49 protein-coding genes and 2 pseudogenes (1 of these 51 running past the window's edge) are annotated in these 57,671 nt (G+C 43.8%); 38 read left to right on the top strand and 13 right to left on the bottom strand.

The window, feature by feature from the left end; translation table 11 throughout:
• Nucleotides 1–2,810 carry the 3' portion of an amino acid adenylation domain-containing protein gene (locus ACWJJ4_RS15500; RefSeq protein ID WP_454021792.1) on the top strand. The gene continues 13,489 nt to the left of window position 1, outside the view, so the window shows 2,810 of its 16,299 coding nt (coding positions 13,490–16,299); the start codon falls outside the window, past its left edge; the stop codon is at nt 2,808–2,810.
• 13 nt (nt 2,811–2,823) lie between these two features.
• Nucleotides 2,824–10,281: a beta-ketoacyl synthase N-terminal-like domain-containing protein gene (locus tag ACWJJ4_RS15495; RefSeq protein WP_454021791.1), complete on the top strand. Its 7,458-nt coding sequence runs from the start codon at nt 2,824–2,826 to the stop codon at nt 10,279–10,281.
• 134 nt (nt 10,282–10,415) lie between these two features.
• Here the strand turns inward: ACWJJ4_RS15495 and ACWJJ4_RS15490 are convergent, their stop codons facing one another.
• Nucleotides 10,416–11,627: a cytochrome P450 family protein gene (locus ACWJJ4_RS15490; RefSeq protein ID WP_102422503.1), complete on the bottom strand. Its 1,212-nt coding sequence runs from the start codon at nt 11,625–11,627 to the stop codon at nt 10,416–10,418.
• 288 nt (nt 11,628–11,915) lie between these two features.
• Here ACWJJ4_RS15490 and ACWJJ4_RS15485 point away from each other — a divergent pair, with 288 nt between their 5' ends.
• Both ACWJJ4_RS15485 and ACWJJ4_RS15480 read left to right on the top strand, forming a co-directional pair.
• Nucleotides 11,916–12,350: a NucA/NucB deoxyribonuclease domain-containing protein gene (locus tag ACWJJ4_RS15485; RefSeq protein WP_007611576.1), complete on the top strand. Its 435-nt coding sequence runs from the start codon at nt 11,916–11,918 to the stop codon at nt 12,348–12,350.
• A gap of 60 nt (nt 12,351–12,410) precedes the next feature.
• A complete protein-coding gene (locus ACWJJ4_RS15480) occupies nt 12,411–13,166 on the top strand; it encodes a YoaK family protein (protein ID WP_070081855.1) in 756 nt (251 codons plus the stop codon).
• A gap of 33 nt (nt 13,167–13,199) precedes the next feature.
• Here the strand turns inward: ACWJJ4_RS15480 and ACWJJ4_RS15475 are convergent, their stop codons facing one another.
• Both ACWJJ4_RS15475 and ACWJJ4_RS15470 read right to left on the bottom strand, forming a co-directional pair.
• Nucleotides 13,200–13,562 (bottom strand): hypothetical protein, encoded by a 363-nt coding sequence (locus tag ACWJJ4_RS15475; RefSeq protein WP_007410383.1) that lies wholly within the window; start codon nt 13,560–13,562, stop codon nt 13,200–13,202.
• A 192-nt stretch (nt 13,563–13,754) separates the two neighbouring features.
• Nucleotides 13,755–15,083 (bottom strand): S8 family peptidase, encoded by a 1,329-nt coding sequence (locus ACWJJ4_RS15470; protein ID WP_369614219.1) that lies wholly within the window; start codon nt 15,081–15,083, stop codon nt 13,755–13,757.
• 178 nt (nt 15,084–15,261) lie between these two features.
• Here ACWJJ4_RS15470 and ACWJJ4_RS15465 point away from each other — a divergent pair.
• From ACWJJ4_RS15465 to ACWJJ4_RS15455, 3 genes and pseudogenes are all read left to right on the top strand, one after another.
• A pseudogene (locus tag ACWJJ4_RS15465) lies at nt 15,262–15,497 on the top strand (hypothetical protein).
• A 255-nt stretch (nt 15,498–15,752) separates the two neighbouring features.
• Nucleotides 15,753–16,460, top strand: coding sequence for a poly-gamma-glutamate hydrolase family protein (locus ACWJJ4_RS15460; protein ID WP_003154076.1), 708 nt, complete (start codon nt 15,753–15,755; stop codon nt 16,458–16,460).
• 60 nt (nt 16,461–16,520) lie between these two features.
• Nucleotides 16,521–16,973, top strand: coding sequence for an OsmC family protein (locus tag ACWJJ4_RS15455; RefSeq protein WP_070081858.1), 453 nt, complete (start codon nt 16,521–16,523; stop codon nt 16,971–16,973).
• A 13-nt stretch (nt 16,974–16,986) separates the two neighbouring features.
• Here ACWJJ4_RS15455 and erbB read toward each other — a convergent pair whose 3' ends face one another.
• From erbB to ACWJJ4_RS15440, 3 genes are all read right to left on the bottom strand, one after another.
• On the bottom strand, nt 16,987–17,340 hold the full coding sequence (gene erbB, locus ACWJJ4_RS15450) for an SMR family multidrug efflux transporter EbrB (protein WP_003154073.1): 354 nt from the start codon (nt 17,338–17,340) through the stop codon (nt 16,987–16,989).
• 16 nt (nt 17,341–17,356) lie between these two features.
• Complete coding sequence (gene erbA, locus ACWJJ4_RS15445; protein WP_003154071.1) at nt 17,357–17,671, bottom strand: SMR family multidrug efflux transporter EbrA; 315 nt, start codon at nt 17,669–17,671, stop codon at nt 17,357–17,359.
• Between the two features lie 138 nt (nt 17,672–17,809).
• Nucleotides 17,810–18,115 carry a hypothetical protein gene (locus ACWJJ4_RS15440; protein ID WP_015239898.1) on the bottom strand — a complete coding sequence of 102 codons (306 nt, stop codon included), beginning with the start codon at nt 18,113–18,115 and terminating at the stop codon, nt 17,810–17,812.
• 100 nt (nt 18,116–18,215) lie between these two features.
• Between ACWJJ4_RS15440 and ACWJJ4_RS15435 the strand changes: the two genes are divergently transcribed.
• The 9 genes from ACWJJ4_RS15435 to ACWJJ4_RS15395 all read left to right on the top strand — a co-directional run bounded on the left by ACWJJ4_RS15435 (nt 18,216) and on the right by ACWJJ4_RS15395 (nt 24,984).
• Entirely contained in the window at nt 18,216–18,620 is a 405-nt protein-coding gene (locus ACWJJ4_RS15435) for a YmaF family protein (protein WP_070081859.1), read from the top strand.
• A gap of 98 nt (nt 18,621–18,718) precedes the next feature.
• Complete coding sequence (gene miaA / locus ACWJJ4_RS15430; RefSeq protein ID WP_015388203.1) at nt 18,719–19,663, top strand: tRNA (adenosine(37)-N6)-dimethylallyltransferase MiaA; 945 nt, start codon at nt 18,719–18,721, stop codon at nt 19,661–19,663.
• Between the two features lie 39 nt (nt 19,664–19,702).
• Nucleotides 19,703–19,924, top strand: a complete 222-nt coding sequence (gene hfq / locus ACWJJ4_RS15425; RefSeq protein WP_003154064.1) for an RNA chaperone Hfq — start codon at nt 19,703–19,705, stop codon at nt 19,922–19,924.
• A gap of 96 nt (nt 19,925–20,020) precedes the next feature.
• Complete coding sequence (locus ACWJJ4_RS15420) at nt 20,021–20,296, top strand: YmzC family protein (RefSeq protein WP_025649429.1); 276 nt, start codon at nt 20,021–20,023, stop codon at nt 20,294–20,296.
• Nucleotides 20,297–20,378: 82 nt separating this feature from the next.
• Nucleotides 20,379–20,594, top strand: a complete 216-nt coding sequence (locus ACWJJ4_RS15415) for a hypothetical protein (RefSeq protein WP_003154062.1) — start codon at nt 20,379–20,381, stop codon at nt 20,592–20,594.
• A gap of 259 nt (nt 20,595–20,853) precedes the next feature.
• Nucleotides 20,854–21,246: a class Ib ribonucleoside-diphosphate reductase assembly flavoprotein NrdI gene (nrdI, locus tag ACWJJ4_RS15410; protein ID WP_003154061.1), complete on the top strand. Its 393-nt coding sequence runs from the start codon at nt 20,854–20,856 to the stop codon at nt 21,244–21,246.
• Nucleotides 21,206–23,308: a class 1b ribonucleoside-diphosphate reductase subunit alpha gene (gene nrdE / locus ACWJJ4_RS15405; RefSeq protein ID WP_003154060.1), complete on the top strand. Its 2,103-nt coding sequence runs from the start codon at nt 21,206–21,208 to the stop codon at nt 23,306–23,308. The genes nrdI and nrdE overlap by 41 nt, the downstream gene beginning before the upstream one ends.
• A gap of 17 nt (nt 23,309–23,325) precedes the next feature.
• On the top strand, nt 23,326–24,315 hold the full coding sequence (gene nrdF, locus ACWJJ4_RS15400) for a class 1b ribonucleoside-diphosphate reductase subunit beta (RefSeq protein WP_024085331.1): 990 nt from the start codon (nt 23,326–23,328) through the stop codon (nt 24,313–24,315).
• Between the two features lie 48 nt (nt 24,316–24,363).
• Complete coding sequence (locus ACWJJ4_RS15395; protein ID WP_172614705.1) at nt 24,364–24,984, top strand: hypothetical protein; 621 nt, start codon at nt 24,364–24,366, stop codon at nt 24,982–24,984.
• 49 nt (nt 24,985–25,033) lie between these two features.
• Here ACWJJ4_RS15395 and ACWJJ4_RS15390 read toward each other — a convergent pair whose 3' ends face one another.
• Nucleotides 25,034–25,792, bottom strand: a complete 759-nt coding sequence (locus ACWJJ4_RS15390) for an N-acetylmuramoyl-L-alanine amidase (RefSeq protein WP_454021790.1) — start codon at nt 25,790–25,792, stop codon at nt 25,034–25,036.
• Between the two features lie 306 nt (nt 25,793–26,098).
• On the opposite strand from ACWJJ4_RS15390, the gene spoVK reads away from it, so the two are divergent.
• The 5 genes from spoVK to glnA all read left to right on the top strand — a co-directional run bounded on the left by spoVK (nt 26,099) and on the right by glnA (nt 31,647).
• Nucleotides 26,099–27,067: a stage V sporulation protein K gene (gene spoVK / locus ACWJJ4_RS15385; protein ID WP_070081863.1), complete on the top strand. Its 969-nt coding sequence runs from the start codon at nt 26,099–26,101 to the stop codon at nt 27,065–27,067.
• A gap of 129 nt (nt 27,068–27,196) precedes the next feature.
• Nucleotides 27,197–28,459, top strand: a complete 1,263-nt coding sequence (gene hflX / locus ACWJJ4_RS15380; RefSeq protein ID WP_015239904.1) for a GTPase HflX — start codon at nt 27,197–27,199, stop codon at nt 28,457–28,459.
• Between the two features lie 16 nt (nt 28,460–28,475).
• The gene (locus ACWJJ4_RS15375; protein ID WP_070081864.1) at nt 28,476–29,741 is read left to right on the top strand and encodes a methionine gamma-lyase family protein; all 1,266 of its coding nucleotides are present in this window, start codon (nt 28,476–28,478) and stop codon (nt 29,739–29,741) included.
• Between the two features lie 109 nt (nt 29,742–29,850).
• Nucleotides 29,851–30,255, top strand: a complete 405-nt coding sequence (locus ACWJJ4_RS15370) for a MerR family transcriptional regulator (RefSeq protein WP_007410366.1) — start codon at nt 29,851–29,853, stop codon at nt 30,253–30,255.
• A gap of 57 nt (nt 30,256–30,312) precedes the next feature.
• Nucleotides 30,313–31,647, top strand: a complete 1,335-nt coding sequence (gene glnA / locus ACWJJ4_RS15365; protein WP_003154048.1) for a type I glutamate--ammonia ligase — start codon at nt 30,313–30,315, stop codon at nt 31,645–31,647.
• Nucleotides 31,648–31,874: 227 nt separating this feature from the next.
• Here the strand turns inward: glnA and ACWJJ4_RS15360 are convergent, their stop codons facing one another.
• Entirely contained in the window at nt 31,875–32,969 is a 1,095-nt protein-coding gene (locus tag ACWJJ4_RS15360; protein ID WP_454021789.1) for an L-dopachrome tautomerase-related protein, read from the bottom strand.
• A 545-nt stretch (nt 32,970–33,514) separates the two neighbouring features.
• Here ACWJJ4_RS15360 and ACWJJ4_RS15355 point away from each other — a divergent pair.
• Both ACWJJ4_RS15355 and xynB read left to right on the top strand, forming a co-directional pair.
• Nucleotides 33,515–34,906 (top strand): MFS transporter, encoded by a 1,392-nt coding sequence (locus ACWJJ4_RS15355; protein WP_071391794.1) that lies wholly within the window; start codon nt 33,515–33,517, stop codon nt 34,904–34,906.
• Nucleotides 34,907–34,948: 42 nt separating this feature from the next.
• A complete protein-coding gene (gene xynB, locus ACWJJ4_RS15350) occupies nt 34,949–36,550 on the top strand; it encodes a xylan 1,4-beta-xylosidase (protein ID WP_454021788.1) in 1,602 nt (533 codons plus the stop codon).
• Between the two features lie 162 nt (nt 36,551–36,712).
• On the opposite strand, the gene xylR is transcribed toward xynB, so the two are convergent.
• Nucleotides 36,713–37,867, bottom strand: a complete 1,155-nt coding sequence (xylR, locus tag ACWJJ4_RS15345; protein WP_454021787.1) for a transcriptional repressor XylR — start codon at nt 37,865–37,867, stop codon at nt 36,713–36,715.
• A gap of 262 nt (nt 37,868–38,129) precedes the next feature.
• Here xylR and xylA point away from each other — a divergent pair, with 262 nt between their 5' ends.
• The 3 genes from xylA (at nt 38,130) to ppsA (ending at nt 44,160) form a co-directional block, all read left to right on the top strand.
• The gene (xylA, locus tag ACWJJ4_RS15340; RefSeq protein ID WP_454021786.1) at nt 38,130–39,467 is read left to right on the top strand and encodes a xylose isomerase; all 1,338 of its coding nucleotides are present in this window, start codon (nt 38,130–38,132) and stop codon (nt 39,465–39,467) included.
• A gap of 133 nt (nt 39,468–39,600) precedes the next feature.
• Nucleotides 39,601–41,100 (top strand): xylulokinase, encoded by a 1,500-nt coding sequence (xylB, locus tag ACWJJ4_RS15335; protein ID WP_326361196.1) that lies wholly within the window; start codon nt 39,601–39,603, stop codon nt 41,098–41,100.
• A 462-nt stretch (nt 41,101–41,562) separates the two neighbouring features.
• Nucleotides 41,563–44,160 (top strand): phosphoenolpyruvate synthase, encoded by a 2,598-nt coding sequence (ppsA, locus tag ACWJJ4_RS15330; protein ID WP_454021785.1) that lies wholly within the window; start codon nt 41,563–41,565, stop codon nt 44,158–44,160.
• A 515-nt stretch (nt 44,161–44,675) separates the two neighbouring features.
• Here ppsA and ACWJJ4_RS15325 read toward each other — a convergent pair.
• Nucleotides 44,676–44,774 carry a YjcZ family sporulation protein gene (locus tag ACWJJ4_RS15325; protein WP_003154037.1) on the bottom strand — a complete coding sequence of 33 codons (99 nt, stop codon included), beginning with the start codon at nt 44,772–44,774 and terminating at the stop codon, nt 44,676–44,678.
• 502 nt (nt 44,775–45,276) lie between these two features.
• A complete protein-coding gene (locus tag ACWJJ4_RS15320; protein WP_003154036.1) occupies nt 45,277–45,699 on the bottom strand; it encodes a hypothetical protein in 423 nt (140 codons plus the stop codon).
• A gap of 115 nt (nt 45,700–45,814) precedes the next feature.
• On the opposite strand from ACWJJ4_RS15320, the pseudogene ACWJJ4_RS15315 reads away from it, so the two are divergent.
• From ACWJJ4_RS15315 to ACWJJ4_RS15300, 4 genes and pseudogenes are all read left to right on the top strand, one after another.
• Nucleotides 45,815–45,965: pseudogene (locus ACWJJ4_RS15315) on the top strand (class 1b ribonucleoside-diphosphate reductase subunit beta); the annotation flags it as partial.
• A gap of 216 nt (nt 45,966–46,181) precedes the next feature.
• A complete protein-coding gene (locus ACWJJ4_RS15310; protein ID WP_058906042.1) occupies nt 46,182–46,367 on the top strand; it encodes a hypothetical protein in 186 nt (61 codons plus the stop codon).
• Between the two features lie 578 nt (nt 46,368–46,945).
• On the top strand, nt 46,946–47,860 hold the full coding sequence (locus ACWJJ4_RS15305; protein ID WP_454021784.1) for a helix-turn-helix transcriptional regulator: 915 nt from the start codon (nt 46,946–46,948) through the stop codon (nt 47,858–47,860).
• Nucleotides 47,861–47,923: 63 nt separating this feature from the next.
• Nucleotides 47,924–48,424 (top strand): DinB family protein, encoded by a 501-nt coding sequence (locus ACWJJ4_RS15300; RefSeq protein WP_014305055.1) that lies wholly within the window; start codon nt 47,924–47,926, stop codon nt 48,422–48,424.
• A 150-nt stretch (nt 48,425–48,574) separates the two neighbouring features.
• On the opposite strand, the gene adhP is transcribed toward ACWJJ4_RS15300, so the two are convergent.
• Nucleotides 48,575–49,591: an alcohol dehydrogenase AdhP gene (adhP, locus tag ACWJJ4_RS15295; protein WP_454021783.1), complete on the bottom strand. Its 1,017-nt coding sequence runs from the start codon at nt 49,589–49,591 to the stop codon at nt 48,575–48,577.
• Nucleotides 49,592–50,192: 601 nt separating this feature from the next.
• Here adhP and ACWJJ4_RS15290 point away from each other — a divergent pair.
• The 8 genes from ACWJJ4_RS15290 to ACWJJ4_RS15255 all read left to right on the top strand — a co-directional run bounded on the left by ACWJJ4_RS15290 (nt 50,193) and on the right by ACWJJ4_RS15255 (nt 56,759).
• Nucleotides 50,193–50,657 (top strand): hypothetical protein, encoded by a 465-nt coding sequence (locus tag ACWJJ4_RS15290; RefSeq protein ID WP_015388192.1) that lies wholly within the window; start codon nt 50,193–50,195, stop codon nt 50,655–50,657.
• A gap of 32 nt (nt 50,658–50,689) precedes the next feature.
• The gene (locus tag ACWJJ4_RS15285; protein WP_015388191.1) at nt 50,690–51,328 is read left to right on the top strand and encodes an HIRAN domain-containing protein; all 639 of its coding nucleotides are present in this window, start codon (nt 50,690–50,692) and stop codon (nt 51,326–51,328) included.
• Nucleotides 51,329–51,379: 51 nt separating this feature from the next.
• On the top strand, nt 51,380–51,793 hold the full coding sequence (locus ACWJJ4_RS15280; protein ID WP_146283493.1) for a UPF0715 family protein: 414 nt from the start codon (nt 51,380–51,382) through the stop codon (nt 51,791–51,793).
• Between the two features lie 34 nt (nt 51,794–51,827).
• Nucleotides 51,828–52,589 carry a GNAT family N-acetyltransferase gene (locus tag ACWJJ4_RS15275; RefSeq protein WP_454021782.1) on the top strand — a complete coding sequence of 254 codons (762 nt, stop codon included), beginning with the start codon at nt 51,828–51,830 and terminating at the stop codon, nt 52,587–52,589.
• A 217-nt stretch (nt 52,590–52,806) separates the two neighbouring features.
• Complete coding sequence (locus ACWJJ4_RS15270; protein ID WP_032859485.1) at nt 52,807–53,349, top strand: GNAT family N-acetyltransferase; 543 nt, start codon at nt 52,807–52,809, stop codon at nt 53,347–53,349.
• Between the two features lie 644 nt (nt 53,350–53,993).
• Entirely contained in the window at nt 53,994–54,626 is a 633-nt protein-coding gene (locus ACWJJ4_RS15265) for a DUF3885 domain-containing protein (RefSeq protein WP_102422683.1), read from the top strand.
• A 225-nt stretch (nt 54,627–54,851) separates the two neighbouring features.
• Nucleotides 54,852–55,925 carry an LLM class flavin-dependent oxidoreductase gene (locus ACWJJ4_RS15260; RefSeq protein ID WP_102422682.1) on the top strand — a complete coding sequence of 358 codons (1,074 nt, stop codon included), beginning with the start codon at nt 54,852–54,854 and terminating at the stop codon, nt 55,923–55,925.
• A 213-nt stretch (nt 55,926–56,138) separates the two neighbouring features.
• The gene (locus ACWJJ4_RS15255) at nt 56,139–56,759 is read left to right on the top strand and encodes a lytic polysaccharide monooxygenase auxiliary activity family 9 protein (protein ID WP_003154023.1); all 621 of its coding nucleotides are present in this window, start codon (nt 56,139–56,141) and stop codon (nt 56,757–56,759) included.
• A 163-nt stretch (nt 56,760–56,922) separates the two neighbouring features.
• On the opposite strand, the gene ACWJJ4_RS15250 is transcribed toward ACWJJ4_RS15255, so the two are convergent.
• Nucleotides 56,923–57,021, bottom strand: coding sequence for a YjcZ family sporulation protein (locus ACWJJ4_RS15250; protein WP_003154022.1), 99 nt, complete (start codon nt 57,019–57,021; stop codon nt 56,923–56,925).
• Between the last annotated feature and the right edge of the window lie 650 nt (nt 57,022–57,671).

Raw genomic sequence — 57,671 nt, 5'->3', positions numbered from 1 at the left:
TCACACACCCTCAAATCTTTGTGCTGTCGGCCAAAGAAGAAGAACGTCTGCAGGAACAAGCGCAGCAGCTGGCGCAAGCTTCTTTTACGGATGCTGATCTTGCCGATGTTGCTTACACGCTTCAGCAGGGACGTGATGCGATGGAAGAAAGAGCGGCCATCATCGCTTCCACGGCTGAAGAACTGCGGGACAAGCTAAAAAGCTGTGCGAAAGGACGTTATGACATAGCGGGCATTTATAAAGGAAAAGCGGGTAAAATCCCGCTGAAATCCATTCTGGCAGGCGCAAACGGCGAAGCGGATATCGAAGAGCTGATAAGCCGCCGAGAGAATGGCAAGCTTGCGGAATTATGGGTGCAGGGCGCGGATATCAAATGGGACGGCTTATATTCTGATATCAAGCCCCAACGGATGAGTCTTCCTGCTTACCCGTTTGCGAAAGAGCGGTACTGGATCACGGACAACCGGCCGAAAGCAGAAAAACCGCAAGCTGTGCCGACGGCGCGGGTGCTGCACCCGCTGCTTCACGAAAATGTATCGGATTTAACAGAGCAGCGGTACCGATCCGAATTTACGGGACAAGAGACGATTTTCACCGATCATCTTATTAAAGGCAAGCCGGTCATGCCGGGCGTCGCCTACTTGGAAATGGCCAGGGCGGCGGTTGCTCAGGCAGTCAAAGGGCAAAAGAAAGTTCCGTCTGTCATCCGTCTGAAAAACATCGTTTGGGTTCGGCCGATCGAAGCGGGAAACCGCCCGATTGAAGCACAAATCAGCCTGATTCCGAGGGGAAACGGTGAAATCGTGTATGACATTTACACGGATTCACAAACAGAAGCAAGCGGCAGGCAGATACACTGTCAGGGGGCTGCCGGCATTCTCGGCGCCGGGGAGGCTCCGCACCGTGATATAGGCGCACTGAAAGCTCAATGCGGCCTCAGTATACTGACTTCTGAACAGTGTTACGGCTTATTCAGCAAAATCGGCATTGACTACGGTCCCGGACAACAAGGAATTCAGCACATTCATATCGGAAGCAATCAAGCATTAGCTGAGCTCCGTCTGCCTTCCTTCCTCGAAGAAACGGCAGATCAATACGTTCTTCACCCGTGTATGCTTGATTCAGCTCTGCAAGCGACAATCGGACTGAAGCTGCATGCAGATGATAACCAGCTGTCACTGCCGTTCGCCCTTGAGGAACTGGACATTTTCAGCCCGTGCACGACAAGCATGTGGGCGTATGTCAGCTCCCGGGGAACGGATGAAAAAATACAGCGGCTGGACATTGACTTATGCGATGAGACAGGCCGGGTCTGTATCAGGATTAAAGGGATTTCTTCCAGAATGATGGAAGGCCCGGCGCCGGAAACATCATTAAATGGAGCAAACCTTCTGGCTCCGGTATGGGATCTTGCGGAATTCCGTGACCAAAGCCCGGCATATAAGACGGAAGAGGTTGTCTTTATCGCAGGGGATGAGGAAAGCGCGGCTTTTCAATTGCATCATCCTTCTGCGAAACGGCTTCATATCAACCCGGAGGATGAAATAGAGGCTGTTGCGGCTGAACTGAAAGCAAGAGGGTCTTTCGGGCATATCGTATGGATCGCTCCTTTTCACAGCGATGATGACATGGTGAAAGCTCAAGATGCGGGCGTCATCCAGATGTACAGAGTGATTAAGGCGATGCTTGCTTTAGGATACGGAGGCAAGCGAATCAGCTTGACTGCAGTCACAATAAAAACACAGTCCGTACAGCCGGCGGACATCATTGATCCGGCTCATGCAGGCATTCACGGTTTGATCGGTTCGCTCGCAAAAGAGTATCCGAACTGGCAAACACGGCTGATTGATGCCGGATGTCCGGAAGATGTTTCAAAGGCGGAGCTGTTCTCAGCGCCGTTTGATGAGCAAGGCAACACTTGGGCGTACCGGAACAATCACTGGTACAAACAGCGCCTTATTCCTGTACAGCAGCCGGTGTCAAGCCGGCCCGCTTACCAAAAAGGCGGCGTTTATGTCGTCATCGGCGGCGCGGGGGGCATCGGCGAGGCGTGGAGCGAATATGCCGTGAAAACGTATCAGGCGCGAGTCGTTTGGATCGGCAGACGAAAACATAACAGCGCCATCCAGGAAAAAATCGACAGACTCAGCCAATTCGGGCCGGCGCCGATTTATATTGAAGCTGACGCGGCAAATCCGGATGAGCTCACACGGGCGTATGAAACGATCAAACGCACGCACCCGCAAATTAACGGAATCATCCATTCCGCAATTGTTTTAGAGGATCAGAGCCTGGCGAATATGCCGGAAAGCCGTTTGAAAAGCGTGCTCGCTGCAAAAGTCAATGTCAGCGTGAATATGGCCCGCGTGTTCCAAAATGAGCCGCTGGACTTTGCTTTGTTCTTCTCATCTGTTCAATCATTTGCACGAGCGGCCGGACAAAGCAATTATGCTGCCGGGTGCAGTTTCAAAGATGCCTTTGCCGCTCATTTGGCTCAAGTCCGGCCGTATTCGGCGGCAGTGATGAATTGGAGCTATTGGGGCAGTGTCGGAATCGTATCATCTGCCGAATATCAAGAACGGATGAAACAGGCGGGAGTCGGATCAATTGAAGCGCCCGAAGCAATGGCGGCGCTTGAACGATTGCTCGGCGGCCCATTGAATCAGTTCGTTATGATGAAACAGGCGGAAGAGCCGGAGGAAAAACCGGAAGAAATGATAGAAGTATACCCTGAACATCACGGCTCGGCGATGCAAAAACTGCGAAGCTATCAGCCTAAAGTAACAAGACATGTACAACAATTGAGTTAAGGAGGGGACGGCTTTGCAAAACACTGAAGATCTTCTTTACAAACTATTGGCAGGCCAGCTGAAATCTGTCGGATTTTTTACGGAAAACGAAACGCAGCCTGTCATGCAGGGGTTTTACGGCAGGTGGCTGGAAGAAAGCATCTCCATCTTGGTGCAAAAAGGCTTTTTGAAACAGTCTGGCAGTACGTATGTGTTAACGGGTCCGATAGAGCGTGCGGACGTTCTGTGGCAAGAATGGGATGAAAAGAAAGCTCCTTTGCTCAAGGACAGCAGCAAACGGGCGATGATCACCTTAGTGGAGACCGCTCTCAGAGCTTTGCCGGATATTTTATCCGGCAGAGTTTCTGCCACTGATGTTCTGTTTCCTGATTCATCAATGGAATTGGTTGAAGGAATCTATAAAAACAATGAAACGGCAGACTACTTTAATGAGGTGCTCGCTGACACATTGACGGCTTTCATTGAAGAACGACTGAAAGAAGACCCGAACGCGGAAATCCGGATATTAGAGATCGGAGCGGGGACGGGCGGGACGAGCGCGGCCGTTTTCAAAAGTTTAAAAGAGGTCAAACATCATGTGAAAGAATATTGCTACACCGATCTGTCAAAGGCCTTTTTCATGCATGCTGAAAAAGAATACGGTCCCGACAATCCGTATTTGACTTATAAGCGGTTTAATGTGGAAGAGCCCCCGGCTTTGCAGGGTATAGAGGCGGGCGCATATGACGCGGTCATTGCGGCAAATGTGCTTCACGCGACAAAAAATATTCGGCGGACACTTCGCAATGCCAAAGCGGTGCTTAAAAAGAATGGGATTTTGCTATTAAATGAGATCAGCAGCCATTCGGTTTATTCTCATCTGACATTCGGTCTTTTGGAAGGCTGGTGGCTGTATGAAGACGCCAAACTGCGCATTCCCGGATGCCCTGGGCTGTATCCTGAAGCTTGGCAGTCTGCGCTGGAAAGCGAGGGATATCGGTACGTTACATTTATGGCGGAATCGTCACATCACCTCGGCCAGCAGATCGTGGCGGCAGAAAGCGACGGCGTCATCAGGCAAAAGCAGCCGGACGCGCAGGCGGTTGAAGAAATTGCGGCTTCCAAAGAGCCGGCTGATTTCACAGAACCGTCTTTCTCAGTCACAGACCGGACGGTGCAATTCATAAAAGAAACGTTAGCCAAGTCCATAAAACTTGCTCCCGAGCGCATTCAGTTGGAAACCAGCTTTGAAAAATACGGCATCGACTCCATTTTGCAGGTGAATTTTATCCGTGAACTGGAAACATTGACGGGCGAGCTGCCGAAAACGGTCTTATTTGAACACACGAATACGAAAGAACTTGCCGAGTATTTGCTGGAAACTTACCCGGATAAGCTGCAACAGGCATTCGGAGCCGATCAAGCGCCTCCTGAAACGGAGCATCCGGAACCTGCAATGAATGAACCGGTGCCGCTTGTCACGGAAACACGGCGATTTATCACTGAACAAAAAGAGCCAAAAGCGCTAAAGCCGGAAACAGAAACCGTCACCGATAATCGCTCAGATCGTGACGACATTGCCATTATCGGCATCAGCGGCCGCTATCCCGAGTCTGAAACCCTCGATGAGCTGTGGGAGCATTTAAAAGCCGGAGACAGCTGTATTACGGAAGCTCCGGAAAACAGATGGAAGTCCGGTCTTCTGAAAACGATGGCAAAAGAAACACGAAAAGAAGAACGCAAAACACGGTACGGCGGATTTCTGCAGCATATTGACGCTTTTGACCATCACTTGTTTGACATCCGGGAAGACCATGTGATGGAGATGACGCCTGAGCTCCGTCTAAGCCTTGAAACCGTATGGGAAACATTTGAAAACGGAGGCTACTCGTTAGAGAGAGTAAACGAATGGCAGGAATCAGACAGCGGAATTGGTGTATTTATGGGCAGTATGTACAATCAATATTTCTGGAATATCCCGTCATTGGAAAAAGCTGCGCTCAGCTCTAACGGAGGGGATTGGCATATCGCCAACCGCATTTCCCACTTTTTCAATTTAACGGGTCCGAGCATGGGCGTTACGACCGCATGCTCCAGCTCACTGAGCGCCATTCATCTCGCCTGTGAAAGCCTGAAGCTTAACAGCTGTTCCATGGCGATTGCCGGAGGGATCAATCTCACGCTTGAACCGTCTAAATATGATGCGCTCGAACGGGCGAATTTGCTTGAGCAGGGAAGTGAAAGCAAAAGCTTCGGAACCGGCACGGGTCTGATGCCGGGAGAAGGAGTCGGAGCAGTGCTCTTGAAGCCGCTCTCCAAAGCGGTTGCCGACAAAGACCATATTTACGGGATCATTAAAAGCAGCGCGTTGTGCCATAGCGGCGGAAGGCAGATGTACACGGCTCCGGATCCGAAACAGCAGGCGAAGCTCATGGCGGCTTCCATTGACAAGGCCGGAATCAATCCGGAAACAATCAGTTATGTTGAATCAGCGGCAAACGGCTCTGTATTGGGAGATCCGATTGAGGTCATTGCCCTGACAAACGCGTTCTCGCAATATACCGATAAAAAACGATTTTGCGCGCTTGGATCCGTCAAGTCAAATCTCGGCCATTTAGAGGCGGCCTCCGGGATGTCCCAGCTCGCGAAAGTGCTGCTGCAAATGGAGCGGGAAACATTAGTTCCAACCATTAATGCAAAACCGCAAAATCCGAATATCGCGCTTGAACAAACGGCCTTTTACCTGCAGGAGAAAACCGAGTATTGGGAGCGTCTGAAGGATGCCGAGACGGGAGACATCATACCGCGGAGAAGCATGATCAATTCCTTCGGGGCAGGCGGGGCATATGCAAATCTCATCGTAGAAGAATATATCAATCCGAATTCTAATCATGCCCGTCACGGCAATGAGGAATATATTTTCCCTGTGTCAGCGAAAACAAAATGGAGTTTTGAAGCCTATCTTGAGAGACTGGCGGCCTTTTTAGAAAAAACGCCATCTCTTCATCCGGCCGCCATCGCATCCGCTCTGCAAAAAAGAACGCATCATCCGGAGTATCGGGCGGCATTTACGGCTGCTTCCGTTCAGGAACTGTCGGAAAAACTGGCCGCTTACCGCATGGATCAGCGGAATCTCAATTTCTCCGATTCTGATATCGGCCGGCGTGCGTGGCAATGGGAAAAAGGAGAGAATATCACGTTTGATCAGTTGCAGCAAGAGCACGCCGTTCATCTGCCGGCCTACGCTTTTGACCACGGGACTTCTTTTCATTTCGGTGAATCAGAAAACGCTGCCGGCGTTCAGGCGGTATACAGTGATGACGACCCATACGTGAAAGGGCATCAATTCAGCGGAGAACCGGTACTCGTCGGCGCTACATATAACAGTCTGGCAGTCGATCATTTTTGTGATCTTTTTCCTGAAGCAGAGGGAGGACATATTAAAAAACTGAATTACGTCAGCCCCATTACCGTAAAAAAAGGCGATCGCATCGAGCTGAAAACAGAATCGAAACAAAACGGGGATGGATTTGAACTGAGCATAATGCACCGCAGCCGCACGTCTCCTGATTGGAGCATAGCGGCGTATGCCGAGTGCAGCCCGTATCCGTTTCAAAAGCAGCACGCGGATCTGGCGGCCATTCAGCGCTCATACCGGGAAGTGGGCCGGATAGATGAGTTATACGGAGACGGAACGGGAACCGTCGTGTGGGGAGAAGAATTTAAAACGATCACCCGCCTGTACAAAGGCACTGATGCCGTTTTAGCGAAAGTGAACCTGAACAATAGCGACTCACAACAAGCGCATCATTATGCCATAAATCCGTTAATCGCCAACAGTGCTTACTTGGCCTCGCTTTCTTTATTGGACCAAACAGAGGCGGAAAGCTATCTGCCGTTCGGCATTAATTCCGTCACCTTCAGCAACCCGGAAAATCTTACCGATTGCTGGCTGCACATCAAGCTGGCCAAACAAACGGGGGAAATGATTCTGATTAACGCAGATGTCATCAGCAGCCGATCGGAAGTGGTGATGCGTTTTGAAGGCTATGCCCTGAAACGGTTCCGCCCGAAAACCGAACAGATGAATCAGCCGGCCCGAACGGCTGTTAAGAATGCGGGAGCACCGATTTCTGCCGGCAGTCTGACAGATGATATCCGCAGCTACGTCCTTGGCAAGCTCGCCAAGATGATGGATGAACCCGCGTCCTCTCTTCGTTCTGACGCGAATATCATGGAATTGGGACTTGATTCAGCGAGTCTGATCGGGCTGACAAAAGAGATCGGCCAAGAGGCGGACATCGATGTGAATCCAACATTGTTTTTCGAGTATCCGACGGCGGAGGAGCTGACCCGCCACTTCGCGTCAGCATATGAGAGCAAGTTTTCTCAATTGCTTGCCGATCATAAGCATTCAGAAGAGGCTGGGGTCACGGAAACAGAAGAGCGCACTTTACCGAAGAAACAGCATACGCCTTGTGAAAACGCCGATGTCAAGCAAGGAATCGCGATTATCGGTATGTCAGCTCAGTTTCCGCAATCCCCGGATATCCAGTCTTTTTGGGGGCACATCGTAAACGGGGATCGCTGTATTACCGAAATTCCGGCGGACCGCTGGGACTGGCGCCGTTACGCCGGCGATGAGAATGACACGAGTCTCAGATGGGGCGGTTTTATTGACGGTGTCGGAGAATTTGACCCGCTCTTTTTCGGAATTTCTCCTAAAGAGGCATCACAAATGGGGCCGGAGCAGTTTCTGCTTTTGATGCATACATGGAAGGCAATGGAGGATGCGGGCCTGACAAATAAGGCATTATCAAGCAGGACGACAGGCGTTTTCGTTGCCGCGGGCAACAGCGATCCGAACAATGGAACAGCCATTCCGTCCATCATTCCGAACAGGATATCATATGCCTTGAATTTACAAGGACCGAGTGAATATTACGAGGCTGCCTGCACGTCAACGCTGGTGGCATTGCACAGGGCGGTTCAATCAATCCGTCATAACGAATGTGAGCAGGCTGTCGTGGGCGCCGCCAATATTCTGCAATCGCCGAAAGGTTTTATCGGTTTTGACTCAATGGGATATTTAAGCAAAAACGGCCGGGCGAAATCGTTCCAAAAAGATGCGGATGGCTTTGTCAGAAGCGAAGGGGCGGGCGTGATCATCATCAAACCGCTTGAGGCGGCAATTGAAGACGGCGATCATATTCACATGGTCATTAAAGGAACAGGAGTGTCTCACGGCGGTAAAGGCATGTCGCTTCACGCACCGAATCCGGCGGGAATGAAGGCCGCGATGAAAAAAGCGTACGAAGACACCGATGTTGATCCGCAAACCGTCACTTATATTGAAGCGCACGGCATTGCCTCCGAAATGGCAGATGCGCTGGAGTTTAATGCAATCAAAGCGGGTTACGGCGAGTCTGCAAATCAAGAGGAAAGCACGCCTTGTTATATCAGCACCGTGAAACCTTGCATCGGGCACGGCGAACTCGCTTCCGGACTGGCCGCCCTTATAAAAGTAGCGATGGCCATGAAGCATCATACCATCCCGGGCATTCCCGGATTTACAGCTGCAAATGAGCAAATGGCTATTCAAAAAAGCCGCTTCCGTTTCACCGAAGACAATCAGGAATGGACACAGCTCACCGACCATACGGGCAGACCGATCCCGCGCCGGGCCGCAATTAACAGCTATGGCTTCGGCGGCATGAATGCGCATGTCGTCTTGGAACAGTACAGCCCGAGCCATAAAGACAAAGAATCTGAGCATGACCCGCAGCTTATCGTGCTTTCTGCTAAGAGCGAAGGGCGTCTTAAGGCGGCCGCAGGTCAGCTGGCTGATTTTGTGCAAACTGGAGATACTCCGTCATTGCGGGATATTGCTTATACGCTTCAGACCGGCCGTGAGGCGATGAACTGCCGCTTGGCACTCGTTGCCCGCAATCAAGATGAATTGCTGGAAAAACTGAAAGAGTACAGAGCATTTTCCGAAGAAAGCAATGGAATGAAAAGCTTCTTTACAGGCAGTCAGCAGACTGGATCAGGAGATATCGGCGTTTTACTGGAAGGGACTCTCGGTACAGTCGTCACGGAGACGCTGTTGGCTGAAAACAATCTGGAAAAGCTTGCATTTTGCTGGGTGAAAGGAGCGGATATACCGTGGGACAGACTCCACCAAGGCGAATCTGTTCAAAGAGTGCCGCTTCCGACATATCCTTTTGAACACCACAAGTATTGGAACGGCGGTCAGCCAGAAGAGATCAGCCTTGCACCGGTTTCCCAGGACCCTCAGCTCCGCCGCGAGAGCGCAGCTGACATTGTGGCTGACATTTTGGGGATGAAGGCAGCGGAAATTGATCAAAATAAGCCGCTGACTGAATACGGATTCGATTCAATCTCCTGTATTCAGCTGCTGAAAAAACTTGAGGACGGAGACAGCCGCATCAGTCTGGAAGCTCTTCAGAAATGCAGCACTCTTCAGGAGATCGGCATGCTGTTAAAAACGAACCAACCGCATGAGGCGGGCCGGAATTTTCCCGAACTCGTCAAGCTGAATGAAAGAGAAAAAGGCCGTCCTGTTTTTTGGTTTCACGGCGGAACAGGAGGCGTTGAAGCATACCAGCCATTCGCCAAAAAGAGTCAGCGTCCTTTTTACGGCATCCAGGCAAGAGGTTTGACAGGGAAAGAGCCGCTGCAAGGAATCGAAGAGACGGCCGCTTCTTATATGAGAATCATCCAAGCGGTACAGCCGAAAGGCCCTTATGACCTCGGCGGATATTCCTTGGGCGGAATGCTTGCATATGAAACCGCGCGCCTCTTGCAGGAGGAAGGTCATACAGTAAAAAGCGCCGTCATGATCGACACCCCGTACAGTGAAAAATGGAAAGAAAGAAAACCATCTGTTAAGTCAGTCATGCTGCAAACGATCAATACGATGCTTACGGCATATCTTAAGCCTGAAAACCTTGAAGAGGCATTAATCAGCAGAGAAGACATTACCGTCCAGGCTGAGGAAGAAGAAGTATTGAAAGAATTGATCGGCCTTGCCAAAAAGCGCGGTCTGCCAAAATCCGAAGAAGCGATCCGGATGCAGCTGGAGCAAATGATGAAGACGCAGCTCGCTTACGGAATGGAAGAGTATGACATGAAGCCGCTGCCTCATCCGGAAGCGCTGCAATGCTACTACTTCCGTAATAAAAGCGGTTTGTTCCTCGGAGATCTTGAACGTTATCTGACAGCAGAAGAAGAACAAATTCCGTTAGACCATGATGCGTATTGGAAAGAATGGGAACACCAGATGAAACACTTTCACCTGCTGGACGTCCACTCCTCCAATCATGTCACAATGCTGTCGGAACCAAAGCCGCAAAACGCCATTAAGGCATTCTGCGAAAAACTGTACGCAAACAAAGGAACGATAAGCGCAAATTTCCTTAAATCTTTCAGAAAAAAGCTGGACGAAACAAATGAATTGGTAAAACGGTAATAGAGAACGGCCGGAGCAATCCGGCCGTTTTTTTTATACATAGAACTAAATTCATTATGTACTAAATATTCACTATTATATTGATTTCCTGTTTATAAGACATTAAAAAAACCCCCGATAAACAGGGGGCGATATTAAAATCTGACAGGCAATGTTTCAAGCCCTCTCAAAAACACGTTTTTTCTCCATGTTACATCCTCGGGCGCGCCTTTCAGCTCTATATTCGGGAACCGTTTTAAAAGCGAAGTAAAGGCAATGGATGCTTCCATCCGGGCGAGCGGAGCCCCGAGACAAAAATGAATGCCGAATCCAAAAGAGATATGACGGTTCGGTGTTCTCGCTATATTTAATGTATCAGGATCATCGAAATATTCCGGGTCCCGATTGGCTGAACCGATGCCGATAAATATCATATCGCCTTTTTTAATAGAAACATCTTTATAGGTGAAATCTTCAAGCGCCCATCGATTCGCCATCATGATGACGGGAGAGGTATACCGCAAAAGCTCTTCGACCGCCGTCTGGATATTTTCGGGCTGCCGCTTTATCTTCTCCATCTGGTCTTTGTGCAGAAGAAGCGCCAGGGTGCCGGAGCCGAGAAGGTTAACCGTTGTTTCAAGCCCGGCAACGACTAACAAAAACAGCATGGAATACAGCTCTGATTCACTCAGCTTTTGGCCGTCCTCTTCAGCGTAAATAAGCTTGGTTGTCAGATCTTCAGCCGGATGTTTTCTTTTATCTTCGATCAGTGTTTTCATATATTGTTTAAATTCTTTGAGAGCCTGGTTGGTCGCATCTTGTCCGCTTTCTGACGTGTCAACCATCGCGTTAGTCCACACTTGAAATTTGGCGCGGTCCTCTTTCGGAATTCCGAGCAGCTCGGAAATGACGATAAACGGAAGGGGTGCCGCGAAATCTCTCATAATATCAGGGTCTGCTTTTGTTTCCATTTCATCCAGCAGCTCTTCTGTGATCTGCTCTATCCCGGTGCGAAGCTGCTCAATCATCCGGGGAGTGAACCCCTGATGCACCAAAGATCGAAGACGTGAATGATCCGGAGGGTCTTTTGCCAGCATATGCTCTGAGACAAAATCGATATCTTCGCTGACATTCAGCTTTGCGATCAGCTCCTTCGGCATGACCCGTCTTACATCTCTCGTAATTCTGCCGTCTTTTAAAAACGCCATACAATCATCATAACGCGTGATGAGCCATGCCGGAAAGGTGCCTCCGAAACGCTGCAGTTCGAATTTATGTATGGGGTCCTGCTCTCTGAATCTGCTTAAAACCGCAAAAGGGTCTTCGTGAAACTCGGGTGAGTGTGGGTGAAACATTGTTTTTTCCATCTGGATTTCCCCGCCTTCATGTTTTTGAAAAGACATAACCAACAGCCGGTGCCTGCCGACCGGACGGCATTCCTCCTTTTATCTGCCGAAGACACTGATCACAACGGCTCATAAGTATGTCTAAAATATATAAGGAAACAGAAGCCGGTTCAATAGATAAATCGTAAAGCCGCCATTTTCGTTAATTATCAACAAAACAGCAAACTTTTTTTGCCAATTCATCATGTGTGTTAAATCCGGCTAATATACATATTTACGCTTCATATCAACTTCTTAAGGAGGATGTGAATGAATGCGTTTATGAAATGGGCGGCAAGTCTGCTTTTGGTGATCTCTCTTCAGTTCGGCCTTACGGGCGCCGGCATCCATTCGGACAGTGCTGCTCGTGCCGCATCCCGATACGATCAGGTGCTGTATTTCCCGCTGTCAAAATATCCAGAGACGGGAAATCATATAAAAGACGCCATTTCGGCAGGTCATTCTGAGATTTGTACAATTGATCGGGGCGGAGCGGAGAATAGAAGGAAAGAATCATTGAAAGGAATTCCGACAAAGCCCGGGTTTGACCGTGATGAATGGCCCATGGCAGTCTGCACAGAAGGCGGGGCGGGGGCTGATATCAGATATGTAACCCCGTCGGATAACCGCGGGGCCGGTTCATGGGTTGGAAATCAAATGAGCGGCTATTCCGACGGCACGAGAGTATTATTTATCGTTCAGTAACTTCTCCGGTTCGCCGGAGTTTTTTTTATGCTTTGAAAAAGCGGCGCGCCGGCTGGACATATGAAATGGCGAAGAGTAAACTTATATGTTGGAATCAGCATGAGAAAGGATTGGATCACATTGACAGTGACTACATACCGAAATATTGCACTTTTACTTCTTTGTTTAACAGCGGGAATTGTGGATGTGATCGGTTATTTAAGCCTGGGACATATCTTTACCGCCAATATGACGGGGAATATCGTTCTGTTCGGCCTGGCGATCGGCAACTCATGGCACCTTGCCGTACTCAAATCGTTAACCTCGTTAATCGGATTTATTGCCGGCGTTATTGCCGCGGCCTTGCTTGTGGGCAATAAAAAGAAATCATTCTGGCCCCCTGCGGTAACTGCCGCTTTAGCTATTGAAGGAGCTGTTTTGCTGCTGTTTGCTTTGTTCTCTTGCTTTTTTGCAGATGCCATTTCTGTTTATGTGCTGATTATGCTGCTCAGCTTCGCAATGGGAATGCAGACGACAGCCGCGAGAAAACTTGGTGTAGCGGGGATTTCCACGACCGTATTAACGGGAACGCTCGCTAATTTTTTTGAAGATCTCACCGCAAGGTTTTACAAAGCGGACAAGCGGAAGCAGTTTACGAGAGATGCTGTATTGCGCGCGCTTGCCTTGGTTCTGTATTGCTTTGGGGCGGTCATAGGCGCTTTTGCCGAACCGGATTATAAGTTTGCCGTGATCTGGCTCCCGATTATCATTATTTTAGGCATTATGCTTTGCGCATTCACGATGTTCCACGGATATTCTGAAGAAAAAAACCAATAAAAAAACGCCGCTGATTCAGGGCGTTTTTTCTTTTTATTGCTCTTTCCGGGTCCCGATTGTATACACGGCCCGATCTGTATGTACCTTTAATCCGTCTTGCTCCTTTTGGATGGTAATGTCGCCGAGCAGAGGAATTTCATACGCATCTTGGGGAAGCGGGACATTTCCTTCCTCCGTATAGGTTGTGCCGTGCCCTTTTAAGACGAGTTCTTCATCCGCTACATAGTCATCGGGATGGTTTGTCCGGCGGACGAGAACATCATCAAGGTGAAGCATGATCTGATCCATATCAGAAATCTCGTTTCGGCTGTCTGTCAGCTCTCCTTTTCTGATATCAAGCGTTTGTCCGATCTGTTTTTGCAGCCATTCAGACAATTCGGTGTTTGTAAGTGCCATTGTGATTCCTCCTTTTATCTACACCATACTTATTCCCTATTTTTTTAGAAATACACTGCCTTGCATTGATCTTTTTTTCTGACAGCCGGTTCTGACCTGTTCCGAGTTCCTTCATTATAAATGTTTCATCTATTCATCTGAAAAACGGAGTCATCTGCCGCTGCAGACGACCCCGTTCTCATGATAAAAAGGTTACTCTTTCGGCACGGCGTTTTCAGCGTTCACTGCGCCCGCTCCGTAAATGTTCGGATCTTCATTTGTCCATTGATCCGGACTTTGTTTGATCAATGTTTTCACTTCGTCAGGCGAAAGCTGCGGGTTTTGCTGAAGGATTAAGGCGGCGATGCCCGCACAGATCGGAGTGGCCATGGACGTGCCCGAAAGACTGAAATACAAGGAGCCTACTCGGTTTGATTTCTGTAATTTGTCAAGATATGAACGCGGAGAACGGAGAGATACGATATCGACCCCGGGCGCAAGAATGTCAGGCTTCTCTTTTCCGTACACCGTCGGGCCGCGGCTTGAGAAAGAAGCGACCGTATCGTCTTCATTGCTGGCTGTATCATTGTCATCATAGGCGCCTACCGTGATGACCTTCTCGCTGACACCGGGGCTTGAAATCGTTTGAGCTTCCGGACCGGAGTTGCCCGCGGCGACGCAGACGACGATTCCTTCATTCCATGCCTCTTCAACGGCCTTGACGAGCGGGTCGTCCGTTTCTTTATCATATCTGAGCGCATCTCCGCCCAGTGACATGCTGATGATTCTGATCGGATTCTTTGTGTGTTCTTTATTATATTGTATGCACCATTCCACACCTTCAATGATATCAGCCAAGGTTCCTGATCCTGATTTGTTTAAAACCTTGACTCCGATCAGATCGGCTTCCGGCGCCGGCCCCTGATATTTACCCGAAGATGAAGCGCCGCTGCTTGCGATATCACCGGCGCAATGGGTGCCGTGCCCGTTGTCATCATACGGTTCTGTCTTTTGGTTGACAAAGTCCTCAAATCCGATAATCCTGCCTTCTAAATCGGGATGCTGGTAGATTCCGGTATCAATAACGGCGACGGTTACGCCTTTTCCTGTTAATACGGTGCCGTTACGGGTCACTTCTTTTGCATGAGACGATTCAGCTGCCGTATCAAGGAGAGCTTTTACTTCACGGTTTAAATAGATTTTACGGATATCCCGGCATTGCGAAAGAAGCATGTGAAGGGCGGACGGAGTGACTTCGGCGCTGCAGCAATTGATTGTTTGAAACTGCTTTTTTATGGTGCAGCGTTTTTCTTTTGATAAGACCTGTTCTGTGCTGTGAAAACCGGATTCATGGCAGCCCTCTTCAAATTCAATGATGACTGACATTTTCTTTCTGTTTTTCACCTTTTTTTCGAAAAAATTGTGCAAAAAGCAAGGTGTCCATTTGAAAGGTTTATATAACTGTAATACGTTTTCTCTGAGCGGCCAGTCCAGCTTATGAGCATTTGACCGCACCATTTGTACCATTGAGTAACCAAACATATATACTTTTCCTCCCATTCTGGCGATTCTCTCTATACCATATGAACAGGCCATATGTTCGGTCAGTTTGTTTGTCCTTCAGGAGCGCTGGTTACTTGCGGCTTTTTCAGGAGAAGAAATCGAGTTGGGTCGGAACGTTTGTTGGTTTATAATGAATCCGGCGGAAAGGGGTATATACATGAACATCATATTGAGACACTCCTTGGAAAAACAGCTTCCGATTGATATTATATATATATGAAAAAAGACGGCTCCGTTTCAAAACGGACCATTATGATAAAAAAAGGGGATGAGCGGGCTGTAACGGCATTTTGCTGTACAAAAAGGCAGATGAGAACTTTTTTGACGGGCTCCATTCTGTCCTGTGCATTTGCTTCGGGAGGCGGATATTCATTTTTAAAAGCGTATTCTTGATGCCGTCCGTTTCCGGCCGTGAATCTCCCGCCCCTGAAAATTCGGGCGTTCCTCCCTTTTTTTTTGCCCTCTCTCAACCTTTTTTCACTGATGCTCGGCATTTGAGCGCTTGAACCGTGACAATCCATTGATTTTTCGAAACCGGGAAGTTTTTCACTGATGATAATGTTAATAGAATGTTAAGATAAGACCTATTGACAAAAATCCATATAATGAATATTTCATTTTTCAGAAAGGAGCAAAGAAGGAGAGCTGATGAAAAGAATTTTACTTAATGTCATCATTATCGTAGCAATGGTCTTACTAATAAGATGTGCTCATTATGCGTCAGACCCTGATCCCTCGAATTCTTCTGATACATACACAGATTTTAAAGATCTGGCTGAACATGAAGACCCCGATGATTATCATATATCATACAATAAGCGAAAGGGGAGCCCCGTATTGATCATGTCGCCGCACGGAGGGAGAATTGAGGGCGGGGTGAGCGAGATCGTCCGCTCTTTCAGGGATGATTATTCAACCTACCTGTTTGAGGGATTAAAAGCGCATGATAACCAGACTCTTCATATTACGAGCACCAAGTTCGATGAGCCTTCAGCAGTCGAAAGCATTAAGCAGCACCATTATGTTATCGCAGTTCACGGTTATAAAGGCGACGAGAAAAATACTCTTGTCGGAGGAAGCGACCGGAAGCGGGCGAAAAAATTGGTGAGAGCTCTCAAACGAAACGGATTTCCTGCAGAATTGGCAACCTCAAAAACCGGTCTGGCCGGGGTTGACACCGAAAATATCAATAACCAGGCGCAAACCGGGCTGAGTATACAGCTTGAGATCAGCAGAGAACAGCGGGAAGCGTTTTTTGATAATTTTGATTACCGCGAAAGAGAATTCACAAAAACGGAGGAATTTTACCGGTTTGTCCGTACGATAAAAAGAGTGATCAATCAAGAGTATTCGTGAGCTTAAAAAAAGACAAACCAGTGAAAGGTGAGTAAACTGAAAAAAAAGGAGGTTTGTCCCTTGGCAAAACATCACTTTTATTTAAAAGCAAATTGGCCCGGAAATCGCAATGACGTCGGCGATATTAAAAGCGGCCGGCTGGAAACGGCTGTGTCCATTCCTAAGGAAATGGACGGACCCGGAGAAGGCACAAATCCTGATGAAATGCTGCTTGGAGCGGCTGCGACCTGTTATATTATAACGCTTGCGGCGATGATGGAAAGAAGCGGTCTGGATAAAGAAGATCTACATATGGAATCTGAAGGAATTGTAGACGTCACGAACGGTGTGTTCACGTACCAGAAAATCATTCACCGCCCGTTTATATTATTAAAGCCGGATGCAGCCGAAACGGACTTTACGCTCGCCAGGAAGTTAGCGCAAAAAGCGGAGTCCTCCTGTATGATTTCACGAGCGATCCAAGGAAACGTGGAGATGGAGCTTGAGGTTGAAGTAAAAGCTGCCCGCGCTTGACGAGTTCAAACGGTCAGCTCCGGGCCGTTTGATTTTTTTTAGCTTTTTGAGACTTGGAACGGTTCAGCAGGATGACGCCTGTGATGACAAAAATAAGCCCGATCATCATTTTGGCTGTCATGGCTTCCTTAAAAACAAAAAAGCCGACAATTGCCGTTAAAGCCGTGCCGACACCTGACCATGTCGCGTATGCGGCGGATAAATCAAGGCTTTTCAAAGAGAAGCTCAAAAACATAAAAGAGGCTCCGATTCCGGCAATGACGCCGAGAGCGGGCCATAAGTGCGTAAAACCGTCCGACAGCTTCAGCATCGTGCTTCCGAACACTTCTGATACAATGGCTAATGCCAGGCAGAGTAATCCTTTCATATCATGCTTCTCCTTTCTACCAATTCATCAGAATGACACCGGCTAATAAGAATACAAGTCCGATGACGGCCTGCTTGTCCAGTTTTTCATGAAACCATTTCGCTCCGATAATGGATGCGAGCACCGTTCCGGCTCCGCTCCATGTTGCATAGGATAAGCTGAGCGGAATGAGATTCAGTGTCAGTGAAAGCATATAAAAGGCCAATGAATAGCCTGCCACTACAAGCGCGCTCGGCAAAAACCGCGTAAATCCGCGGGAGACCTTCAGCATGGCCGCGCCGATTGACTCTGATAAAATAGCAATTGTGAGGAAGATATAACCCAGAATCATATCAAATCCCCCTCTCATCATAATCCTTATGCCTTTTGTTTAAGGCAGTAAAATAAAATAATATCCGAACTTTGCCCGCCAAGTCAAGACATTAGGCCTATATAAAAAGGCCCCTGAAAGGAGCCCTTTTTGATTGTCTTAGTAGTAATACGGATAGTAAGGGTAGCCGTAACCTCCGTACAAATACGGGTTGAACAAAGCGCTTCCGACAAGCCCCCCGACAAGCCCTCCGACAAACGGTCCGCCGTAAAAACCAAACGGCCGTCCGAACCCGCCAAACCAAGGGCGGCCAAACCAAGGCCGGCCAAAACCAAAACCCGGCCGCCCGAAGCCGAATCCGAATCCGGGACGCCCGAACCCGAAGCCCGGCCGTCCAAACCCAAATCCGGGCCGTCCAAACTGTCTCATATCACTATCTGCTTCGTATGTGTATTCTTCATTCATAATTTAGGTACCTCCAAGAATAAATTTGAGATGATAACAGAGTATTCAGCCCACCAATTTTTGATTGGGCGTTTATCAAAAAATAAAGGAGTGAGCTTTTGTGGGCCTGTATCAGTCCGATTGGTCAAAAAAACCTCCGCACACACACGCATACCGGGCTGTTACGGATGTAGTGCAGGGGCATTACCATGTGATCGAAGGCTTTTCGCAGCCGGAGAACGGCAGCAATACAGATGAGCATACACATTTCTATACGGGCATCACCTCGTTTGAAAACGGCCATTTTCATAGGTATTACGGCATTTCCGGCCCTGCCATCCCGAGGGTTGACGGAACACATTACCATGAGCTTTCAGAGACCACCTTTGCCGCCTACAATGAGCCGATTCAGATCCAGCACGGCGGCGTCGTTTACGATCCGCGGGAGAAAGGACGGAAAACGCACCGCCATACGCTCAAAGGAAAAACGAGAGAGGTTGTCGGAAACGAGCCGATCGGGTGGTAGCGGATGTTTAGCGCTCAGGAAAAAGGGCAAAATGGATAGGTGCCTGAAGAAATGAATGCTATAATTAGGGGGAGATTTATAAAAGAGAGTGATACATATTGAAAAATAAAAAACAGCCTGTCGTCATACTCGTCGGACCGACGGCAGTCGGAAAAACAAAACTAAGCATCGGACTCGCGAAAATGCTGAATGCGGAAATCATCAGCGGAGATTCCATGCAGGTATATAAAGGGATGGACATCGGAACGGCCAAAGTCACCGAAGAAGAGACAGAAGGCGTGCCGCATCACCTGATTGATATTTTGGAGCCGTCCGACACTTTTTCAACGGCGGATTATCAGAAAATGGTAAGGGGAAAAATCACCGAGATTGCCGGTAGAGGAAAGCTGCCGATGATTGTCGGGGGGACTGGTCTGTACATTCAGTCCGTGCTGTATGACTATACGTTCACGGAAAACTCCGGCGACCCTGTATTCCGGGAGCGCATGGAGAAACTGGCGGCTGAAGAAGGGGCGGAAGCGCTTCATGCCAAGCTTGCGGCAGCCGACCCGGAAGCGGCGGCAGCCATTCATCAAAACAATACGCGAAGAGTCATCCGCGCGCTCGAAATCCTGCATGTATCGGGAAAAACAATGTCAGAGCATCTTAAAACCCAAAAACGGGAGCTGCTTTACAATGCGGTTCTTATCGGTCTTACAATGGACAGAGAAGTGCTGTACGGCCGGATTAACGAGCGCGTTGACCTGATGCTGGAAACCGGCCTTCTTGACGAAGTAAAGCGGCTGTATGACATGAATATCCGGGACAGCCAATCGATTCAGGCGATCGGCTATAAAGAGCTGTATGAATATCTTGATGGAAAAGTGCCGCTCCCTCAGGCTGTGGAGCAATTAAAACAAAATTCAAGGCGATATGCGAAACGCCAGCTGACCTGGTTTCGCAATAAAATGCCCGTTTCATGGACAGATATGACGCCGCCTGTTGATATTGAGCAGAAAAAAAAGGAAATTTTCGAGTGCATAGCAGGAAAACTGGAAATTTAATCGAAACAGTATTGTATTGAGAACCAAGGAGGACGAAACATGAAACCGATTAATATTCAAGATCAGTTTTTGAATCAAATCCGAAAAGACAATACGTTCGTCACGGTGTTTTTACTCAACGGCTTTCAGCTTCGCGGCCAGGTAAAAGGCTTTGACAACTTTACCGTTTTGCTCGAAACGGAGGGGAAGCAGCAGCTTATTTATAAACATGCCATCTCCACGTTCGCCCCGCAAAAAAACGTCCAGCTTGAGCTTGAATAGACTTTTTGACAAAGACCATGAACAATGGTCTTTTTCTATGCGCGTCTGTATATTGCAGGCCGTATATCGGAAAGATAAAAGGGGGTACGGAAAATCGTGTTCGAAAGTGAAAATGAACTGAGAAGAATCAGGATTACGCTCGTTTGGATCGCTGTTTTTTTGCTGTTTGGAGCTTGCAGCAATCACGAGACGGTGGTGACGGATGATGACGGCGGCTTGGCGGATGCCGAACCGCAGACAGAAGGCATGGTGCAGCTGGAACATAATCGTTTCGGCATTGTCGAGGACGGTTACTTAAAAATATACCGCTATGATGAAAAAACGAATAAAATCGAACTGAAAAAAGAAACGGCGCTGGATGAGCTTGAATAAATTTCACAAGCGTTCGAATTTACAAAGCGGGCCGCACAAGCTACACTAAGTACTGACATTGATCATGCAGAGGGTGAGACGATTGAAACACAAGGTGATAATCAACCATTGGGAAGAAACTTGTGAAGATGATTCCTGCTATGAATATGGAACCAGCATCATCGTTGACGGCAAAGAACTGATCAGAGAGGCTTCCATCACAAGCGCTCTGAAAGCCGTACTGAAAGAAATCGGTGCTGATGTGGAGATTGAAGAAACCGTTGAAAGCGAAAAAAAATGTGATTCTTACAAAAAATAAGAATAAAAGTCTAGACTACTAAGCAGTTTTTTTTCATGTTATGATAGACATCGGCTTACACATGACACCTTGAGTAGGATGAGAGATGATTCTCGTTCTGCTCTCTTTTTTGGGCGTTAATCGGGCCGGAGCCAAAGTCCGCTCTTTCAAAAATATGAATTTTTTATAAATCGATCTCAATATGTTGTGTTTTTTTGAGAGGTTAGTATACTATATATAGTGTTAAGAGATTCATTATTTTTGATAGGTCGTGATAAGGATGGTTCAAATCATATTTGATTCAAAGACAGGGAATGTTCAGCGTTTTGTGAATAAAACAGACTTTCAGCTGATCCGCAAGGTGGACGAAACGGACCACGTGGACACTCCGTTTGTTTTGGTCACCTACACGACAAACTTCGGTCAGGTACCGGCATCAACACAATCATTTCTCGAAAAATACGCCCATCTCTTATTAGGAGTCGCTGCGAGCGGCAACAAAGTATGGGGCGATAACTTTGCAAAAAGCGCCGATACCATCTCTAGACAATATCAGGTGCCGATCTTGCACAAATTTGAACTCAGCGGCACATCTAAAGACGTTGAATTGTTTACTCAGGAGGTAGAAAGAGTTGTCACAAAATCAAGTGCCAAAATGGATCCAGTTAAATAACGAAATCATGATCCAACAAGATGGAAAATTCCAGTTTGATAAAGATAAAGAGGCTGTACATAGCTATTTTGTAGACTATATCAATCAAAACACAGTTTTCTTTCACGATTTAAAAGAGAAGCTGGATTATTTGATTGAAAACCAATACTACGAAGAGGAATTCTTAAGCCTTTATTCTTTTGAAGACATTAAAGAAGTGTTTAAGACAGCTTACGCTAAGAAGTTTCGTTTTCCTTCCTTCATGAGTGCGTTTAAATTCTATAATGACTATGCTTTGAAAACGAATGACAAGAAAAAAATCCTCGAGCGTTATGAGGACCGGATCTCAATTGTTGCGCTGTTCTTCGCAAACGGCGACACTGAGAAAGCAAAAGAATATGTAAATCTGATGATCAATCAGGAATATCAGCCGAGCACACCGACATTTTTGAATGCCGGCAGAAAACGCCGCGGAGAACTTGTGAGCTGTTTCTTGCTCGAAGTCAATGATTCCTTAAACGACATTTCAAGAGCGATCGATATTTCCATGCAGCTGTCTAAACTGGGCGGCGGGGTTTCTCTTAATCTGTCCAAGCTTCGCGCGAAAGGTGAAGCGATTAAAGATGTTGAAAACGCCACAAAAGGTGTTGTAGGCGTCATGAAGCTTCTTGATAACGCGTTCCGTTATGCTGACCAAATGGGGCAAAGACAAGGCTCTGGCGCGGCGTACTTAAACATTTTCCACCGCGATATCAATGACTTTCTTGATACGAAAAAGATTTCTGCGGATGAAGATGTGCGTGTCAAAACGCTTTCTATCGGTGTCGTCATTCCGGATAAGTTCGTTGAGCTTGCACGTGAGGACAAAGCGGCTTATGTATTCTATCCGCACACGATTTATAAAGAATACGGCCAGCATATGGATGAGATGGACATGACGGCGATGTATGAGGAGCTTGTCGACAACCCGCGTGTCAAAAAAGAAAAAGTGAATGCGCGCAAATTGCTTGAAAAGCTTGCCGTTCTCCGTTCTGAGTCAGGTTATCCGTACATTATGTTCCAGGACAACGTAAACAAAGAGCATGCGAATAACCACGTATCAAAAGTGAAATTCTCGAACCTTTGCTCTGAAGTGCTTCAGGCGTCACAGGTTTCGGCTTACACAGATTATGACGAGGAAGACGAAATCGGCCTGGACATTTCCTGCAACCTTGGTTCATTAAATATTTTGAATGTCATGAAGCATAAATCGATTGAGCGCACGGTGAAACTCGCGACGGATTCCCTGACTCATGTATCTGAGACGACGGATATCCGCAACGCGCCGGCAGTCAGACGCGCGAACAAAGCGATGAAGTCGATCGGTTTAGGCGCCATGAACCTTCACGGCTACCTGGCCCAAAACGGCATCGCTTATGAAAGCCCGGAAGCAAGAGATTTCGCGAATACGTTCTTTATGATGGTGAACTTTTATTCCATCCAGCGTTCTGCTGAGCTTGCGAAAGAAAAAGGCGAAACGTTTGAGCATTATGAAGGCTCCACTTATGCAACGGGAGAATATTTCAATAAATACATCGAAAAAGAGTTCTCACCGGCATACGAAAAAATCGCTGCGCTCTTTGAAGGCATGCACATCCCGACAATCGAAGACTGGAAAGAGCTGAAGGCGTTTGTCGCTGAAAACGGCATGTACCACAGCTACAGACTGTGCATCGCGCCGACAGGCTCCATTTCCTATGTCCAATCCAGCACGGCGTCCGTTATGCCGATCATGGAACGGATCGAAGAAAGAACATACGGAAATTCAAAAACGTATTACCCGATGCCGGGGTTAGCGTCTAATAACTGGTTCTTCTACAAAGAAGCTTATGATATGGACATGTTCAAAGTAGTGGATATGATCGCGACAATCCAGCAGCATATCGATCAGGGAATCAGCTTTACCCTGTTTTTGAAAGATACGATGACAACTCGTGATCTGAACCGTATTGATCTGTATGCCCACCATAGAGGCATCAAAACCATTTACTATGCAAGAACGAAAGATACCGGGCAGGACAGCTGTCTTTCTTGTGTCGTTTGATTAAAGGAGAGTTAACAGTGACAAAAATTTATGACGCAGCAAACTGGTCAAAGCATGAAGATGATTTCACCCAAATGTTTTACAACCAAAACGTAAAGCAGTTTTGGCTTCCGGAAGAGATCGCATTAAACGGCGATCTTCTTACTTGGAAGTATTTGGGTAAAAATGAGCAGGATACGTACATGAAGGTGCTCGCCGGCCTGACACTGCTTGATACAGAGCAGGGGAACACAGGCATGCCGATTGTGGCCGAGCACGTCGAAGGCCATCAGCGAAAAGCGGTTCTTAATTTCATGGCGATGATGGAGAACGCGGTGCACGCAAAATCATATTCAAATATTTTTATGACGCTTGCTCCGACTGAAACGATCAACGAAGTATTTGAATGGGTTAAACAAAATAAATATCTGCAGAAAAAAGCGCAAATGATTGTCGGGCTTTACAAAGCCATTCAAAAAGATGATGAAATTTCACTGTTCAAAGCGATGGTTGCTTCCGTCTATCTGGAAAGCTTCCTTTTCTACAGCGGTTTCTATTATCCGTTATATTTCTACGGACAAGGAAAACTGATGCAAAGCGGTGAGATCATCAACCTGATCCTTCGTGACGAAGCGATCCACGGTGTATACGTCGGACTGCTGGCACAGGAAATATACAATAAACAAACAGAAGCGAAAAAAGCGGAACTTCGCGAATTTGCGGTTGAGCTTTTAGAAGAGCTTTATCACAATGAGCTTGAATATACAGAGGATCTCTACGACCAAGTCGGGCTGTCTCATGACGTAAAGAAATTCATCCGCTATAACGCCAATAAAGCTTTGATGAACTTAGGGTTCGATCCTTACTTTGAAGAAGAGGATATTAATCCGATCGTATTAAACGGATTAAACACCAAAACAAAATCACATGATTTCTTCTCCATGAAAGGGAACGGCTACAAAAAGGCGACGGTAGAACCGATTAAGGACGAAGATTTTTATTTTGGCCAAGATGAAGAGCAGATATAATATCTGCTCTTTTGGCTTGAGTGGAGAGGTAAGACAGGAGGAACGGGCATGAATAAAATGGATGAAATCATCTTGGCTGCACCGCGGAGTGACGTCTTTCAAAACGAAATGCTGACATTTCAGGGAGTCAACAGCCAGGATGAACGTATCATAAAAATTATGGCTCAGATTGAGGCGCATTTTTTTGAAATCAGAAGAGGCGACGCGGAAGAGGACCCGCGATTTAAACAGCCGATTCCTTATGTCGTCATCCGCCGTGATGATGAGGTATTTGTGTATGAGCGGCTCGCGGGCGGAGGGGAATCGCGCCTCCATAATAAGCTTTCTCTCGGCTTCGGCGGACACATGAACCCTATGGAAGGGGCGGCTTCATTTTCGGAAGTGCTGAAACAGAACACCGACCGGGAGCTGGCGGAAGAACTGTACATTCGCGAGGAGGACAAACAAAACATTGTCACACTCGGCCTGATCAATGATGATGAAAACGATGTAGGGAAGGTGCATATCGGCATCCTTTCTGCGCTCCAGTTAGCGTCTGCGGCACAAGTCGAAGTGAAAGAAAAAGATCAAATCGCCGGGTGCTGGATGAAACTGAGCGAACTGAAAGAGGAAAATGTGTATCAGCGTCTTGAAGCTTGGTCTCAGTTTGTCGCCGATATACTTCAATAACAAAAAACCCCCGTTCGTCCCAAAAAAGGGAGAGCAGGGGTTTTTTCATTTAGTCTTGCACAATGAAGGCATCAAATCCGGCTTTTTCGGCCCGCGCTGCCAACGCTTCAGCATAATCTCTGAAAGAGAATGCGCCGATCTGCACTTTGAAGAAGCCGCCTTTTGGAAGCACAATCGCGTCAAAACCTTTAGACACCGCATCGGCTGCAAGCGCATCAGCATTTGCTTTCACGTTGAATGCGCCGATTTGCACTTTATATAAGTCAGCCTTTTTTTTTAGACCGAAAGCTTGCTCCAAGCCCTTGGCATGTCCTCTTGCAAGGCTTTCAATAAAACTGGCTGTTTTCAGTTTGTTTGCATCAGCTGACGTATCAACAAAACCATTCTCCGTCAAAATCGCCGGCATCCTTGTCTCCCGCAGCACATGGAAGTTGGCTGTTTTTTTTCCGCGGTCATTAAAACCCGATGCTTGAATTACTTGCGTGTGGACGGCTGATTGGTAAGTCGAGGTCGGCGCTCCGACACCGGGGTAAATATAGCTTTCGAATCCGGTTCCGCCTCCTGAGTTAATATGAATGGATAAAAAATAATCTGCGCCCCAGCTGTTGGCGGCATCCGTTCTTTCCGTCAGGCTGACCGTCTTATCGCTTGTCCTGCTCATCGTGACAGAAACTCCTTCATACTCATTCGTCAGAATCGTGCGCAAAGCCAGTGCGATCTCCAGCGTGACCGCTTTTTCCTGAAGTCCGTTTCCGGTTGCACCTGAATCAGTTCCGCCATGACCGGGGTCTATAAAAATTTTAACCATTCTCCATCACCTCATTACAGCATATGATGATGTTCAAAAGGTGCTTGTACGGCTGTCATTCATGAAAAAAATGAGAGATACACCCAACATTTCCCGGAAAATAAAAATAAATGGTTTGTCCTCCCGTTTCTGCTGAATACAATAAGAAATGAAAAATATTTCTCGGGAAAGCGCAGGATTCAACATCATTCCCGAAGAGAACGGAAAAAGTGACAGATAAAGAGGAAAACAGGCCTCATGATGATAGGCGGATGTCACCGAACCTCTTCATCATGAGTAAGATAAAGAGAGAACAGAGAGGTGAGCATGTTGGAGCGCGCTGTAACCTATAAAAATAACGGACAAATTAACATCATTCTTAATGGCCAAAAGCAAGTGCTGACAAATGCAGAAGCTGAGGCGGAATATCAGGCCGCCCTGCAAAAAAATGAAGCCAAGCACAGCATTCTGAAAGAAATTGAAAAAGAAATGAACACATTAGTGGGTATGGAAGAAATGAAGCGCAACATTAAAGAAATTTACGCGTGGATATTCGTCAACCAAAAACGGGCCGAACAAGGGCTGAAAGTCGGAAAACAAGCTCTTCATATGATGTTCAAAGGGAACCCCGGCACCGGGAAAACCACTGTCGCGAGACTGATCGGCAAGCTTTTCTTCGAAATGAACGTTCTTTCCAAAGGACATCTGATCGAAGCGGAACGTGCCGATCTCGTCGGTGAATACATCGGACATACGGCGCAAAAAACGAGAGATCTGATTAAAAAATCGCTCGGGGGCATTTTATTCATTGATGAAGCATACTCACTTGCAAGGGGCGGAGAAAAGGATTTCGGTAAAGAGGCGATTGATACGCTTGTCAAACATATGGAAGACAAACAGCATGAATTTATTCTGATCCTGGCAGGGTACTCGAGAGAAATGACACAATTCCTGTCATTAAATCCCGGCCTGCAATCGCGTTTCCCTATCAGCATCGATTTTCCGGATTACTCTGTCACTCAGCTGATGGACATCGCAAAGCGCATGATAGCAGAGCGGGAGTATCAATTAAGCCAGGAAGCCGAGTGGAAGTTAAAAGATTACTTAATGACAGTAAAAAGCACGACAAGCCCCATTAAATTCAGCAACGGGCGCTTTGTCAGAAACGTGATTGAAAAATCAATCCGCGCTCAGGCCATGAGGCTTTTAATGGGAGACCAATACTTAAAAAACGATTTAATGACGATCAAGAGCCAGGATTTACTTATAAAAGATGAGGCGGCAGCTCACGAATAGACCTCTCAGCCGGTCTGAGGGGTCTATTTTTTATTTCTCTCTTTAAAACCCGCCGGATGTGTGGTATACGCCCTGCGGGTTTGGTATGATAGTACTACTGCCCAATACGACACAGAAAGGAACATCCATTTGAACGAACAGGAAGGAAAAAAAGAAACGGTCATTTTGGTCGGCTGCCAGCTTCCGCACATGACAGATGAGCACTTTGAACATTCCATGGAAGAGCTTGCTTCATTGACAAAAACGGCTGACGGAACGGTGCTGACCCGGATTACGCAAAAACGGAACAGAGCGGATGCCGCTACATACATAGGCAAGGGGAAAGTAGACGAGCTGAAGGCGCTGTGTGAAGAGCTTGAAGCGGATCTGGTTATTTTTAATGATGAACTGTCACCGAGCCAGCTTAAATCACTCGCCACTGCAATTGAAGCGAAGATCATCGACCGCACGCAGCTTATTTTGGATATATTCGCAAAAAGGGCGAAGACGAGAGAAGGAAAGCTTCAGATCGAATTGGCCCAGCTTCAATACGCGCTGCCGCGTCTGAGCGGACAAGGAATCAATCTCTCAAGACAAGGCGGCGGAATCGGGACGAGAGGGCCCGGTGAGACAAAGCTTGAAACAGACCGGCGCCACATTAGAAACCGCATACACGAAATTAACGTGCAGCTGTCAACGGTTATCCGCCACAGAAGCCGTTATCGGGAGAGACGCAAAAAGAACGGCGTGCTTCAGGCTGCACTCGTCGGTTATACTAATGCAGGAAAATCAACGTGGTTCAATCAATTAACAAGCTCAGACAGCTATGAAGAAGATCTGCTGTTTGCAACACTTGATCCGATGACGAGAAAGATGGCGCTCCCAAGCGGCTACAGCGTCCTTTTGTCTGATACGGTCGGCTTCATTCAGGATCTGCCGACGACGCTGATTGCCGCTTTCCGTTCAACGCTTGAGGAAGTGAAGGAAGCAGACTTGATCATTCATGTCATTGATTCATCCAATGAAGATTATGCCGGGCATGAACAGACTGTCCTCGGACTGTTAAAAGAGCTTGAGGCAGATGATATTCCGGTGCTGACCGCTTATAACAAACGTGATGAGACACTTCCTGACTTCATCCCGACAGCGGGAGAAGGCCACATCATGATCAGCGCCCGAATCGCCGGGGATGAAGCGAAACTAAAAGCGGAAATCGAAGCTTATTTGCGCCGGGAGCTGATGACGCCGTATGAAGTTCATGTGCCTGCCGCCGAAGGCAAATTGATGTCACGCATCAAATCAGAGACCATGATCGACAGTCTTTATTTTAATGAAGAAAATGAACGCTACGAAGTCTCAGGTTATGTACAGGAAGAACAAAGCATACTCGGAGAATTGAAGAAATTCATGTAAGGAAGGTATACACAACATGTTTGACACACTGACCCACGGCGCTCTTTTACAAAAAACCGCCGAAGAAACAGAAGCGGAAATCTCCGCCATTCATAAAAGAATAGAAGAAATCAGTGAACGGAATGAATGGAGAGTCCTGCAAAGCTACAGAAAACATAAAGTAAGCGATACGCATTTTACGCCTTCAACCGGATACGGTTATGATGATATCGGACGAGATACACTGGAGAAGATCTATGCTGATGTGTTCGGAGGAGAGGCGGGACTTGTGCGGCCGCAAATCATTTCCGGTACGCATGCGATTTCAATCGCGCTCTTCGGCGTGCTGAGACCCGGGGACGAATTGCTTTATATCACAGGCAAGCCTTACGATACACTCGAGGAAATCGTCGGAGTAAGAGGCGGGGAGTATTCAGGCTCGCTTAAGGAATTTCAAATCGGATACAATGCAGTCGATTTAACATCAGAAGGCAGAGTGGACTTTGAAGCAGTCCGGGCTGCAATCCAACCGAATACAAAAGTGATCGGCATCCAGCGTTCAAAAGGATATGCGAATCGTCCGTCTTTCAGAATAAATGAAATTGAAGAGATGATTCGTTTCGTAAAGGAAATCAAAGAAGATGTCATTGTTTTTGTGGACAATTGCTACGGAGAATTTGCAGAAGAGCGGGAACCCTGCCACGTCGGAGCAGATCTTATGGCCGGCTCCCTGATTAAAAACCCGGGCGGCGGCCTTGCTAAAACGGGCGGCTATCTTGTAGGGAAAGCCAAGTGGATTGAGGCCTGCTCTTACCGGATGACCTCCCCGGGAATCGGAAGTGAAGCCGGGGCTTCGCTTTATTCACTGCAGGAAATGTATCAAGGTTTCTTTCTCGCTCCGCATGTAGTGGCGCAAAGCTTGAAGGGAGCGGTATTTACCGCCCGTTTTCTTGAAAAGCTCGGCTTTACGTCAAACCCTGCATGGAATGCGCCGAGAACGGATCTGATTCAATCAGTTGAGTTTCAGGACCCTGATAAGATGATCGCTTTTTGCCAGGCGATACAATATGCTTCACCGATTAATGCGCATGTGACGCCTTATCCGAGCTATATGCCGGGATATGAAGACGATGTCATTATGGCAGCGGGCACTTTCGTACAGGGAGCAAGCATTGAATTATCAGCAGATGGACCTATCAGACCGCCTTATGTCGCGTATGTCCAAGGAGGATTAACCTACGCGCACGTGAAAAATGCGATTTGCAGCGCCGTAAATGCTTTAATGGAAAAAGAGCTGATTTAGGCCGGTTGCAATTTTCAAAGAATTTGATGTTAAGATTCCTTACATTGTATTGACACAAAATATAACATCACCTATAATGAGACTAAGATAAGAAAAGGAGGAAATTGAGATGAGTGATAACATTCGCCGCTCAATGCCTTTATTTCCAATTGGGATTGTCATGCAGTTAACAGAACTTTCTGCCCGGCAAATTCGATATTATGAGGAAAATGGATTGATATTTCCAGCGAGAAGCGAAGGAAATAGACGATTATTTTCATTCCATGATGTAGATAAACTGTTAGAAATCAAAAATCTGATTGAACAAGGCGTCAATATGGCGGGGATCAAACAAATTCTGGATAAGGCATCTGCCGAACCGGAAGAAAAATCCGAAAAAACCGCCAAACCGATGAAGCACAATCTGTCTGATGACGAACTCAGAAAGCTTCTGAAAAACGAACTGATGCAGGCAGGCCGTTTCCAGCGGGGAAATACTTTCCGCCAAGGTGACATGTCCCGATTCTTTCATTAATCCGTTAGCAACTGTTTTGCTATATACATTTACCTTTTAGAGGAGGAGTTTTACGAAATGGCAAAGTACACAAGAGAAGACATCGTAAAATTAGTAAATGAGGAAAACGTAAAGTATATCCGCCTTCAATTCACAGACATTCTCGGAACGATTAAAAACGTGGAAATTCCTGTGAGCCAGCTTGAAAAAGCACTTGATAATAAATGCATGTTCGACGGTTCTTCCATCGAAGGTTTCGTCCGTATCGAAGAGTCTGATATGTACTTATATCCTGATCTGAACACTTTTGTAATCTTCCCGTGGACGGCTGAAAAAGGTAAAGTAGCACGCTTCATCTGTGACATTTACAATCCGGACGGCACGCCGTTCGAAGGTGACCCGCGTAACAACCTCAAACGGATTCTGAAAGAAATGAAAGAACTCGGTTTCAGCGATTTCAATCTTGGACCTGAGCCTGAATTCTTCCTGTTTAAATTAGATGAAAAAGGCGAACCGACGCTTGAATTGAACGATAAAGGCGGATACTTCGACCTGGCTCCGACTGACTTGGGAGAAAACTGCCGCCGCGATATCGTGCTTGAGCTTGAAGAAATGGGCTTTGAAATCGAAGCATCTCACCATGAAGTTGCTCCGGGTCAGCACGAAATCGATTTTAAATATGCCGGTGCCATCCGTTCTTGTGACGACATCCAAACTTTCAAACTGGTTGTCAAAACGATCGCCCGCAAACACGGTCTGCATGCGACATTCATGCCAAAACCGCTGTTCGGCGTAAACGGTTCCGGTATGCACTGCAACCTATCACTCTTTAAAGATAACGTTAACGCATTCTTTGATAAAGACGCTGATCTTCAGCTGAGTGAAACAGCAAAACATTTCATTGCCGGTATCGTAAAACACGCGACAAGCTTTACGGCTGTCACAAACCCGACAGTGAACTCTTACAAACGCCTTGTTCCGGGCTATGAAGCACCTTGCTACGTGGCATGGAGCGCGCAAAACAGAAGCCCGCTGATCCGTATCCCGGCTTCCCGCGGCATCAGCACGCGTGTTGAAGTCCGCAGCGTAGACCCGGCGGCAAACCCGTACCTGGCGTTAAGCGTATTGCTTGCAGCAGGCCTTGACGGAATCAAAAACAAACTTGAAGCACCGGCTCCGATTGACCGCAACATCTACGTCATGAGCAAAGAAGAGCGCATGGAAAACGGCATCGTAGATCTTCCGGCGACACTGGCGGAAGCTCTCGACGAATTCAAATCAAACGAAGTCATGGTTGCAGCGCTCGGCGAGCACCTGTTCGAACACTTCATCGAAGCAAAAGAAATCGAATGGGATATGTTCCGCACGCAAGTTCACCCTTGGGAGCGCGAACAATACATGTCTCAGTATTAATCTCTCAATCCCTTGGCACTATTGGTGTCAGGGGATTTTTTGATTTTGTCATAAGATTAAAAGAACAATATTTTTGGTCCTTGACCAAAATATGACCAAAAAAAATTGAAGTTATGAATCTAACTCCATAATTGAGGACACGTATTTATTGTAATCCCTTATTCGGTTTAGGATGAAGGCTACATGAAGCCAATTATGCTCTAAAATTGAACCGGCCATTTTTATTTTCAAAAAGCAGGAGCAGGAAATTCATCAATTTTGATACGAAGTAAACTATAAGGTTTCTGTCGTAAGTCTTCTCCATAATGAAATCTAGCCTGCCGATGTAATTGGTTCACGATGACGTATAAGTATCCATCCGGACCAATCGAAAAAGTATCCGGCCATAAAATTCTCGGATCATGTGCGATGGTTTCCATTGTGCCATTCGGCAGCATCTTTCGAATACTATTGTTCTCATAATCTCCGGCATAAACGGCTCCTTTTGCATCTGTAATCATTCCATCAGACGCGCCTTTTTCTCCCCAATACGCCACATGATAAAGTAAATCCATGTCCGATATATTTCTATCTCTCAGGGCTTCTGTTGAGATCGAAAACAGATGACGGCTGGTCAGTGGACAAAAAAATAATACCTTTCCGTCAGGAGAAATCGCAATACCGTCGGATGCCAGCCTAAATGGGGAAGTTGAACCATCCCTGTTACGATTCATCAAAATTTTACCTTCTACTTTCGGTACAAAAGAGGAATCCGGTGAAGTTGGATTTGCTCCATTTAACCGTCTAAATGCGTTTCCGGTTTCTAAATCAACGACGATAATAGCTCCTGGTCCTTTGGAAGAAGAATCCGTTATATAGGCATAACCTGCAGTTCCAACACGAAAATCAAATCGGACATCATTCAGGTAAGTTGTTGGAAGGACAACATCTTCTGTAAAGGTATAAACTCTTCTGATTGTATTGGTTTTTAAATCAACAGCGACTAATTTTGCCCCGCCTTTAATTGGTTCAGAAAAATTGGGCGCCGCTGTATCTAGTATCCAAAGCGTTCCTCTTCCATCAGCAACTACACTTTGGACACTGATGAAAGTCATTTTGATATTCTCAGGGTTAACCAAATTGGTTTGTAAATCAGGATAAGGCTGCAATTTATCCCCAATTATTTCCGCCACCGTAAATTTAACATCGTCTCCCCATTTCGGAAAACAAATGAAAATACGACCAGTTTCTGAAACAGTAACACCGGTAGGCATAGCTCCATAAAATGCAAAAACCAGTTCTAAATCACCAAAATATTTTTCAAAAGGCAGCATAGGTTTCATAATATCCTCCTCAACCAATTAAACGGGATATCACTTATATATGATTCGCATTTTTTCAAGTGCATGTTTCTTAATAAGTTTTACTAAACAAAAGATGATGGAAGTGCTTATCATTTAATAAATCAGTCAGGTGACACATGGGGTTTTTACGTAACGTCTGTCGAAGCAGCCGGCAATTACAACATGGTACGTCCTTTGGTCGGTTTTAAATTCTCTGAAAAAAGAGTTGAAAAAGCAGAAAAGATTTTATAATATGAAATCAAGTTAGTTTGTTCGATCAACAAACTAATAAAACCACTTTAATTGCTCATCATGTAAAGGTCTTAAATGGGAGGGGGATAAGAGGCTCGATTTAATTGGAGGTATATAAAAAGTGAAAGCCAAGCTTTTATTCTGTTCACTACGATGAAAATGCTCTGTGAAAGTAAACTGCTATCATTTTTTGAAAGCGCTTTTATAAAGACCTCACCGGCCGATAAAATTGAAGAAATGTTATACCATTTCATAATGTTCCTTATGTAAAGGATCGAAAAGGGGAGGAAATCGTGCTCAGTGAAAATGTAAAGAAGATCAGCATGGTTGAAAAAGTTGGATATGCGTCTGGAGATTTTGCATGTAATTTAATTTATGCAACAGTGTCTACTTATCTTTTGTTCTTCTATACAGATATATTTGGTTTACCGGCAGCAACAGCCGGTACGATGTTTTTAGTGGTTAGAATCATCGACGCTCTCGCTGATCCTTTTATCGGAACAATAGTTGACAGAACAAATAGCAGGTTTGGGCGCTTCAGACCGTATCTTTTATTCGGAGCTTTTCCATTTGTCATATTGGCAATACTCTGTTTTACAACCCCGGATTTTTCGGATATGGGGAAATTAATATATGCTTATATCACCTATGTCGGCTTGTCGCTTACATACACAATGATAAACGTGCCATATGGCGCGTTAACATCTGCAATGACCCGAAATAATCAAGAAGTTGTTAGTATAACGTCTGTCCGTATGTTATTTGCGAATCTTGGGGGACTTGTCGTTGCATTTTTTGTTCCCTTACTGGCTGCTTATTTAAGCGATACTTCCGGCAGCGAATCTCTTGGCTGGCAGCTAACCATGGGTATTATGGGAGTCATAGGCGGGTGCCTTTTAATCTTTTGTTTTAAAAGCACAAAAGAGCGTGTCACGCTTCAAAAATCTGAAGAAAAAATTAAATTATCGGATATATTTGAGCAATTTCGTGTTAATCGGCCTCTAGTTGTATTAAGTATTTTCTTTATTATTATTTTTGGAGTGAATTCAATCAGTAATTCGGTTGGCATCTATTACGTAACGTATAATTTAGAAAGAGCGGATTTAGTGAAGTGGTACGGTTTGTTGGGAAGTTTGCCTGCTTTGGTCATTTTACCGTTTATACCAAAGCTTCATCAATTATTAGGGAAGAAGAAATTACTAAATTATGCATTATTACTGAATATGATCGGCCTCTTAGCTTTACTGTTCGTTCCGTCAAGTAATATATTCCTGATCCTTTCCTTTCGATTGCTGGCCGCTGCCGGAAGTCTCACTGCCGGGGGATATATGTGGGCGCTTATTCCTGAAACAATCGAATATGGAGAGTATAAGACCGGGAAAAGAATGGGCGGTCTCATATACGCTATTATCGGATTTTTCTTTAAATTCGGCATGGCCTTGGGAGGGGTTGTACCGGGTTTGGTTTTAGATCAGTTTGGATATGTGGCAAATCAGGTGCAAACGCCGGAGGCATTGACGGGAATTTTAATTACAGCAACCATTATTCCCGTGTTCTTACTGGTTCTGGCCATGATTGATATTAATTTCTATAACTTAGATGAGAAAAAATATAAAAACATGGTGCGAGAATTAGAGAATAGAGACAAAGTTTATTTGGATCATATTGACGATTTCAAAGCTTAAAACATGATGAGTCAACAGAAAATAGCTGAGGAGGAGTTCAAAATGAAGATTATCAATCCAGTACTTAAAGGATTCAACCCCGATCCGAGTATTTGCAGGGTGGGAGAGGATTATTATATCGCTGTATCTACATTTGAGTGGTTTCCGGGAGTCCAGATACACCACTCAAAAGATTTAGTCAATTGGCACTTAGTTGCACATCCATTACAGAGAGTTTCGCAATTAGACATGAAAGGAAATCCTAATTCAGGCGGGGTCTGGGCACCATGTTTAAGTTACAGTGACGGAAAGTTTTGGCTGATCTATACGGATGTTAAGGTCGTAGATGGCGCCTGGAAAGATTGCCACAATTATTTAGTGACTTGTGACACGATTGATGGTGATTGGGGGGAGCCGATCACATTAAACAGCTCGGGGTTTGATGCTTCTTTGTTCCACGATACGGATGGGAAAAAATATTTATTAAATATGTTATGGGATCAGCGTATTGATCGGCACTCCTTTGGAGGCATTGTCATGCAGGAATATTCTGATAAGGAGCAAAAACTGATCGGTAAACCGAAAGTGATATTTAAAGGAACTGAAAGAAAGCTGACGGAAGCGCCGCATCTTTATCATATCGGGAACTATTATTATTTATTAACCGCAGAAGGAGGAACGCGGTTCGAACATGCTGCTACAATTGCCCGTTCTGCAAATATCGAGGGTCCATATGAAGTTCATCCCGATAACCCAATCTTAACGTCATGGCATGCGCCGGAAAACCCATTGCAAAAATGCGGGCATGCATCTATTGTTTACACACATACAGATGAGTGGTATTTAGCTCATTTAACGGGACGTCCCATTCATCCGGACGATGATTCAATTTTTCAGCAGAGAGGATATTGTCCTTTGGGCAGAGAAACAGCTATTCAAAAGCTCTATTGGAAAGATGGCTGGCCTTATGTAGAAGGCGGAAAAGAAGGGAGCTTGGAGGTGGATGCGCCTTCTATACCTGAAACCATATTTGAAGACACGTATCCGGAAGTTGATGAATTTGAGGATGCAGCATTAAATATTAATTTTCAAACGTTAAGAATCCCTTTTACGGAGAAATTAGGTTCATTAACTCAAGCGCCAAATCATTTACGATTATACGGCCATGAATCCTTAACTTCGACATTTACTCAGGCATTTGTAGCCAGACGCTGGCAAAGTCTCCATTTTGAAGCGGAAACGGCTGTTGCGTTTTATCCGGAAAATTTTCAGCAAGCCGCTGGTTTGGTGAACTATTACAATACAGAGAACTGGACGGCTCTTCAAGTCACGCATGATGAAGAACTTGGCCGTATTATTGAATTAACGATATGTGATAACTTTTCTTTTTCACAACCGTTAAAAAATAAAATTGTGATTCCTCGTGAAGTCAAGTACGTCTATTTAAAAGTGAATATTGAAAACGAAAAATATTATTATTTCTATTCATTTAATAAAGAAGATTGGTACAAAATTGATATTGCATTGGAATCGAAAAAATTATCAGAAGATTACATCCGCGGCGGGGGATTCTTTACAGGAGCTTTTGTAGGGATGCAATGCCAAGATACGAGCGGAAATCATATTCCGGCCGACTTCAGATATTTCCGTTATAAAGAAAAATGAATGTCCGCATGAAAAAGGAGCTTTCTATTTTGGAACTCCTTTTTCATATTAGAAAATGCCCGTGTGGAAAAACACGTCAGAAATGCTCCCATTCAGGATGAAAATAACAAAACAAAAAACCCATCTTTAAAGATGAGCGTAAAACATAGAAGTTTGTACATTTCAGTTATGAACCATGTCGAGAAAATGATCAATCACAATAGAGGACATTCCCAATGCCGGTGCGTTTTTTCCTAGGATAGATGGTAATAATTCATAGCTATTGTCTAGGTGGGAATAAACCCTGGACGATACTTCGCTTTTAATTGAATGTAAAACTATAGGATGCGATTCGATTATGCTGTTTCTTAAAATGATGGCTTGCGGATTAAATGTATTTAAAATATTGGTCAGGCCTATCCCTAAATAGAATCCAAAATTCTGTAATGCATGTAAAGTTCCAATATCATTCAGATGGGCGAGGTCTATGATATCTTGAGTGGACACTTTTTTCTCTTTCGTCTGAAGAGATGTTAATAAAGCCTTTTCGGAAGCATACAATTCCCAGCAGCCTCGGTTTCCGCAGCTGCATTTAGGACCATTAAAGTCTATTGTCATATGTCCCATTTCTCCAGAGAATCCGCTTACCCCTCTGTATAAATCATTGTTTATAATAACGCCGATTCCTATCCCTGTACCGATACTTGCATAAATCATGTTATCGTGATTTTTGGCAGCACCAAATACTTTTTCTCCATATGCGCCGGCATTTGCCTCATTTTCAATAAAAACGGGCACATTGAACTTCTTTTGGATGAAAGATTTTAAGTCAATATCTCTCCAGTTGGAGTTCGGAGCGAAAACAATTTTTTGATTTTTATCAATTAACCCGGGAACGCATATGCCTATACCAATAAGCCCGTACGGAGATTGCGGCATATTTGCAATAAAGTGAAGAATCATCTCAATTAAAATATCTTTAGTGATTTCTGGAGAATTGCATTCCAAATGGTGGTGTTGGTCAAGGACGATCGTCCCTTCAAGATCTGTTAAAATGCCATTAATATAATCCACGCCAACATCTATTCCTACGGAGTATCCTGCTTTTTTATTAAAAACAAGCATGACTGGTCTTCTGCCGCCGCTTGATTGTCCCTGACCTATTTCAAATACGAGGTTTTCTTTCATTAATGTGTTTACTTGTGACGAAACAGTTGATTTATTTAATCCGGTCATTTCAGATAATTTTGCTCTTGAAATAGGAGAATTCTTAAGTATTTCGTTTAGTAATAACTTTTGGTTAACTTTTTTGACAAAGGCTTGATCAGCGATATCCACTTCATCCACTCCATTTGTATAATCTTTAAATTAAGTTGAACGTTCTGTGTTATCGTGCGAAACGCAGTACATAGCGAATCCAACCTTTATTATATCTAATGTGTTCGTAAAAAACTAAAAAAATATTGAAAATACTGATGAGGTTATATAAGATGAAAATAAGTTAGTTTGTTTAGGCAACAAACTAATATATAACATGACATAAAAGCATCTGTATTCGAATGATCATGTTTAGAATTTATTTTTAAGGGGGAAATCACACATGGCTCACTCTCATTCCGGTTCAGTCGGCTATTTTGAAAGCGTAAACAAAGTGATTTACGAAGGGAAAGATTCCACTAATCCTTTGGCATTTAAATATTATAATCCTCAAGAAGTAATCGGCGGAAAGACAATGAAAGAGCATCTGCGGTTTTCTATTGCTTATTGGCATACATTTACCGCTGACGGCACAGACATGTTTGGCGCAGCTACGATGCAGAGACCGTGGGATCACTATAAAGGCATGGATCTGGCGAGAGCGAGGGTAGATGCAGCGTTTGAGATGTTTGAAAAACTGGATGCGCCATTTTTTGCTTTTCATGACCGGGATATCGCACCGGAAGGAAGTACGTTAAAAGAGACGAATCAAAATCTGGATATAATCGTGGACATGATAAAAGAGTACATGAGAACAAGCAGCGTTAAGCTATTATGGAATACTGCAAATATGTTCACGAATCCCCGTTTCGTCCATGGTGCCGCGACTTCTTGTAATGCAGATGTATTTGCGTATGCCGCAGCCCAAGTAAAAAAAGGATTAGAAACAGCAAAAGAGCTTGGCGCTGAGAACTATGTATTTTGGGGCGGACGTGAAGGGTACGAAACTTTGTTAAATACCGATTTAAAATTTGAGCTTGATAATATGGCCAGATTTATGCATATGGCAGTGGATTATGCGAAGGAAATCGGGTATACAGGGCAGTTTTTGATTGAACCAAAACCAAAAGAGCCGACCACCCATCAATATGATACGGACGCAGCAACAACCATTGCCTTTTTAAAGCAATGCGGCTTAGACAATCATTTTAAATTAAATCTCGAAGCCAATCATGCCACATTAGCCGGGCATACATTCGAACATGAATTACGCATGGCGAGAGTGCATGGCCTTCTTGGCTCTGTTGACGCGAATCAGGGTGATCCGCTTTTAGGCTGGGACACAGATGAATTTCCGACAGATTTATATTCTGCGACATTAGCAATGTACGAAATCCTGCAAAATGGCGGTCTTGGAAGCGGAGGATTAAACTTTGACGCAAAGGTCAGGAGATCTTCTTTTGAGCCTGATGATTTACTATATGCCCATGTTGCAGGGATGGATACATTTGCAAGAGGATTGAAAGCCGCACACAAGTTAATCGAAGATCGTGTGTTTGAAGATGTGATTCAACACCGTTACCGCAGCTTTACTGAAGGGATTGGCCTTGAAATTGCAGAAGGAAGAGCTGATTTCAAGACGCTTGAGCAATATGCGCTGAACAATCAGCCAATTAAAAACGAATCAGGGAGACAGGAACGGTTAAAAGCGATATTAAACCAATACATTTTACAGGTATAACAAATGAAAAAAGAAGTTCCAGATCCCGCTGTAAAAAGATGCAGGCAGCCAAGTTCCCAATTGCCCGTCATGAAGTTACTGTTATGGCGGGTCATTTCAATGGGGATCTATTTAGAGAGGAAGGAGTGAAAAAATGAAGTATGTCATTGGAATAGACCTTGGAACGAGTGCCGTTAAAACCATTTTAGTCAATCAAAACGGCAAGGTTTGTGCAGAAGCGTCCAAAAGTTATCCGCTCATCCAAGAGAAGGCGGGATATAGTGAGCAAAATCCTGAAGACTGGGTGCAGCAAACAATTGAAGCATTGGCTGAATTGATTTCGATATCCAACGTCCAATCTGGGGATATTGACGGGATTAGCTATTCAGGACAAATGCATGGGTTAGTACTGCTTGACCAAGATCGGCAGGTGCTGCGTCATGCGATTCTTTGGAATGATACCAGAACGACGCCTCAATGCAGCAGGATAACCGAGACATTTGGCGATCATCTGCTTGATATCACAAAAAATCGTGTCCTTGAAGGGTTTACATTACCTAAAATGTTATGGGTGAAGGAACATGAGCCTGAACTTTTTAACAAAACCGCTGTTTTTCTGCTTCCGAAAGACTATGTGAGATTCCGCATGACCGGCGCCGTTCACACCGAATACTCCGATGCGGCAGGAACGTTACTTTTACATATGACCCGCAAAGAGTGGAGCGATGAGATTTGCAATCAATTTGGTATTTCAGCAGAAATTTGTCCTCCGCTGGTTGAATCCCATGACTGTGTAGGATCGCTGCTTCCGAGCGTTGCGGCGAAGACAGGGCTGCTCGAAAAAACAAAAGTATACGCTGGGGGAGCAGATAATGCTTGCGGTGCTGTCGGAGCCGGTATTCTTTCTTCGGGAAAAACATTATGCAGTATCGGGACGTCAGGAGTCATACTTTCCTGTGAAGAAGACAAAGAAAGGGACTTTAAAGGGAAAGTGCACTTTTTTAATCATGGAAAGAAGGATTCTTTTTATACGATGGGAGTCACACTCGCTGCAGGGTACAGCTTGGACTGGTTTAAAAGAACGTTTGCGCCGAACGAATCGTTTGAACAATTATTGCAGGGCGTGGAATCTGTTCCGATAGGAGCAAATGGACTGCTGTACACTCCTTACTTGGTCGGTGAAAGAACGCCGCATGCTGATTCATCTATTCGGGGAAGCTTGATCGGAATGGACGGAGCCCATAAAAGAGAGCACTTTTTGAGGGCGATAATGGAAGGCATCACATTCTCTTTATATGAATCAATTGAGCTATTCCGCGAAGCGGGAAAATCAGTTGATACGGTTGTCTCTATTGGCGGGGGAGCTAAAAATGAAACGTGGCTTCAAATGCAGGCTGATATTTTCAATACGAGGGTGGTTAAGTTAGAAAATGAACAAGGTCCTGCCATGGGGGCTGCGATGTTAGCCGCCTTCGGAAGCGGGTGGTTTGACTCTCTTGAAGAATGTGCAGAGCAGTTCATTCATGAAGCAGCTGCATTTTATCCAAAAGAACAAAATGTTCAAAAATATAAAACATTATTCGAGTTGTATAAGAACATTTACGTTCACACAAAAGATCTCAATACAGCTTTAAAGAGCTTTCGACAAACCTAATTTTCAGGAGGTCAGTTGAGGGATATCAAAGCAACGGCAGCGCTAATGTAACTTCAAATGTGTTAGCTATTGAAGGAAACTGATAAGCATTCTTGTAAGTTGTGACTGCATCAGTCTAAACTCATATGACGATGAATTGAGAAGTATACACACAAAACATCCCCTCACATTGCGTGAGGGGGATGTTTTTTATTATTGAGATTTTCCTGTTTCTTGAATCCGTGGAGATAGCCTTTCTGCAATGGATTCGCAGGTATTACTCAACTTCAGGAGTTCCTTAGAAAATGAAGAAAGAACCTCGCCAAATTGGCCAGGTTCTTTTTATATTGCACAAAAACAGACACGGTGATATAATCAGAACACGCGCGCTTTCTGTGTGAAAAGTCATAGTTATCCATCTTATATTATGATTATATCATGCTGAAAAGCTCTTGTCAAATTTTTTTGAAGGGGAGATATAGAATGAGTTCTTTGGTTCTCGACATTCACGAAATTGAAAAAACACAGCCTTTGCTCGTTGGAGGAAAAGGGTTACATTTAGGGGAATTATCAAAAATTCAAGGAATACAAGTACCGGAAGGATTTTGTGTCACAACCGCAGGATATCGAAAAGCCATTGAACAAAACGAAACGTTACAAGCGCTGTTGGGTCAACTGACCATGCTGAAAGCGGAGAATCGGGATCAAATTGGTGAAGTCAGCAAAAAAATCCGGCAAACCATTATGGAAGCAGAAATTCCTTCAGATGTAGTCAAAGCAGTTGCTTGCTATCTCTCCCGATTCGGCGAAAAACATGCCTATGCCGTACGTTCCAGTGCGACAGCTGAGGATTTACCGCATGCCTCTTTTGCCGGTCAACAAGACACCTATTTAAATATTACCGGCCTCGATGCGATCTTGCAGTATATCAGTAAATGTTGGGCGTCCCTATTTACGGATCGCGCGGTCATTTACCGTATGCAAAATGGGTTTGATCACAGCCAAGTTTATTTATCTGTTATCATCCAAAGGATGGTGTTCCCCCAGGCTTCGGGGATTTTATTTACCGCTGATCCGATGACCGGAAACCGAAAGCTGCTGTCCATCGATGCCGGTTTTGGACTTGGTGAAGCACTGGTCTCCGGCTTAGTATCTGCCGACTGTTATAAAGTACAGGACGGGAAAATCGTCGATAAGAGAATAGAAACCAAAAAAAAGGCTATCTATGGACGAAAAGAAGGCGGAACGGAAACACAGGAGATTGATCTTGATCAGCAAAAGATTCAAACACTGACTGATGAACAAATTTTACAGCTGGCACGTATCGGGAGACAGATCGAAGCTCATTTCGGCCAGCCGCAAGATATCGAATGGTGTTTGGACCGCGATACTTTTTATATTGTCCAAAGTCGTCCGATCACAACGTTATACCCCGTTCCTGAAGCGAACGATCAAGAAAATCACGTCTATATCTCTGTCGGTCATCAGCAAATGATGACGGATCCCATAAAACCCCTTGGATTGTCTTTTTTTCTGTTAACGACTGCTGCACCTATGCGTAAAGCCGGCGGAAGGCTATTCGTTGATGTCACACATCAACTGGCATCTCCTAATGTCAGAGAAGTTTTCTTAAAAGGCATGGGGCAGCACGATCCGCTCTTAAAAGACGCACTTATGACCATAATAGAGCGAGATGATTTCATTAAGCCGATACATGATAAAACGGCGCCGATTCCCGGCAAAGGCAATGCAGATATGCCGGATCAAGCTGAAAACGATCCGGCAATTGTTTCTGATTTGATTAAGAGCAGTCAGGCATCGATAGAAGAGTTAAAACAAAACATCCAGACGAAATCAGGATCTGATTTATTCCGTTTTATTTTGGAAGATATCCAGGAATTAAAGGATATTTTATTTAATCCAAAAAGTTCGGTATTGATTCGAACTGCAATGGATGCTTCATCATGGATTAACGAAAAAATGAACGAGTGGTTAGGTGAAAAAAACGCAGCAGATACGCTTTCTCAATCTGTACCTCATAATATTACTTCAGAAATGGGGCTTGCGCTATTGGACGTCGCCGATGTGATCCGTCCTTATCCAGAAGTAATTGCCTATTTAGAGAATGTAAAAGATGATCACTTTTTGGATGGGCTGGTGAAGTTTGAAGGCGGGCGGGAAACCCATGACGCTATCTATGCTTATCTCAACAAGTACGGAATGCGATGTGCCGGAGAAATTGATATCACAAGAACTCGATGGAGCGAAAAACCAATTGCACTTGTCCCTATGATTCTTAATAATCTCAAAAACTTTGAGTCAAATGCCAGCCAGCGGAAATTTGAGCAAGGGCGGCAGGAGGCGTTGAAGAAAGAACAAGAGTTATTAGACCGATTGAAGCAATTACCGGATGGTGAACAAAAAGCCAGAGAAACTAAACGAATGATCCAAATCATCCGGAACTTCAGCGGGTTCAGAGAATATCCAAAATATGGCATGATCAGCCGCTACTTCGTTTATAAGCAGGCTTTACTGAAAGAAGCCGAACAACTCGCAAAAGCGGGGGTTATTCATGAAAAAGAAGACATATACTATCTCACTTTTGAAGAACTTCAGGAAGTCGTACGCACAAATAAATTGGATTACCAAATCATCAGCACACGAAAAGGCGAGTACAAAGTATATGAAAAACTATCTCCGCCGCGTGTTATCACGTCTGACGGTGAAATCGTTACAGGCGAGTACAAACGAGAAAATCTCCCGGCCGGAGCGATTGCAGGGCTGCCCGTTTCCTCGGGAGTCATAGAGGGCCGGGCACGGGTTATTTTAAACATGGAAGATGCCGATTTGGAAGATGGAGATATATTAGTTACCTCCTATACTGATCCCAGCTGGACACCATTGTTTGTATCCATAAAAGGCCTGGTTACTGAAGTTGGCGGACTGATGACCCATGGAGCGGTTATCGCGCGTGAATACGGCTTACCTGCAGTTGTTGGAGTTGAAAATGCAACCCAATTGATAAAAGATGGGCAGCGAATCCGCGTTCATGGAACAGAAGGCTCTATTGAAATATTATAATAGCGGGTGTGTGCATCGCGTCACCAGCTATTTCCCGCATTTTAACTGACAAAGACCGAACAATAAGAAAAGCCGGAACCTCTTAGAAGAGGAATCCGGTTTTTTTATGTGAAAATGATTTAATGTGTGAACACCGCATTTTGTGGGCGGACCCTTACAAAAAAGATTCAGTGACTAAATCTAACGATGACAATTTTATAAAGGTGAGTAATATCCTTTTTAAGTTCACAACCTCTGTAATCCTGATGAATTAAAAACGCCTTAGTTTTTTAACAACTATTTAGGGGTTTTGTTCATGAACAAGTCTTTATTCCGAATTGGATTCGCCTTATTCTTCATAGCGGCAATATTGGCGCAGGCAGGGGAGGAAACTCTCCCGCTTACCAGAGTAAAAATAAAAAATGTTTATCTTAGATGATTTTTTTTAAAAGTAAAAACGCCATAAAACTTCTTATGGCGTCTGTCCGAACTAAGGGATGCAATGTTTTGGGAGACGAATATAAATCGTCAATGTGCTAGAAAAGGAATGCAGCACCTACAATGATTAACAAAATGAAAAGCACAACGATCAATACGAAAGAACTTCCACCGTAATTTCCACCGTAGTTCCCCATATTATTGCCACCTCCTGTTGTTAGGATAGTACATAATATGCCGGACGATAAATTTCGACATAGATTTAAGTCTAAATAAGAAAAAATGGATATTAAGCCTAAAATGAAGAGCTTCTAAGAATATGAAATAATGGAAAGAGAGAAATGGATGGGACGGGTTGCTGTTTAAAGAGGAGGGATATGGCTCAACATGCAATAAAACTGTGGATGAAAGTGGTGAGCCATGAAGTTACTTCATCATGCAGAGCCACATACGAAGAGGTACAGGGAAATTATAGTTAACGAAAATATTCATCATTTCCCGGGCAAGCGCAGTATACGACAAATCAAAACAAATCACAAAGGGACGGAAGGTACGATACAAGGAGGCTGCTTGCGGGTTTGTGGTGCAGATAAAGTTTCCGTTTCAAAAAGGTCATATGTTTATTCGACACTTTACGTTTATTCCTGCAGAATGCTTGGAAAAGAAAGTCGGCAAAACTGCCGACTTTCCTAACGGAATTTAGATCTCAACAGATCTAAAGAAACCATCGACACTATCACCGGTGCCGCTATCATATTTCAGGATGTATTCTCCTTTTTGGTTAACGCTGAATTCTTGAATGAACGTTTTCCCCGCATTTAGTGTCGTAGAGGATAAGAGTGTATTCCCATTAGGATAATTAATGGTGAATTTGAAAGATTTGCTGCCGTCATTCGCTACAAAAACTCTGATTTTTCCTGGAGAGCTGCCTTGATAGTTGAATGAAATCTTACCGGTACCGCCAGAAAAAGGCTGACACGCAATATACGGAGCGTCACATGACCAACCGGCAGGTTTCATGACTTTATCTTGATTCGGCAAAGATTTTGCAGAAACATCTGCAGCCCCCATTAGCGGAATTAACCCAAAAGCAAGAGCGCCGGCAATAATTTTCTTTTTCATTCGTATTCCTCCTCTTAATAGTGAATGTGATACAGTTATAAATTTACAATATTTATAAAATAATTCCTTCTTTTTCAAGCTGAGAGAAGAAGAAAAATTTAAAGAGGACAAATAAATGTCACAAATTAACAATCCATGCACTGCAGTAAACTGGTCAATGCATGAAGATGACTTCACTCTAATGTTTTACAATCAATATGAAACGCAGAGATTGCATTGAACGGCGGTCTCCTTATTGGAAGTATCTTGGAGTTAAAGCAGGCGATCGTTAACCCTGTGCGGGAACATCAGCGTATCTGCCAGTTCAGAATAAGGAAGAAGCCTCCTAATTAAGTGAGTATATCATTTAGGCAACGTTGACCGAAGCGGCTGCGGATCAACTGAAACGAAGTATATTCCCAGGCAAGTAGTATTTCTTTAACGTGAAACTTTTATAAAGCATTAACGTATTACTTTATAAAGGTAAATAAGGAGGCTTCTGAATGGGATTAAAAAATTTCTTTAATACTGAGTTAACATGCTCTATCTGCGGAAAAACATTAAAATCAGGGGATGAGATAACAGCTTATCTTACACTTCCAAGTGAGAAGAAGATGCCTGTGGGGAGAATGGACAAAGTGTTAAGCAAACACTCTGATAAGGTCTGCTGTAAAGTGTGCAGTGAGTAGGTTTAGTGTTATGAGGAACCTCTGGCGGGTTTCCTCATAACAAATATCAACCAATTAAATTAGAAAAAAGCGAAATTGTGATGATTAAAGTAGATAAAGAACTGAGGGATACCAAAGGGATCATTTTTCGTTTACTTTGCTTTTTTGAAGGTTTGTTTAGCTCGTGGATCACTGCACCCCATAAAAGCGTGGATGCTAAAATGATAAGACTCATATGTAACAACACTCCCTTGTTTTTAAGAATTTTACCATATTTATCATAAGGATGTCGATAGAACGAACATCTCTATAAAAAGAAGATTTTTATCTAAAATTGTTGAGAGATTCAGTGAACTATTATGTAGATTAAATTGAGCCTCAAATTACTCAGTGAAGAGAACAGGCGTTTTATTGAATATCAGATGAAGCGATAGAAGGGTTTATCAGGGTCACAAAGTATATGGTAATTCGCGTATTATGCGGTTGGGTGGAAAAATTAAGCTTTCTGCGTGGTATCTTGAAGTGACAGGAGGTGAACGGCATAAATGTGTCAGAGTAAAAAGAGCACTTCCAACCCTAATAAGGAAAGGAATTGAGAATTGAAATTAGAACGTTTGTTATCAATCATTTTCAAGCTCTTACATAATGAAATTTTATCTGCTTCCAGTTTAGCTGATGAATTTCAAGTATCAACGCGGACAATTTATAGAGACATCGAAGCGATTTGTGCAGCTGGAATACCAGTCGTTTCATACCAAGGGGCTAACGGCGGTTTTGGGATAATGAGAGGATACAAATTTGATAAAAGTTTAATCGGTTCTCATGATGTATTGAATTTAATTACAGTATTAAGCAGTTTGTCGAGTGTTTTTGAAGATAAAGAAGTTGAACACACGATAGATAGATTAAAATCTCTGGATACAAGCGAAAACAGCGGGACTTTGTATGTTAACTTGGAAAGCCTTAGAACAGAACCGAATTCATTAATCCGGCTGCGAAAAGCTATACAGGAAAAAAAGGCAGTACGCTTTGATTATGTCAGTAATAAAAATGAATTTACATCACGTGAAGTAGAACCTATCCACCTTCATTATAAGTTTCGTAATTGGTATGTATATGGCTTCTGCAGAGAACGTCAAGATGATAGAGAATTTAGAGTATCACGTATGATGAATATAACGCTTACTCAAGAAGAGTTTTTGCGCAGTCACAAAGTGAAAGATGAACCATCTTATTCAGAATCCGACCTAGGAGGGTTTGCGGATGTAGTCATTTGGGTTAATCCTAATTCCATAGCTAAAGTATTAGATCAATTTCAGAACGCTTCAAAAGTCATGAACAGAGATGGAAGTATGACGTTTACAATTTCTGTGTATCGGCCTCAGCATGCCGGATGGCTTAAATCAATTCTTTTGAGATTTGGCAGTGGCGCTAAAATTATAAAACCGCTGGAACTGCAATCAATTTTAATGGATGAAGCCGAAAAAATAATGAAAATTTATAAAGATGTATGACAATCTGCTGTCATATATCTTTTTTTATAATCACAAGTATCAACTTTAAAGGAGAGATGTTAAATGAACCATGCGAAAAATATGTATCAGTATCATGTGTGGGCGAATAAAGCGTTATTAGAAAGAATAAAGGAATTACCAAGTAATGTGCTTTATGAAGAGGTTCACAGTTCATATCCTACAATTGCTCAAACGTTCAGTCACATCTGCGCGGTGGATGTTATGTGGCTGCAAGTGCTTAAAGGAATAGACATGCAGGAAGCATTGGAAGGTTCTGTGGCTTATGCGGAAAGAGCTCATTTATATTCTGCAGATGAATTTGCGGCGTCTTATGAAGAACTGGCTTCACAGTTTGAAGAATGGATGAATAGCCAAACAGATTTAGAACAAAAAATGAACTTAAATAATCCTTGGTTAGGTTACAGAGAAACTGCTTACTCAGAAATTTTATTCCATGTTGCCAATCACGGAACTTATCATCGGGGCAGCATAACAACTATGTTAAGACAGCAGGGCTACGCTTCGGCAATGAATGACCTTGCATTATATTGGTATCAGGGTTAGTTCAGAGAGTACTTGCAAAATGAATAACCGCTGAATGGTCTGTAGAGCTTCTTTTCTGAACTAAATGACAAAGTCTCATTCAGTCTGGGTGGGGCGCAGAGCAAGAATAGAGATCAAAGGCTGCCGTATCATTCCCGGCAGCCTTAATGATTAGGAAGTAAAATCGATAACCATGCGGCCGGTCACTTTGCCTTGCTCCATTTCTTCAAAAATATCATTCACATCTTCAATCGGGCGTTTTGTCACTTTAGGTACAACTTTACCGTCCGCAGCAAATTGAAAAGCTTCCTTCAGGTCTTCTCTGGTACCCACTAATGAACCTACTACCTGAATTCCATCTAACACGAGACGGGGAATATCTAAATCCATTTTGTCCACCGGTAAACCGACGGCGACTATGCGAGCTCCTGCTTTTACAACATCAATCGCTTGATTGAAAGGGGTTTTAGAGACAGCCGTGATGACCACTGCATCAAGCCCTAAATCGTTAGTCACTTCTTTTGCTTTAGCGACGGGGTCTTCGTTTAAACTGTTTACAACCGCATCAGCGCCTAAGCTCTTAGCAAAATTCAATTTTTCATCGCTAATGTCGAAAGCAATTACTTTAGCGTTAAAGACATTTTTTGCATATTGAACAGCCAAGTTGCCTAAACCGCCGACTCCAAATACACCGATCCATTGACCTGGCTTAATTTCACTGACTTTAACGGCTTTATAAGTTGTTACACCTGCACAAGTAATGCTGCTTGCTGCTGCAGGATCCAAATTTTCCGGCACCTTTATTGCATAATCGACCGCTACGATTGCTTCTTCAGCCATTGCGCCGTCAACTGTATAGCCGGCATTTTTTACATCACGGCACAAGGTTTCACGGCCTGTTAAGCAATATTCGCAGCGGCCGCAGCTTTCAAACATCCAGGCAATAGAGACGCGGTCACCTTTTTTCAGGCTTGTTACGCCTTCACCAATCTCAGTCACAATGCCTATTCCCTCATGACCTAAAGTGACGCCAGTAACATCCCCGAAATCAGCATTTTTAACATGCAAGTCAGTATGACATACACCGCAGTATTCCATCTTAACTTTGGCTTCACCATGTCGCAAAGGACGTAATTCTTTTTGTACGATCGCTATACTTTTGTCTTTTGTTGCTACTACAGCTTTCAAATCATACACCCCTTTCAAATATTAGCAGAAAATTTTTACTTATCTTACAATTTAGCATACTGCTCTTATTTTGAAAACCCTTACATTTTTGCAGGCAAGTGTCTCTACAAAAATTGAGGGAGCTATGAAGGGAGGATTCTATGGATGATTTGTCATCCGAATGGTGTTTAAATGGGGGTTTGTCTCCAAATGCACAGAATGCTTTGCTTTTGTGGTCATAATCTTTCTATAGATATTTGACTTGCACTGCAGAGAATTACACTGGCAGGATATGATTTTACCTTTAGTGAAAAGAATTTCACGGGTAATCATTTGAACTTGAGATCGGCTGATAAGGTGATGCAAACAGAAATCATTACTTATTGATCACAAAAGAAGCAGGCTGCGGAGATGTGTGGATTAAAGGCTTTTACGGATTCGAACACGATGAGCCGGATGCAGATTGGTGAGCGATACACAGTCAAGGTATTTCCTTGACCTTTTTTATGGGTATACTGATAATTAAAAGTAATCATAGTATACTAAAGTTACAATAAAAGTAACGAAATACAAACTTTAAGGAGTTGCATAAAATCATTCTTTTAAAGAGAAGGGGATCAGGTTGGATCAGTTAATAAATCCTACGAAACATTCTTTTTATTTTAGGCTAAGTAAACATGACTGTTATAAAGTTAGAACAGGAAAGTGCTCCTTAGATTTAACTGATAAGGAATTTAATGCTTTAGAAGGCGAAGAGCATGAATATGCATTAAAATGCAGAAGATTGGCTGCGCACTACATAAAACCGGACATGCATAAAAAACATTCAGGAATATATGCAAGCGTAAATGCTTGCGGTCATATTTCGTTTAGTGATGGTCAGCACAGGATGTGTATCTGCAAAAGGTCAGGTGTCGATAAATTACTTATTCATTTATCAAACAACGGAGATTATATATGTCATATATGCCAGGACAAAAACAAAAAATTAACAGTTAAAGAAAAATTGAAGCAAAGGTTTTTTAAAAAGGATTCGAATAAACTTGCAAGAGAAAATGATTTTATTGATGATGAGTTTTTTGATTAAACCAATCTTTTATTTCAAATGGAGGGGTACATTTGGGTATACTCAACTTTTTCAAGAACAAAGTTAAAAATGAACAAAATGAGAATAAAAATAATAATATGAACACTGTTGGCGTTAATAACGAAACAGAGATGGTATCGAAAAAAGAAAATTTCCCAATCTTGATTCAAGAGACAGGCTTCTCAAGGAAATATGAAGAAAAGTCTGCATTTTTCGAGTATATAGACTTTAAGGTTGCAGGAACATCACACTATCAAAAAGATATTAAGAAAGCCATCAAGACTGAGGATGAAGACAGCTTTTTCTTCGATGAAAAATATGATGGTATGACAAATAAAGAGATTCTAGAATCAACTTTTGATGAGCCGATATTTATTTATCATAATTCCCTTTTCTCAAATTGTGAATTGCGGTTAGAAGAGAACAACAAGTACGATCCGGAAGCTATAGCTGTCTATGTAAATGATTGCAAAGTAGGACATGTTCCTCGAAAGAATTTTCAAGAAGGCAAAAAATACATTTACGATCAGTTAAAGAGTGGTATAAGGCACCCGATATCAGCAAGTTTGTATGGAGGGAAATATAAAGTTAACCGCGATGATACAAAGATTGAAACAGGAGAAACAGATTATAAAATTGAATGTCAAATAGTGATTAAAACAGACAAATAGACAATAAAACTACGATATTGTAAGTGCGAAGTAAATGAACGGGGCGGTGACTTGAAGCTGAATTCAACAAGATTAAAGAGCTATACCTACACGTTGGCTTTTTCAAGTTTGTCGTATGGTTTGATTTTCGGGCTATATATGTTTGTATACTCGGGTTTTATGCCAATTGCATTGGTTACTGTAGTTATCATTGCTTTTTACGCATTGATTACTTACTTTTTGTTTGCTGTTCCTGTGCAACTATGGCTAAGAAAGAAGCCTAAAAAGTTTAGTTTGGTTCATCTTTTCATTTATACAACAGTCGCTTTTTTTGCTGTGTTCTTGTTCTGGCACATAGATAATCCGCCAATTGATTTCGCAGTTTTCAGAAGTTTCATTTATTACATAATGAGCATTGCTGCTGCGTTCATATATTGGTTCTGGGACTCTATATTTCTGAGAAATTACAATGTTCACCGGAAGTAAAGCTGATGTTCCAAAAGAAAGCGGGTGAGGAAAAATGGAATACATTGAGTTGACTAGGGACAATATTGATGACAATCATATTTGCTGTGCGTTAGGTACGAAACAATATGAGGATGCGGTAAATGAAAAGAAGAGCTGGCTCAAAGATCGGATGAGTGATGGCTTGGTGTTCTACCGCCTAAACGAACGGGCCAAAGTTTTTATTGAATATTTACCTGCAGAAGAAGCGTGGGTCCCGGTAAGCGCACCTAATTTTATGTTTATTAATTGCCTTTGGGTCTCAGGTAAATATAAGAATAACGGACATGCGAAACACTTGTTAGAAAAATGTGTGTCAGATGCAAAATCCCGCGGTATGGATGGGATTTTGCATATAGTGGGGAAGAAAAAACTCCCTTATTTAAGTGATAAGCATTTCTTCGAGCATATGGGATTTGCTGTGCAAGATGAAGCAGAACCCTATTTTCAGTTGATGTCATTGACGTGGAATGAACACGCACATTCTCCTCTATTTAAAAAACAGGTGAAAAGTAATTCCGTTAATGATGAGGGAATCACAATATTTTATACAGTTCAATGCCCATTTGCAGTCGGAGTGTTAAAGGATTTAAAGGAACTGACTGAAAAGAAAGGACTTCATTTTCAGGCCCGGCGAATATCGTCAAAAGATATGGCGCAAAAATCCCCGGCAGTTTGGACGACTTTCAGCGTGTTTTATAATGGGACATTTCTCACTCATGAGATGATGAGCGTAAATAAGTTTGAAAAAATACTCAATAAGCTTTTAAGGGCTTAACTTTGTTTTATTACTATTGCTCGTTTTTATATTCGATACTGAGGGTTTTTCACGAAAATTGTTCAGTACTTTACATTGCGGGCGGCAAATGAATGATTATTGTTTTTGACAAAGATGATAACACCCATCATTATAGTAAAAATAGATTGTGATAAGTTCTTCAACAAACGAAGAAGTTCTTTTCAAAGGTCGATAACAATGAAACAGGAGACTGCAAATGCAAAAAATTGAAACCCATCGCTTAATTTTAAGAAATTTTACCGAAAGAGATGCACAAGGTCTGTTGGAATATTCGGCACATCCGAGAGTGAATTGTTTTCTTGATGACAGAATATCTACGTTAGAAGAAGCTGCCGTAAATGTTCAAAAAAGAAGCCGAGATGACTCTTATATTGCAGTTTGTTTAAAAGACAGTAATGATCTAGTCGGAGAACTATTTTATTTAAAAGAAGAGCCAGATACCTATTCCGTTTGTTGGAATTTCAATGCCCGTTTTGAAGGGGCGGGATACGCAAGTGAAAGTGCGAAGGCTTTCTTTGAGTATCTCTTTATGCAAAAAGAAGCAAGAAGGCTTTATGCATATGTTGAAGATGATAACTGCAGGTCACAAAAACTATGTGAGAGATTAGGAATGCGTAAAGAAGGTTATTTTCTTGAATTTATTTCATTTACTGCCCACGAGGATGGAACACCTAAATATGAAAACACTTACCAATACGCATTGCTAAAGAAAGAATGGTTAAAACAAAAACATAGGTAATAGAATTTGTGGGGAAATAATCTCCCCTTTACCGAAAAAACCCTGCTGAAAGCAGTTTTTTTTAAGTTAAATACTTCATTAGGTTACCTAGTAACGATCAAAAAGATTCAGCTTGAAGGTTGGGAAAAACATGAAAATCATTATAGCAATGTTGTAAAATTAGAGAGAGGATGATTGTGACGGACATTTTGCAGTTTAGCGACAGAAGGTGCGGGAAGTAATTTGAATCAGCAATGTTCAATTCATTTTGATGAATTTAAAGAAGCGATTGATAATCAAAATGTGAAAAGTAGTTCAGAGTCAAGACCCATTTTGCGGTGAGACCGGAAATATTCTCTTCATCTTCTGATGCTGTTCAAAGCTGACACCTCTTGATGCTTATGTATAAGAAAATAATACCATTGAAATATATGTAACATCAATGAATAAGGTTGGAAACGGAGGGGTTCAAAGTTGGTGCGATCTTGTGTAAAAGAAAGGATCAGGATGAATGTGACCAGCATCCACCCTGACCAATGGGGTTCACAGTGTTCTATTTCATTGTATTCCAATCGGAATAATATTACAAGGGTGAAAAAGAAATAAGCGGAATGTTTTCGGCTTCTTCTGTCTCTGGAGCGGGAAACGGAAAGTGAGATGTTTGAATGAAAATAAATGATTATCTGAAGGAAAGGTTTCCGACTTTAAAATTAGTGCCCGGCATTTATCATCAATGGGACGTGGGAATTCATTTTTCTCTCGGCGGCAATATGTATCAATTTAATGAAAGCGGTGCTTTGAATCTTGAGTATTTTCAGCTTGTTCATCATCAAACCGCCGCACTTTTCAATGAGCTGTTTGAACATAGTGATGACATGTTCCTTGTTGCCAACGTATATAAGCATAAAACTCAAGGTAATCACGCGAGAAAATTAAAGGTTTATCAGCCGTTTCTGAAGTGTAAGGATGATTTATATCGGATTCAGGTGAAGACCTGCCCCTGTCCGTTTGAAGAAGATGATGCAGAAGAATATGAAATGCAGCAGTTTTCTTTATTATGTAAACGGAAAGATCTGCGTATTCCCCAATTACTTAAGGCAGCCGTCCACGAAGATTTTCCGCTGAAGCCAAGGTTCGGGGGCTGTTCCGTTGGGTATCCCGATGTTTTCTTTGTGAATATGACAAAAGATATTATTTTCTTTCTGTATGATGACAGAGGGTGTGAAGTCATCGCTCTTGATGCCGGAAGAATACGAAAGCTTTATGATCAATATCACGATTGGATTGAATTGGACTGAAAACGAACACATGAATTCGAATCCGCTTGTGCCGGCTTTGTTCTTGCCTAGTACGGCTGCATGAGTATAATGGGCAGAATTGAAGGGCGCCGGAAACTTTTTTTCCTCTTATACCGGCCTTCTGCATGTTAAGCTTCTGTATTTATTTTGAATGAATTCCTATTTATAAAACGGCTGAATAGAATAACATAAAAGCTTTTTTACACAGTGCAGGAGGAGAGAAATGTGAGGGCTGAACACCGTGATTGTATGGAAATTGGAATTTATTCATTTGCAGAATTATATCCCGATCCTCTGACAGGGAAAACAGTCAGCGCAAAGCAGCGGATAGATGAATTGATAAAGCTGGCGAAACTGGCTGACGACGCAGGGCTTGATGTATTCGGTGTAGGCGAGCATCATCGTCTTGATTATGCGGTATCTTCGCCGCCGACCATCTTATCAGCGATTTCACAGATCACTGAAAATATTAAGCTGACCAGTGCCACGACTGTATTATCCACCGCAGATCCCGTCCGTTTATTTGAGGATTTTGCAACGCTTGATTTGATTTCAGACGGCCGGGCGGAAATCATTGCGGGACGGGGCGCATTTTTAGACTCGTTTCCTCTTTTCGGTTATGACGTAGGCCATTATAAAGAACTGTTTGAAGAACACATTAACCTTTTTTTAAAACTAAATTCCGGGGAAGAATCGGTTACCTGGAAAGGACGTTACCGACCGCCGCTGCGCGAGGCAGAAATTTCTCCTCGGCCTTTTCGCGGAAGCATTCCGCTATGGTTAGGTGTTTCGGGGACTCCGGAAAGCGCAGAACGAGCCGGGCGTGCAGGTGCGGGTTTGGCATTAGCTGTACTGAGCGGTGATCCGATGTCATCTAAGCCGCTTGTTGACAAATACCGAGAAGCGGCTTTTAAAGCCGGTCATCCTCCGGAAAATGTGAAGGTTGCCGTAACCGGACATATGTTCATTTCAAAAACGAATGAACAGGCAATACAAGAATTTTACCCGTATCATTCAAATTACTGGTCTCACGTTCATTCATATCACGGGATCGATGAGCCTTTAACGAAGGAAGATTTTGAGCGGGCGTCCGGAAAAGAAACAGCTTTATTTGTGGGAAGTTCACAGCAGATCATTGAAAAAATCATGCATCAATATGAGTTGTTCGGGCATCAGCGATTTCTCGCGCAAATCGATATAGGAGGTATGCCGTTTAAAAAAGCCGCGGAAAACATCGAACGATTAGCAACGGAAGTAGCACCGGTTATCCGAAAAGAAACCGGCAAATCCAGCGAATGAAGTTCTGAGCAAAAGGGGCGGGCCGTTTTTTGGCAATCGCGGATTCGACAACAGAATCGGCTCGGCTTTTTCTTTATGATTATAAAAAACAAAGGGGAAAGCGCGAACCTCATTGCTTTTTCCTATCAAGAAAAGGAAGGTCATTTCATCCTCTATCGTGAAGTGTATATACCGAAAGGTTTTTATTAACAAAAGAGGGAGGATGATGCAGTAATGAAGGGTTTAGTCAAAGCTGCAGTTTTAACTGTTACTCTTGGGATTGGAGGCGCTTTCTATTCAAGTGATGCATCTGCGCACGGGTATATAAAAGAGCCCGTCAGCAGAGCGTACATGGGAGCTTTAGAGAAACAAACATTGGGCTGGACGGCCGCTGCGCAGAAATATGGCTCCGTCATTGATAATCCTCAGTCTGTAGAAGGGCCGAAAGGATTTCCGGCTGCAGGTCCGCCGGATGGAAGAATTGCGTCTGCAAATGGGGGATCGGGACAAATTGACTTCGGTTTAGACAAGCAGACTGCAGATTATTGGGTAAAACAAAACATCCGCGGCGGTTTTAACACCTTTACTTGGTACTACACGGCTCCTCATGCGACATCAAAGTGGCACTATTATATCACCAAGAAAAACTGGAATCCGAATAAACCTTTGTCAAGAGATGAATTTGAATTAATCGGAACGGTAAACCACGACGGTTCCAAGGCAGATACGAATCTGACTCATAAGATTTTTGTGCCGACTGATCGAAGCGGGTATCATGTCATTTTGGGGGTATGGGACGTTGCGGATACTTCCAATGCCTTCTATAACGTCATCGATGTAAATCTTACACAATAATCTATGAATTACTGATCGGCTGCATGTTGATTCATCGGCCGATCTTTTTAGTTTTAATGTGTGAAGGAAAGGGGAAAAACAGCAGAGCGCCATAAACATTTCATTTATGGCGCCGTACGATCATGGAGGTGCTGCTGACATGGATGCGGAGGTAAGAGGATTCTTAATAACCGCCGAGGAAAGAAGCCCCAACGATGATTAATAAAATGAATAGCACCACGATTAACGCAAAGGAGCTACCATAACCACCTGAGAATCCCATATAATCTCACCTCCTAAAGAGGATTAATACATACTATGCCGAAATGAAAAGTTTGATAGGGATGCTAGTTTACTTTTTGAAAAAAGGTTTTTTAGTCTATATTTCCTCCACATGGCCATCCGTTAAAATGAGTAAAAGCAGGAATCGTACTGCTTCCTGTAATAGAAACGGATAGGCTCATATATTGAGCAGTTGCGAAGAGGATGCGCAGTTGGCTTGTTTTTTTAAAAATGAAAATGTAACACACGCTATTAGGATTGGACCCTTTTGATTCAACGGAACAGGCTGAAGAAATGATTGGTTGGTTTCAAGAGCAGTAGCATGAAAAGAGGGAATGTGATGAGGAATAGAGAAAAAAGATGCGAAGGGCATAATCGGAACCATGTATTAAAACGGACTGCCTGATAATATACGCGTATACTCCATTCAGAATGGGAACGTTAACGATCTAAATAGAAGAACTTCAAGTGTTCTGCGGTAAATAAAAAAAGCCGATGAAGGCTTAAAATTGATTAGACGCTGTAAAGCATTCTTTTTGCTGTGCTTTCTGCAGACGGAGTTTGATTGTAAGAAACGATTCCGATCATCACTAACAAGATGATGAACACCAATATGCTCCACAACATTATTTTTAAAGACTTTGACATGGC

The sequence above is a fragment of the Bacillus sp. JK62 genome, assembly GCF_053663455.1.
This window is presented reverse-complemented; position numbering and strand designations above follow the sequence as displayed.

Excerpts from the sequence above, each read along its gene's own strand:
- ACWJJ4_RS15490 (WP_102422503.1), bottom strand. The coding sequence starts at position 11,627 with ATGGAAAAAACAATGTTTCACCCACACTCACCCGAGTTTCACGAAGAC.
- ACWJJ4_RS15485 (WP_007611576.1), top strand. The coding sequence starts at position 11,916 with ATGAATGCGTTTATGAAATGGGCGGCAAGTCTGCTTTTGGTGATCTCT.
- ACWJJ4_RS15480 (WP_070081855.1), top strand. The coding sequence starts at position 12,411 with ATGAAATGGCGAAGAGTAAACTTATATGTTGGAATCAGCATGAGAAAG.
- ACWJJ4_RS15475 (WP_007410383.1), bottom strand. The coding sequence starts at position 13,562 with ATGGCACTTACAAACACCGAATTGTCTGAATGGCTGCAAAAACAGATC.
- ACWJJ4_RS15470 (WP_369614219.1), bottom strand. The coding sequence starts at position 15,083 with ATGTTTGGTTACTCAATGGTACAAATGGTGCGGTCAAATGCTCATAAG.
- ACWJJ4_RS15460 (WP_003154076.1), top strand. The coding sequence starts at position 15,753 with ATGAAAAGAATTTTACTTAATGTCATCATTATCGTAGCAATGGTCTTA.
- erbB (WP_003154073.1), bottom strand. The coding sequence starts at position 17,340 with ATGAAAGGATTACTCTGCCTGGCATTAGCCATTGTATCAGAAGTGTTC.
- erbA (WP_003154071.1), bottom strand. The coding sequence starts at position 17,671 with ATGATTCTGGGTTATATCTTCCTCACAATTGCTATTTTATCAGAGTCA.
- ACWJJ4_RS15440 (WP_015239898.1), bottom strand. The coding sequence starts at position 18,115 with ATGAATGAAGAATACACATACGAAGCAGATAGTGATATGAGACAGTTT.
- hfq (WP_003154064.1), top strand. The coding sequence starts at position 19,703 with ATGAAACCGATTAATATTCAAGATCAGTTTTTGAATCAAATCCGAAAA.
- nrdI (WP_003154061.1), top strand. The coding sequence starts at position 20,854 with ATGGTTCAAATCATATTTGATTCAAAGACAGGGAATGTTCAGCGTTTT.
- ACWJJ4_RS15395 (WP_172614705.1), top strand. The coding sequence starts at position 24,364 with ATGAATAAAATGGATGAAATCATCTTGGCTGCACCGCGGAGTGACGTC.
- ACWJJ4_RS15390 (WP_454021790.1), bottom strand. The coding sequence starts at position 25,792 with ATGGTTAAAATTTTTATAGACCCCGGTCATGGCGGAACTGATTCAGGT.
- spoVK (WP_070081863.1), top strand. The coding sequence starts at position 26,099 with ATGTTGGAGCGCGCTGTAACCTATAAAAATAACGGACAAATTAACATC.
- ACWJJ4_RS15375 (WP_070081864.1), top strand. The coding sequence starts at position 28,476 with ATGTTTGACACACTGACCCACGGCGCTCTTTTACAAAAAACCGCCGAA.
- ACWJJ4_RS15370 (WP_007410366.1), top strand. The coding sequence starts at position 29,851 with ATGAGTGATAACATTCGCCGCTCAATGCCTTTATTTCCAATTGGGATT.
- glnA (WP_003154048.1), top strand. The coding sequence starts at position 30,313 with ATGGCAAAGTACACAAGAGAAGACATCGTAAAATTAGTAAATGAGGAA.
- ACWJJ4_RS15360 (WP_454021789.1), bottom strand. The coding sequence starts at position 32,969 with ATGAAACCTATGCTGCCTTTTGAAAAATATTTTGGTGATTTAGAACTG.
- xynB (WP_454021788.1), top strand. The coding sequence starts at position 34,949 with ATGAAGATTATCAATCCAGTACTTAAAGGATTCAACCCCGATCCGAGT.
- xylA (WP_454021786.1), top strand. The coding sequence starts at position 38,130 with ATGGCTCACTCTCATTCCGGTTCAGTCGGCTATTTTGAAAGCGTAAAC.
- xylB (WP_326361196.1), top strand. The coding sequence starts at position 39,601 with ATGAAGTATGTCATTGGAATAGACCTTGGAACGAGTGCCGTTAAAACC.
- ppsA (WP_454021785.1), top strand. The coding sequence starts at position 41,563 with ATGAGTTCTTTGGTTCTCGACATTCACGAAATTGAAAAAACACAGCCT.
- ACWJJ4_RS15325 (WP_003154037.1), bottom strand. The coding sequence starts at position 44,774 with ATGGGGAACTACGGTGGAAATTACGGTGGAAGTTCTTTCGTATTGATC.
- ACWJJ4_RS15320 (WP_003154036.1), bottom strand. The coding sequence starts at position 45,699 with ATGAAAAAGAAAATTATTGCCGGCGCTCTTGCTTTTGGGTTAATTCCG.
- ACWJJ4_RS15310 (WP_058906042.1), top strand. The coding sequence starts at position 46,182 with ATGGGATTAAAAAATTTCTTTAATACTGAGTTAACATGCTCTATCTGC.
- ACWJJ4_RS15300 (WP_014305055.1), top strand. The coding sequence starts at position 47,924 with ATGAACCATGCGAAAAATATGTATCAGTATCATGTGTGGGCGAATAAA.
- ACWJJ4_RS15275 (WP_454021782.1), top strand. The coding sequence starts at position 51,828 with ATGGAATACATTGAGTTGACTAGGGACAATATTGATGACAATCATATT.
- ACWJJ4_RS15270 (WP_032859485.1), top strand. The coding sequence starts at position 52,807 with ATGCAAAAAATTGAAACCCATCGCTTAATTTTAAGAAATTTTACCGAA.
- ACWJJ4_RS15265 (WP_102422683.1), top strand. The coding sequence starts at position 53,994 with ATGAAAATAAATGATTATCTGAAGGAAAGGTTTCCGACTTTAAAATTA.
- ACWJJ4_RS15255 (WP_003154023.1), top strand. The coding sequence starts at position 56,139 with ATGAAGGGTTTAGTCAAAGCTGCAGTTTTAACTGTTACTCTTGGGATT.
- ACWJJ4_RS15250 (WP_003154022.1), bottom strand. The coding sequence starts at position 57,021 with ATGGGATTCTCAGGTGGTTATGGTAGCTCCTTTGCGTTAATCGTGGTG.